Annotated in this window: 54 protein-coding genes (1 of these 54 running past the window's edge); 35 read left to right on the top strand and 19 right to left on the bottom strand. The window is 34.9% G+C overall.

The genetic code is table 11. The features are described from left to right. The 11 genes from AC5YGG_RS20015 to AC5YGG_RS20065 all read left to right on the top strand — a co-directional run. Positions 1-1,271: complex I subunit 4 family protein (locus tag AC5YGG_RS20015; RefSeq protein ID WP_496146200.1), on the top strand; the 1,271-nt coding region annotated here is incomplete at its 5' end. Between the two features lie 151 nt (positions 1,272-1,422). After that, the gene (locus AC5YGG_RS20020) at positions 1,423-2,802 is read left to right on the top strand and encodes an NADH-quinone oxidoreductase subunit N (RefSeq protein WP_496146201.1); all 1,380 of its coding nucleotides are present in this window, start codon (positions 1,423-1,425) and stop codon (positions 2,800-2,802) included. Between the two features lie 274 nt (positions 2,803-3,076). Then, positions 3,077-3,580, top strand: coding sequence for a DUF4280 domain-containing protein (locus AC5YGG_RS20025; RefSeq protein WP_496146202.1), 504 nt, complete (start codon positions 3,077-3,079; stop codon positions 3,578-3,580). Positions 3,581-3,592: 12 nt separating this feature from the next. Continuing rightward, positions 3,593-6,355, top strand: coding sequence for a hypothetical protein (locus tag AC5YGG_RS20030; RefSeq protein ID WP_496146203.1), 2,763 nt, complete (start codon positions 3,593-3,595; stop codon positions 6,353-6,355). A gap of 91 nt (positions 6,356-6,446) precedes the next feature. Then, positions 6,447-7,481, top strand: coding sequence for an SH3 domain-containing protein (locus AC5YGG_RS20035; protein ID WP_496146204.1), 1,035 nt, complete (start codon positions 6,447-6,449; stop codon positions 7,479-7,481). Between the two features lie 169 nt (positions 7,482-7,650). Then, the gene (locus AC5YGG_RS20040; RefSeq protein WP_496146205.1) at positions 7,651-8,730 is read left to right on the top strand and encodes a hypothetical protein; all 1,080 of its coding nucleotides are present in this window, start codon (positions 7,651-7,653) and stop codon (positions 8,728-8,730) included. A 40-nt stretch (positions 8,731-8,770) separates the two neighbouring features. Then, positions 8,771-9,274 carry a DUF4280 domain-containing protein gene (locus AC5YGG_RS20045; RefSeq protein WP_496146206.1) on the top strand — a complete coding sequence of 168 codons (504 nt, stop codon included), beginning with the start codon at positions 8,771-8,773 and terminating at the stop codon, positions 9,272-9,274. A 17-nt stretch (positions 9,275-9,291) separates the two neighbouring features. Then, positions 9,292-12,408 carry a peptidoglycan DD-metalloendopeptidase family protein gene (locus AC5YGG_RS20050; protein WP_496146207.1) on the top strand — a complete coding sequence of 1,039 codons (3,117 nt, stop codon included), beginning with the start codon at positions 9,292-9,294 and terminating at the stop codon, positions 12,406-12,408. Next, the gene (locus AC5YGG_RS20055) at positions 12,405-13,412 is read left to right on the top strand and encodes a hypothetical protein (protein ID WP_496146208.1); all 1,008 of its coding nucleotides are present in this window, start codon (positions 12,405-12,407) and stop codon (positions 13,410-13,412) included. Before AC5YGG_RS20050 ends, AC5YGG_RS20055 begins: the two co-directional genes overlap by 4 nt. Before the next feature lie 376 nt (positions 13,413-13,788). Further along, entirely contained in the window at positions 13,789-14,844 is a 1,056-nt protein-coding gene (locus tag AC5YGG_RS20060; RefSeq protein ID WP_496146209.1) for a hypothetical protein, read from the top strand. 232 nt (positions 14,845-15,076) lie between these two features. Then, a complete protein-coding gene (locus AC5YGG_RS20065; protein WP_496146210.1) occupies positions 15,077-17,389 on the top strand; it encodes a GAF domain-containing protein in 2,313 nt (770 codons plus the stop codon). A 90-nt stretch (positions 17,390-17,479) separates the two neighbouring features. Here the strand turns inward: AC5YGG_RS20065 and AC5YGG_RS20070 are convergent, their stop codons facing one another. Beyond that, complete coding sequence (locus AC5YGG_RS20070; protein ID WP_496146211.1) at positions 17,480-18,655, bottom strand: Pycsar system effector family protein; 1,176 nt, start codon at positions 18,653-18,655, stop codon at positions 17,480-17,482. A 26-nt stretch (positions 18,656-18,681) separates the two neighbouring features. Here AC5YGG_RS20070 and AC5YGG_RS20075 point away from each other — a divergent pair, with 26 nt between their 5' ends. After that, positions 18,682-22,401, top strand: a complete 3,720-nt coding sequence (locus tag AC5YGG_RS20075; RefSeq protein ID WP_496146212.1) for a metallophosphoesterase — start codon at positions 18,682-18,684, stop codon at positions 22,399-22,401. Between the two features lie 28 nt (positions 22,402-22,429). Further along, a complete protein-coding gene (locus AC5YGG_RS20080) occupies positions 22,430-22,906 on the top strand; it encodes a hypothetical protein (protein WP_496146213.1) in 477 nt (158 codons plus the stop codon). Positions 22,907-22,953: 47 nt separating this feature from the next. On the opposite strand, the gene AC5YGG_RS20085 is transcribed toward AC5YGG_RS20080, so the two are convergent. The 6 genes from AC5YGG_RS20085 to ruvX form a co-directional block, all read right to left on the bottom strand. Next, positions 22,954-23,736, bottom strand: coding sequence for a hypothetical protein (locus AC5YGG_RS20085; RefSeq protein WP_496146214.1), 783 nt, complete (start codon positions 23,734-23,736; stop codon positions 22,954-22,956). Positions 23,737-23,767: 31 nt separating this feature from the next. After that, positions 23,768-24,643 (bottom strand): hypothetical protein, encoded by an 876-nt coding sequence (locus AC5YGG_RS20090; RefSeq protein WP_496146215.1) that lies wholly within the window; start codon positions 24,641-24,643, stop codon positions 23,768-23,770. Between the two features lie 58 nt (positions 24,644-24,701). Beyond that, positions 24,702-25,469: a nucleoside triphosphate pyrophosphohydrolase gene (gene mazG / locus AC5YGG_RS20095; protein WP_496146216.1), complete on the bottom strand. Its 768-nt coding sequence runs from the start codon at positions 25,467-25,469 to the stop codon at positions 24,702-24,704. Between the two features lie 560 nt (positions 25,470-26,029). Further along, positions 26,030-26,590, bottom strand: coding sequence for a DUF5606 family protein (locus AC5YGG_RS20100; protein ID WP_496146217.1), 561 nt, complete (start codon positions 26,588-26,590; stop codon positions 26,030-26,032). A 76-nt stretch (positions 26,591-26,666) separates the two neighbouring features. After that, complete coding sequence (gene def, locus AC5YGG_RS20105) at positions 26,667-27,239, bottom strand: peptide deformylase (protein ID WP_076553078.1); 573 nt, start codon at positions 27,237-27,239, stop codon at positions 26,667-26,669. Beyond that, complete coding sequence (gene ruvX / locus AC5YGG_RS20110) at positions 27,236-27,652, bottom strand: Holliday junction resolvase RuvX (RefSeq protein ID WP_496146218.1); 417 nt, start codon at positions 27,650-27,652, stop codon at positions 27,236-27,238. The genes def and ruvX overlap by 4 nt, the downstream gene beginning before the upstream one ends. Positions 27,653-27,767: 115 nt before the next feature. On the opposite strand from ruvX, the gene AC5YGG_RS20115 reads away from it, so the two are divergent. Together AC5YGG_RS20115 and AC5YGG_RS20120 are read left to right on the top strand one after the other, a co-directional pair. Continuing rightward, positions 27,768-28,244 carry a SixA phosphatase family protein gene (locus tag AC5YGG_RS20115; RefSeq protein WP_496146219.1) on the top strand — a complete coding sequence of 159 codons (477 nt, stop codon included), beginning with the start codon at positions 27,768-27,770 and terminating at the stop codon, positions 28,242-28,244. Next, positions 28,225-29,115, top strand: coding sequence for an archaemetzincin (locus AC5YGG_RS20120; RefSeq protein WP_496146220.1), 891 nt, complete (start codon positions 28,225-28,227; stop codon positions 29,113-29,115). Before AC5YGG_RS20115 ends, AC5YGG_RS20120 begins: the two co-directional genes overlap by 20 nt. A gap of 226 nt (positions 29,116-29,341) precedes the next feature. Here AC5YGG_RS20120 and AC5YGG_RS20125 read toward each other — a convergent pair whose 3' ends face one another. Continuing rightward, positions 29,342-30,886: a serine hydrolase gene (locus AC5YGG_RS20125; protein ID WP_496146221.1), complete on the bottom strand. Its 1,545-nt coding sequence runs from the start codon at positions 30,884-30,886 to the stop codon at positions 29,342-29,344. A gap of 97 nt (positions 30,887-30,983) precedes the next feature. On the opposite strand from AC5YGG_RS20125, the gene AC5YGG_RS20130 reads away from it, so the two are divergent. From AC5YGG_RS20130 to AC5YGG_RS20150, 5 genes are all read left to right on the top strand, one after another. Next, complete coding sequence (locus AC5YGG_RS20130; RefSeq protein ID WP_496146222.1) at positions 30,984-31,448, top strand: hypothetical protein; 465 nt, start codon at positions 30,984-30,986, stop codon at positions 31,446-31,448. A 126-nt stretch (positions 31,449-31,574) separates the two neighbouring features. Then, positions 31,575-32,072, top strand: coding sequence for a metallophosphoesterase family protein (locus AC5YGG_RS20135; protein WP_496146223.1), 498 nt, complete (start codon positions 31,575-31,577; stop codon positions 32,070-32,072). 77 nt (positions 32,073-32,149) lie between these two features. Beyond that, positions 32,150-32,644: a DUF8465 domain-containing protein gene (locus tag AC5YGG_RS20140; RefSeq protein ID WP_496146224.1), complete on the top strand. Its 495-nt coding sequence runs from the start codon at positions 32,150-32,152 to the stop codon at positions 32,642-32,644. Positions 32,645-32,662: 18 nt separating this feature from the next. After that, positions 32,663-33,379, top strand: coding sequence for a DUF3822 family protein (locus AC5YGG_RS20145; protein ID WP_496146225.1), 717 nt, complete (start codon positions 32,663-32,665; stop codon positions 33,377-33,379). Positions 33,380-33,453: 74 nt separating this feature from the next. Continuing rightward, the gene (locus AC5YGG_RS20150; protein ID WP_496146226.1) at positions 33,454-34,026 is read left to right on the top strand and encodes an RsmD family RNA methyltransferase; all 573 of its coding nucleotides are present in this window, start codon (positions 33,454-33,456) and stop codon (positions 34,024-34,026) included. On the opposite strand, the gene AC5YGG_RS20155 is transcribed toward AC5YGG_RS20150, so the two are convergent. Beyond that, a complete protein-coding gene (locus tag AC5YGG_RS20155) occupies positions 34,023-34,370 on the bottom strand; it encodes a winged helix-turn-helix transcriptional regulator (RefSeq protein WP_496146227.1) in 348 nt (115 codons plus the stop codon). The two genes, AC5YGG_RS20150 and AC5YGG_RS20155, sit on opposite strands and share 4 nt — an antisense overlap. A gap of 84 nt (positions 34,371-34,454) precedes the next feature. On the opposite strand from AC5YGG_RS20155, the gene AC5YGG_RS20160 reads away from it, so the two are divergent. After that, on the top strand, positions 34,455-35,054 hold the full coding sequence (locus tag AC5YGG_RS20160) for a nitroreductase family protein (protein ID WP_496146228.1): 600 nt from the start codon (positions 34,455-34,457) through the stop codon (positions 35,052-35,054). A 162-nt stretch (positions 35,055-35,216) separates the two neighbouring features. Here the strand turns inward: AC5YGG_RS20160 and murI are convergent, their stop codons facing one another. From murI to AC5YGG_RS20185, 5 genes are all read right to left on the bottom strand, one after another. Further along, entirely contained in the window at positions 35,217-36,047 is an 831-nt protein-coding gene (murI, locus tag AC5YGG_RS20165; protein ID WP_496146229.1) for a glutamate racemase, read from the bottom strand. A gap of 121 nt (positions 36,048-36,168) precedes the next feature. Then, entirely contained in the window at positions 36,169-37,293 is a 1,125-nt protein-coding gene (hemW, locus tag AC5YGG_RS20170; RefSeq protein WP_496146230.1) for a radical SAM family heme chaperone HemW, read from the bottom strand. 51 nt (positions 37,294-37,344) lie between these two features. Continuing rightward, positions 37,345-38,295, bottom strand: a complete 951-nt coding sequence (locus AC5YGG_RS20175) for a PorP/SprF family type IX secretion system membrane protein (protein WP_496146231.1) — start codon at positions 38,293-38,295, stop codon at positions 37,345-37,347. Positions 38,296-38,346: 51 nt separating this feature from the next. Further along, positions 38,347-39,420, bottom strand: a complete 1,074-nt coding sequence (locus AC5YGG_RS20180) for an RluA family pseudouridine synthase (protein WP_496146232.1) — start codon at positions 39,418-39,420, stop codon at positions 38,347-38,349. A gap of 72 nt (positions 39,421-39,492) precedes the next feature. Continuing rightward, positions 39,493-40,590 carry a PASTA domain-containing protein gene (locus AC5YGG_RS20185; protein ID WP_496146233.1) on the bottom strand — a complete coding sequence of 366 codons (1,098 nt, stop codon included), beginning with the start codon at positions 40,588-40,590 and terminating at the stop codon, positions 39,493-39,495. Positions 40,591-40,746: 156 nt separating this feature from the next. Between AC5YGG_RS20185 and AC5YGG_RS20190 the strand changes: the two genes are divergently transcribed. The 3 genes from AC5YGG_RS20190 (at position 40,747) to AC5YGG_RS20200 (ending at position 43,066) form a co-directional block, all read left to right on the top strand. Then, positions 40,747-41,736 (top strand): D-alanine--D-alanine ligase, encoded by a 990-nt coding sequence (locus tag AC5YGG_RS20190; protein ID WP_496146234.1) that lies wholly within the window; start codon positions 40,747-40,749, stop codon positions 41,734-41,736. Positions 41,737-41,799: 63 nt separating this feature from the next. Then, positions 41,800-42,264, top strand: a complete 465-nt coding sequence (coaD, locus tag AC5YGG_RS20195; protein ID WP_047098871.1) for a pantetheine-phosphate adenylyltransferase — start codon at positions 41,800-41,802, stop codon at positions 42,262-42,264. A 169-nt stretch (positions 42,265-42,433) separates the two neighbouring features. Next, positions 42,434-43,066 carry a trimeric intracellular cation channel family protein gene (locus AC5YGG_RS20200; protein ID WP_496146235.1) on the top strand — a complete coding sequence of 211 codons (633 nt, stop codon included), beginning with the start codon at positions 42,434-42,436 and terminating at the stop codon, positions 43,064-43,066. Positions 43,067-43,132: 66 nt separating this feature from the next. On the opposite strand, the gene AC5YGG_RS20205 is transcribed toward AC5YGG_RS20200, so the two are convergent. Both AC5YGG_RS20205 and AC5YGG_RS20210 read right to left on the bottom strand, forming a co-directional pair. Beyond that, complete coding sequence (locus AC5YGG_RS20205) at positions 43,133-43,702, bottom strand: tetratricopeptide repeat protein (protein WP_496146236.1); 570 nt, start codon at positions 43,700-43,702, stop codon at positions 43,133-43,135. 149 nt (positions 43,703-43,851) lie between these two features. Then, positions 43,852-44,349: a dihydrofolate reductase gene (locus AC5YGG_RS20210; RefSeq protein ID WP_496146237.1), complete on the bottom strand. Its 498-nt coding sequence runs from the start codon at positions 44,347-44,349 to the stop codon at positions 43,852-43,854. A 75-nt stretch (positions 44,350-44,424) separates the two neighbouring features. Here AC5YGG_RS20210 and AC5YGG_RS20215 point away from each other — a divergent pair, with 75 nt between their 5' ends. The 5 genes from AC5YGG_RS20215 to AC5YGG_RS20235 all read left to right on the top strand — a co-directional run bounded on the left by AC5YGG_RS20215 (position 44,425) and on the right by AC5YGG_RS20235 (position 48,870). Further along, positions 44,425-45,030, top strand: coding sequence for a LemA family protein (locus AC5YGG_RS20215; RefSeq protein WP_496146238.1), 606 nt, complete (start codon positions 44,425-44,427; stop codon positions 45,028-45,030). Between the two features lie 2 nt (positions 45,031-45,032). Further along, positions 45,033-45,461 carry a TPM domain-containing protein gene (locus tag AC5YGG_RS20220; RefSeq protein WP_496146239.1) on the top strand — a complete coding sequence of 143 codons (429 nt, stop codon included), beginning with the start codon at positions 45,033-45,035 and terminating at the stop codon, positions 45,459-45,461. Beyond that, complete coding sequence (locus tag AC5YGG_RS20225; protein WP_496146240.1) at positions 45,442-46,260, top strand: TPM domain-containing protein; 819 nt, start codon at positions 45,442-45,444, stop codon at positions 46,258-46,260. Before AC5YGG_RS20220 ends, AC5YGG_RS20225 begins: the two co-directional genes overlap by 20 nt. Before the next feature lie 198 nt (positions 46,261-46,458). Next, positions 46,459-46,980: an NAD(P)H-dependent oxidoreductase gene (locus AC5YGG_RS20230; RefSeq protein WP_065396679.1), complete on the top strand. Its 522-nt coding sequence runs from the start codon at positions 46,459-46,461 to the stop codon at positions 46,978-46,980. Between the two features lie 3 nt (positions 46,981-46,983). Beyond that, positions 46,984-48,870: a monovalent cation:proton antiporter-2 (CPA2) family protein gene (locus AC5YGG_RS20235; RefSeq protein ID WP_496146241.1), complete on the top strand. Its 1,887-nt coding sequence runs from the start codon at positions 46,984-46,986 to the stop codon at positions 48,868-48,870. 1 nt (position 48,871) lies between these two features. Here the strand turns inward: AC5YGG_RS20235 and AC5YGG_RS20240 are convergent, their stop codons facing one another. Then, on the bottom strand, positions 48,872-49,687 hold the full coding sequence (locus AC5YGG_RS20240; protein ID WP_496146242.1) for a GIN domain-containing protein: 816 nt from the start codon (positions 49,685-49,687) through the stop codon (positions 48,872-48,874). Positions 49,688-49,918: 231 nt separating this feature from the next. Between AC5YGG_RS20240 and AC5YGG_RS20245 the strand changes: the two genes are divergently transcribed. The 3 genes from AC5YGG_RS20245 (at position 49,919) to AC5YGG_RS20255 (ending at position 53,435) form a co-directional block, all read left to right on the top strand. Next, positions 49,919-52,060, top strand: a complete 2,142-nt coding sequence (locus tag AC5YGG_RS20245; RefSeq protein WP_496146243.1) for a M3 family metallopeptidase — start codon at positions 49,919-49,921, stop codon at positions 52,058-52,060. A gap of 399 nt (positions 52,061-52,459) precedes the next feature. Then, positions 52,460-52,837 (top strand): YchJ family protein, encoded by a 378-nt coding sequence (locus tag AC5YGG_RS20250; protein WP_496146244.1) that lies wholly within the window; start codon positions 52,460-52,462, stop codon positions 52,835-52,837. Positions 52,838-52,841: 4 nt separating this feature from the next. Continuing rightward, entirely contained in the window at positions 52,842-53,435 is a 594-nt protein-coding gene (locus AC5YGG_RS20255) for a hypothetical protein (protein ID WP_496146245.1), read from the top strand. A gap of 133 nt (positions 53,436-53,568) precedes the next feature. On the opposite strand, the gene AC5YGG_RS20260 is transcribed toward AC5YGG_RS20255, so the two are convergent. Beyond that, entirely contained in the window at positions 53,569-54,069 is a 501-nt protein-coding gene (locus tag AC5YGG_RS20260) for an FKBP-type peptidyl-prolyl cis-trans isomerase (RefSeq protein WP_496146246.1), read from the bottom strand. Positions 54,070-54,273: 204 nt separating this feature from the next. Next, on the bottom strand, positions 54,274-54,525 hold the full coding sequence (locus AC5YGG_RS20265; RefSeq protein WP_496146247.1) for a VF530 family protein: 252 nt from the start codon (positions 54,523-54,525) through the stop codon (positions 54,274-54,276). Between the two features lie 118 nt (positions 54,526-54,643). Between AC5YGG_RS20265 and AC5YGG_RS20270 the strand changes: the two genes are divergently transcribed. The 3 genes in view from AC5YGG_RS20270 to AC5YGG_RS20280 are tightly spaced (at most 49 nt apart) and all read left to right on the top strand, a layout consistent with a single transcriptional unit that may run on beyond the window. Continuing rightward, a complete protein-coding gene (locus tag AC5YGG_RS20270) occupies positions 54,644-54,802 on the top strand; it encodes a hypothetical protein (RefSeq protein ID WP_496146248.1) in 159 nt (52 codons plus the stop codon). A 49-nt stretch (positions 54,803-54,851) separates the two neighbouring features. Next, complete coding sequence (locus AC5YGG_RS20275) at positions 54,852-56,057, top strand: metallophosphoesterase family protein (protein WP_496146249.1); 1,206 nt, start codon at positions 54,852-54,854, stop codon at positions 56,055-56,057. A 3-nt stretch (positions 56,058-56,060) separates the two neighbouring features. Beyond that, positions 56,061-57,671 carry the 5' portion of an AAA family ATPase gene (locus AC5YGG_RS20280; protein WP_496146250.1) on the top strand. 1,425 nt of this gene lie beyond the right edge of the window, so only the first 1,611 of its 3,036 coding nucleotides appear in the window; its start codon is at positions 56,061-56,063; its stop codon lies off the right edge, out of view.

Consider the following 57,671-nt stretch of genomic DNA (forward strand, 5'->3'; position numbering starts at 1 on the left):
TTCACTTCGGTATCGATGGGATGAGCATGCTTCTTTTATTGCTGACAAACATTTTGGCGCCAATCATTATTTTATCTTCTTTCAATGAAAATGTAAACTACAGAAATACATTCTACGGATTGATTCTGCTGATGCAATTCGGTCTTGTAGGAGTATTTACTTCTTTAGACGGATTATTGTTCTACATTTTCTGGGAAGTAACTTTGATTCCAATTTGGTTTATTGCCGGACTTTGGGGACAAGAGAATAAAAGGTTTGAATTTACTACGAAGTTCTTCGTATATACATTCGTAGGATCTTTATTTATGTTAGCCGGATTGATCTATGTGTACAACCACTCTGCATCATTCGCTTTAACGGATCTATACAATGCACAACTGAATGAAGTACAACAGACAGTGGTATTCTGGTTCATTTTCTTTGCTTTTGCAGTGAAATTACCAGTATTCCCTTTTCATACATGGCAGCCTGATACGTATACCTACTCTCCTACTCAGGGATCGATGTTGTTATCCGGTATCATGCTTAAGATGGCTGTTTATGGTGTAATGCGTTATTTACTTCCAATCACTCCACTTCCGATTGCAGGAATTTCAGGACAGATTGTAATCATCCTTGCTATTGTGGGAATTGTTCACGGAGCATTGATCGCAATCATCCAGACAGATATGAAGAGAATCATCGCCTATTCATCTTTCTCTCACGTAGGATTGATGGTAGCGGGTATCTTCGCTTCAGCAGTCGTTACTTTAAGAGGAACTTTCAATGTGGAAGGTGCTGAAGGAGCCTTAGTACAGACTTTCGCTCACGGTATCAACGTAGTAGGATTATTCTACTGTTGTGATATTTTATACAAGAGATTTAAATCAAGAGACATCAGACAAATGGGAGGTTTAGCTAAAGTAGCCCCTAAGTTTGCTGTATTGTTCCTGATTATTATATTAGGTTCAATGGGAGTTCCATTGACGAATGGATTTATCGGAGAATTTATTTTGCTGAAAGCAGTATATGATTTCAACGGAACGGCAGCAGTAATTGCTGGTCTTACGATCATTCTTGCAGCTGTTTATTTATTGAGATTCTACGGAAAAGCAATGTTTGGAGGAGGAAATGCAGAAGTATTGAGTACAGCAAAAGATTTATCTGGTGTAGAATTCTCTGTATTGGCAAGTTTAGCGGTTTTTGTGATCTTACTTGGTATTTTCCCACAACCGGTAATCGAAATGGTGAGTAGTTCAGTGAAGTTTATCTACACAGCGATGGCTAACTAAAAAATTAAAAGATTTAAAAATTAAAAAAATAAGAGATTAGAGAGAATAAAGATAAAAGACGAAGAGATAAGAGACAGGAACTTTTGAACTGAAACTTATACCTCTAAACCTTGAACTTTAAACTTCAGATCTCACATCTCAAATCTATATTATGAGTGTTTTAATTATTGTTTTCCTAACGGCAGTTATTGCGTTATTTTCAGGAGTTTTCGAACAGGGAAAATTCGCAAGATACATTGGGATTTTGGGTTTAATCATCGCATTGTATGTAAGCTTTATGCCTGAATGTTCGTTCTTCGATCAATACAAGCATATGTATGAATACAGTGCCAATACTGCATTATTTACAAAATTATCCATTGTAACAACTTTATTGTTATTCTTCTTGGGAGGTTTTGCATTCAGCAATCACAGAAGCCACCAATCAGAATTATATGCATTGATGCTGTTTGCATTATGCGGAGGGATTGTTCTTTTCGGATACCAGAACTTGGTAACGATGTTCTTAGGTGTTGAAATTCTTTCTATTCCGTTATATGTAATGGCTGGTGCCAACAAAACTGATCTGAGATCAAACGAAGCTTCGATCAAATATTTCTTAATGGGTGCATTCGCGACAGGTTTCTTACTTTTCGGGATCGCTTTTATTTACGGAAGTGCAGGAAGTTTCGATTTATATAGAATCCATGACTTTGGAGTAGCAAATACAGGAAATGTAATGTTCATTTTAGGGGTATTGCTTATTCTTTGTGCATTGGCTTTCAAAGTATCATTAGCACCATTCCATATGTGGAGCCCTGATGTATATACAGGTTCTCCTTCATTGATTACTGCTTTCATGGCAAGTGTTGTAAAAATTGCAGGTTTCTTCGCGTTGTTCAGATTAATGACAATAGGATTTGCCGGAGTTACCCACGAGTGGATTAATGTTCTTGGAGTATTCTTAATCATTACATTACTTTTAGCAAACGTTATGGGTCTTGCTCAGACGAATGCAAAAAGAATGTTGGCATACTCTTCAGTATCTCACGCAGGATACATCGGATTAGTATTCTTCGGAATGACAAGCCTTTCTACTTATAACTTAGCATTCTATTTATTCGCTTATTCGTTATCAACAGTAGGAGTTTTCATGTGTCTGATCTGGGTAGAGAAATTAAAAAGAGAAACTTCTTTCGGAGCTTTCAAAGGATTGGCAAAAACAGAACCTTTATTGGCAACAGTAGCAGCGATCTCTATGCTTTCAATGGCAGGAGTTCCATTAACTGCTGGTTTCATGGGAAAATTTGCTTTATTCTCCCAGGCAATGAACGGAGCGGCATTCTTAGTATTGGTAGCAGTATTAGGTTCTGCCTTATCTATTGCTTACTATTTAAGATTGATCATCGCGATGTTCTTCTTTAAAGAGTCAACCTTTAAATCATCAGAAAAGGTAACACTTACTTATAACATTGTTGCAGTAATAGTGATTGTATTGATCATCATTCTGGGAATCTTCCCGGATCTGTTTGCAAAAATGTTCGGATTGTAAAAAGTTATTCATACGATATCAAAAACCTTTCAGTTAACTGGAAGGTTTTTTTGTGTTTTATAGTGAATATCCATCTTCTTGTTCTTCTGAGTTTTTTAACCAAATTCAGCCTAAAACCAACCACATTAATTTTAAAATTAAGAATCATAGAAAACTTTAAACCAAGTTTATTAAATCAATTAAAAAAACGCTATATATCAACGTATTACATCAAAATAAAGTTTTAAGATTACCCACAAATTCATATCTTTAAATCTCATCAAAAAACACAAATATGTCTAAGATCTCGTCTGTTCATGACGGAAAATATTTCGTTATCCAAAAAGGCAGGGCCCAATGCAATCAAGGAAACAAATTTCCGCAGTTTAAAGTTACCTCTCATCAGAAACATTATTGGAATGACGATCAGGGACAGCCAGATTATTTAGCTGTTACCGAAGATGATCTTCAATTTACGCCTCCAGGTGCTAGTTTTGGTACGTGTAAATTAAAACCAAGTTCAGGAGGTTATCTTCCCTGTGCATTTGCCCCTGCCGGAAAATGGCAACAGACTTATGAGAAAGTAAAAGTTATGGATAAAAGTTGTGTCACTGAAATCTCCGAACTTATGTGTTCAACAGGAGGAAAAATTACGGTGAAAGAACACGGGCAAACAGCATCTATGAATAAGCAAAATATCAAAAATGCAGATCCGGATGAACAACACATGATCAATCCTTTTTTGAATTTTCAAGAATTTCAGGAGGAAATTGAAAATGAAGATAATATTTGCGAATAAAAAAGACAGGATATGGGAAAACTAACCATTATAGGAAATGCTAATCCTGTTATAGGAAAATTAGAAATGTACTCTATTTCTGCAATAAATAATTGGCTTCAGCCACTCTCTATTTCATCACCCTTACAGACGGCTAAAATACAGTGGGGAATTTTTGTTCAGGACGAGAATGGATGGCGAAGGGCAAAACATGATAAAGAAGGGCAAATGGTTCCCTACACATTCGGACAAAAAAGCCTTTTTCATAAAGCTATGAAAATTGTAGTGCAGTGTGGAAATGATATGGGAGAGCTCCTGATTCATCCGCAAAGAGCAAAAGAACCTAAAATTACCAGAGTAGAACTTCTTGATGTAAACTATAATCCAATTCCGAAAGGGAAAAGACTAAGCTATAAAGATACCATTATCGCAAGAGCACATTGTGTGGAAATGTTTAAAAAATCTGTATCATTTATCCTTTGGGAAGATGATGCTAAAGGTAAAGGACATGATCCAGTTATTAATGCTTTAAACAAAATCAATTCTATTCCACTCACAGGTTCTGTTAACCAATACGGGAAAACAGATGTGGTATTTCGTTTACCAATATATACGATGGCTGTACAAATCGCCAATGCACATATTGCTGCCGGAGATAAGAATGAAGGAGCAACCCATGAATATTATGTGACCGCTGAAGTTGTCGATAAAAAAATAATGAATGCCAGTCCTAATGTTAATGTTGCCAATCCTACTTATGATCCAACATCAACCCAGCCAAAACCAAAGCCTACTCTACAACAACTGCCCCAACAGAAAAAACCTGCTCCAACAAAACCGGACCCTATACCCGCTAAGCCAAAGCCCAATCCTGATTCAGATAAATTTCCACAGACTCCTGCTGCAAAAAAACAGGCAGATCCTGAAGGAAAAATTATCAGTGCTGAATTTACAGACGGAACAGGCAAAACACTTAAAAATGCAAAAATAGGAGATATTGTATCTATTAAAATAGTCACTCAGAATATGAAAGGTAAAACAGTGAATATAAAAATCTGGCAAGAAGATTTTTCACGCTATACCAATAACCTTTTGTATGAAAAGCCTGCTAAACTATTATATGACACCAATTTCCTAAATAATGTCAAACTAACAAAAGAAATATATGACAATAGCTATGAAACAGGAGAAGGAAGTGCACCTGAATATTTTATAGAAGTTATCCACAATGGAGTCTCAGTAGATTCTCCGGTAATTCCCGTGACATTGGATACACCGCCAACTAAGCCGGAGCCAACTAGAACAACCACAAGTATAAAGAAACCTCAAGAACCGGTAGACAAAAATAAATGTCCAAATTGTGATAAACCAATAACATTGCAACAATTAATCCAAATTATGGATATTATGGATCCCGAAGATTCTAAGAAAAAAGATAAACTTACTTTAAGTTCTAAAAATTATAAAATTGCACAAACACATTTAGACGGACTTAATCAATTATTACACATTTATGATTTAGATCATTGTATTCAGAAAGCCCATTTATTAGCTCAAATATGTGAAGAAACAGGTTTTTATAGTGTAGAAGAAGGTTTTAATTATACTCAAGTGAATGCGAAGACAACTTTTAATGCATACTTTAGTAAACATCCGGGAGATCTCAAAAAATATGCTAGAGAAGAAGTAAGTTCGCCTGCCATGCCTATTGCTACCAGAATTGAAATGGCTAACAAAGTATATGGACCAGAAGTAGAAAAAGATTTACATTTGGGGAATAAATATGATACTGATGGATATTCTTTTAGAGGAAGAGGTCTGATTCAAATAACTGGACGAGAAGTTTATACAAAATTTAATGAGTTTTATGAACAAAATTATCGTCCGAAAGCTAAATCTGCCGGAGCTTTAAATTTTGTTACTAATCCAGATTTAGTTTTAAGTCCCCCTTGGAGTGCTTTAAGTGCAATATATTACTGGAGCGCAAGAGGTATTACCCCCCTAGCAGCAGAAAATAAAGAATCAGTACAAACAGTAACCAAAAGAGTTAATAAAGCATTAAAACATTTAAAACGGAGACAAGCTTTTTTTGAATCTGCAGTTAAAGTTTTAGAAGTCAATAAATGTAAACCTGTTGAACTACAGAAAGAACCAAACAATAAAAGCATAACAACTTATGATAAAGCTTATTCTGCGGATGACAAAACAGCTTATATAGATATTATACAACCATTTAATAGGCTAACAGTAGGCTTGCTGGTTATTTTTGATAACACCGGAGTATTATTTAAATGTTATGCCTTCGCTCATGGTACTGGCGGGACTAATAGATTAGGGGGTGGTAAGTATGGAGATATCCCCACTGGACGTTGGGCAATAAGTTATTCTAAACGACATGTTGGAGAACTTGCTTTTGGAAACCATGGAGTTTTCGATATGACAGGAATTGACGGAGAAGCGAAAAAAGCCATGGATAATGGACGGGATGGTATTTTAATTCACTGTGGTCATACATATGGCTGGCGCAAAAAAGTGAATGGCAAAAAGGAAGCAGATGCTATTAATGATAAAGGTTCTTTAATGGTAACCCATGGATGTGTCAGAGTTTATAATGATGATATGCCTCAATTAATAGAAATCTATAATAATCTAAAAAAATCAGGAAAAAAAATAATAGCTTATGTGGAAGATGTCACTGAAGATGAAATGGAAAATAAAGTTTACAAAGCTTATGGAACCATAAGAGATCCAAAAGATTATAAAAGAAAGACAAGTAAACCAGATGACTCACAATAAGTTTTTAAAAGCTGTAACTATGAAACATAATATTCTTATCGCATTTTGTTCTTTACTACTAGTATGTTGTTCTAAATCAAAAAGCCAAAATATGCAAACAATAAAAGAAGACCTTCCCTATTCTGATGATGATTTAAAGAAATATATGCCTCATATGGTAGAGGTATTAAAAAATGGATATTATCAATTTCCAACCCATGAAGATTTTCGTCAGAAAGTTTTGGATTATTACTCAATAGATATTGATACTTGTAAGTTTAATGATAATGAAACAAAAGATACAGGATATTCAGATGTTATCTTTGTTAATGAGCGTTTTATTTCAACATACCAGACATGGGAAGAGTTTGATAAAACAGTCTATAAAGAAGGAGTTCCTAAAGATGAAGACTTTTACATGTTAAATTTCAATAAACTGGTTTTTACTAAAGATCCTTCTGCTTTTACAGTCTTTCTTCAAAAAGACAGTAATTACCTCTATAGTATCATTGCGAGAACAGGGTTTTATCTCAATGAAAATATGTTGAAAACGGCTATAAATAGTATTGGCATATATAATAAAGATAATATATATGAACTTGTTTTTGATCAGTACAAGCCTGAAGGACAAAAATTAAGAAAAAAAATATTAGAAGGTATAGGAAAATATAAACCTGATGCCTTAACAACATTAATTTCTTCATTTCCATCGGAAAATAAAAACTTGGGATACACACAATTTACAAAGGATGAAGAAAATGAAATTATCGCTAATATTTTAAATGAATTAATTAAAAGTGACAATGAGGCTGATGTTAATTTTTACTTTGATAATCATTCAGATTATATGAATATACTAAAATCTAAAAAGTTTTATAATTTCCCATTATTGGAAAAAGCTGTTAAAAATTATATTCCTCAAAAACAAAGAGATGTAGGGACAGATGAGATTCACACAGCTATTGTAAATGATCCCGACGGTTACACCAATCTAAGAAAAGAAAAAAATACATCCTCAGATATCTTACAAAAGGTAAAATCTGGTGAAAATATTGAAGTGTTGGATAATTCTGGCGAGTGGTTTCTAGTAAAAACTAAAGAAGGAAAACAGGGATATATTCATAAGAGCAGGATAAAATCAGAATAGAGAAAATTTTCATTCAAATCAAGTATGTTCAAAGTATAAAATCACTCCCCATTTTCAGGGATAATTACTTTATAAAAAAGATCTGGAAGGTTTTTTGTGAGATTTTTTATAAATTACGTCAGGAAACTTTTTTTGTATTTTAAACAATAATCATTAATTACCAAATCACATGATTACCTATATGACTCTTCCGGGCGATACGTTGGAAAAGATTGCTTCTGACCTTAAAATAGAGAACCCGGATTATCTCAAAAAATTTCACAACAAGCACTGCGCTGTATACGACAGACTTGTAGAACCCGTACAATTAAAATCCGGTACACTTCTTTTGATTCCCTTTGGAGATGAAATCAGTAGTCTGAATAAAGAGATCAATGAAAATGGTGACAGCTTATACTTTCATCCGCCACAAGGAAAAATTAAATATTCGATTCCTTTATTGAGCGGTATTTATAATATCAGCCATAAAAAGTTACAAGATGGTGAAATACAATCCAGCTATCAGTATCAGACAGAACTTAAATATCTGAGAGCAGAAGAAAATGATCATTTCCTCTCATTACAGATTTTCGGATCCAGAAAAGACGGAATAGAATCCGACTCCAAAGTTTCCAGTCTTGCCAAAGCATGTGCAAACCTACTCTTTCCCGTAGAAATCAAGGTAAATAAAACCGGAACACTTACAGATGTAAAATTCTTTCATCCGAAACCAGTGATCAAAGATGAATTAGAAGCGCTGAAAAAATATTTCACGGATAATATTTCAGCTTCTTATATCGATCAGATGAAGAGAAAGGTTGAGGATAAAGATGATATTTTGAAAAGTATGAGACATACATTACCCGTTCAGTTTCTTTTTGGAGCTTTCTATAAGGCAACCTATAATGAATGGACAGATTCTGAGGTTTACCACGAGTTTATTCCGTGGCTCACCAATGCCTCTCCTATCCGTTTTGAGCTCCACAACCGAATTTTTCCCAAAAATCAAAACAATGATAATGATGTTTTGAAAATCACACAAACCGGAAATAGCCGTGATTATCGGGATCTTAACCAGCTTTATGATAAAAACCATGACTATTATGAACAGTCAGTACCTAGCAACAATTCTATTAGCTGTCGTCACGAAGCCGAATATATCTTTGACCGAACAAATTTAATGATTCAGAAAATTACAGGAAATTTTGAATTATATATTGGCGATGTAACAGAAAATGAAGTTTTTATAATGGAAAAGCAATTAAAATAAATTAGTATCTTTGAAGCAACACCAATAAAAAACGCAAAATATGTCCGGATCCGCATCACCACATGACGGAAAACACTTTGTAATACAGAAAGGGAAAGCTCAATGTAATCAAGGTGATCAATTTCCACAGTTTAAAGTAACATCTCATCAAAAACATTATTGGAATAATGAGGAGGGGCAGGCAGATTTTCTGGCGGTCACTGAACAGGATCTTCAATTCAATCCTCAAGGTCCAAGCTTTGGAAAATGCAAACTGAAACCATCAGCAGGAGGATATCTTCCCTGCGCTTACGCTCCCGCTGGAAAATGGCAGAAGACCTATGAAAAAGTAAAGGTAATGGGCAACAGCTGTGTCACTGAAATTTCAGAGCTCATGTGTTCTACAGGCGGTAAAATCACCATCATGGAACATGGGCAGACCGCAGCTATGAACAAACAGAATGTAAAAAAAGCAGATCCACAGGAACAGCATAACATCAATCCTTTTGTAGATTTCAAAGAATTTCAGAAAGAAACGGAAGGTGATGAAGTGGACGCCTATTAACCTTAAACTTTTCGGTCATGTCAAAACAAGGAATTTATAAAATATCGGGGAATACAAAACCAAAAGTAGGTGAGCTGGCTACTTATAGAATTGATGAGTGGTATCCTGCCACACCAATGCACAAAAGGAATCCGGCACTCGTTACCTGGCATTTATTTAAAAAGGTAAACGGAAAATTTGTTCCTACTACGATCAAGAAAGTGGGAATAAGCAGCTTTACTTTTAATACAAATGCTTACAAAGATACCTTCAGAGTGGAAGCTTATCTTCATAGTCCGGAAGAAAGAGCACCTATGGCACTTGAGGTACAGCCACAGCCTAATGATGTTCCTAAAATTAATAAAGTAGAATTAAAATATATAGACGACACCCCTGGAACCGTTTTCAGTTTTACAGAAAAACTGGTTGCAGAAGCCAGTTGCATGAACCTGGAAGGTCAATATCTGATGTTTACTCTTTGGGAAGATGATGCCAGAGATTCTGGGCATAATAATCGTAATCAGTCTATAGACAATAAGAGAGCAAAAGTCATTAATGGAACTGCCAGAGCTGAATTTATGCTAACCAAAGCACTTATGAGGAAAGCGATGGAAGGAGAAACTGATCCTCAGCAAATGGAATTCTATGTAACTGTAGAATACTATGCCCATAAAAAACATGCAACCAATAATGTAAATATCAACACCCCTGCAGAACTGCGTACTCCTGCAGGGCAACCACAACCGCAGCCTCAACAACCTGCGCCACAGCCACAACAGCCGGCTCCTCCGCCTCAACAACCACAGCAACCTCAACAACCAACTCCTAGTCCAAATCCTACTCCAGTCCCTGATCCTGTATCAGCCCATGGACAAGCTCATAATACTCAGCCGGCAACACCGCCGCCATCCGGTGGAATATCTCCTACTACTGTCAATCCAGTGAAGGTTGAAGAACTTCTGGATGCTTATTTTGCAAAAAAAGAATATACCAAGCAAACCGGAGAGGAAGATGGTACTCATACCTATACTTTCGGAGGAAGCAAAAGTGGTAACAAAACCTCTACTGCCGAAGAGAAAAATAAAGTGGCTCAGACTATCCTTAATAAAGTTAAAGACAGCCTGAAAGCTCAGAAAAAATACACCACTCTGGAAATAATTGCAGCATCATTGACTGCTCAGGCTTACGGTAAAGATACAACCAATGAAAAAACCGTTACTTTTAAAACGTTTAAACTAGGTGCAGACTTTAAAAAAGTAGACAGCGCTCCATTGGATGAAAAATTATACCTGGTAGCCAGAACTATGTTGCTGGAAGCAAAACAGGTGACTATTTCTATTAAAGAAAAAGATGGTCTCATTAAAGGTGCTCCAGACTCTCTTCTTCCTGTTCTTGAAATTACTGAGGAACAAATGGAACAAAAAACTCCAGCCGGTCAAGCAGTTCCTGGAACTGAAAAAACAATGTTCACTGGTACTGTAAAAGATAATATAGTCAAAATTCCGATCCATCTTCGTCCAAAATCTGAAGATGATTTGAAACAATGGAAAGATAAAATCAGCAAAGGAAAAGAAGACGGAACTTACATCTATACATTCGGAGGACCAACCAACATAACTAATGAAACCCAAAAAGCATCCATAGCTAAGGTTATTCTTGCCAACGCCCAAAAAGGAAATTCCAAAAATCCTAAAATAGAAAGCGGAAAAACGTCCAGCGAAGAAGAAATCAAAAAAGTTTTAGAAATAAAGAACTATAGTGAAGGAAACACTATTACCTTTAAATTACTGAAAAAAGTACCGGAATTCCTATACCTTCACGCTAAAGCACAGGGAGAAAAACAGCATGATAAAGAATTCCTTAAAAAAGAAGGAGCTTATTTCCAAATAGGTAAGAAATGTGATTGTGAAGCAAGAGTAAGAGCATTTATAAGAATGCTACGTGTGGGAGAAGGCACCGGAGAAATCATTAAGTCTTATGATAGAAAACAGAAAAAAATCATTTATATTCCTCATGATTTCCAGAGAGGATATACTATAGCATTTGCAGGTAATACAATCACAGATTTAAGCACTCACCCTCAACTTGTCTACAAAGGTAAGAATGACAAAGAAGGATCTTCTGCGGCAGGCGCTTATCAGGTAATGAGATACACATGGTGGGAACTATCTGGATTTGAGGTCGTAAAGAAGAAAAAAACAGGCAGATATTTTGAGGAAAGAGATCTTTTGAAAAAATATAAAATTCCAGACTATACACCTGAATCTCAGGATAAAATATGTATTGCTCTGATGCAAAAACAAAGAGAAGATCTTCTTGGTAAAATAATAGCCAATAAAATTAGAGAAGCCATACAGCAGGATGCCTGCTACATCTGGGCAAGCTTACCGGAAACAGAAACAGAAAGTCACTATTTTTACAATGGCTCCAGGCAACCTGCAACACCTTTAACTACCTGCATTGAACATTATGAGCAGTTCCTACAAGAAGAACTGAAGGGAAATACTAATCTACATTTAAAAGAAGGCTTCTTAAAAGATTTTGGAGTAAAATGTTGTAATGAAGGTGAAGAATCATCAGGAGTATGTCCGGATGACAGATCCCAATGTTTTGAATATTCAGATGTGGTATCAAGTCCAAAACTTAACAACCAAAGTGATAATGTGAATAAGAACAGATGGCATCGTACAAAACGTTATAATAGCACCCATCCCGATGGATATTATCACACTGGAACTGATATTCTGGCATCTTCAGGCACAGCAGTAAAATCAATGATGTGTGGAACGGTATCTGATTTGGTAAAAACATTTTCTGCAAATGAGTACAGAGAGAATAGCCTCGGTAATTATATTGTGATTAAATCAAAAGATAAAAATGGTAATGATGTCTATATAAAGTACTGCCATTTAGATGAAGTTTCTGTTATTAAAAACCAAAAAGTAAAACATGGTGATACAATTGGTAAATCAGGAAGTACCGGAAATGCAGCTTCAGTTTATAAAAACGGTAAACTTATTCATGGTATCAATCCTATTTACAGACATATACATATAGAAGCTGCTACAAGCTCAAGTTTTGGAGCTACCCGCATAGATCCAGAACAATTTATGAAAACAAAATTTGACGAAACTACAAAAGGAAACCCAAAATGAGAATAAAATTCATATTACTCCATTTATTATTTTTTCTATTCATGCTTAGTTGCAATGGACAAGAAAAATCGACAACATCTATATCTAATAAGACCGACAAAGTAAAACCTTCGTTAACAGATAATTTTAATAAAACTTCAAATTTATATTTTGATTCAGAAAAAAAACTAATTTTCTCTTCTTCTATAATTAAAGAATTAGGAAAATTTACTGTATACTATATTCCGAACTCAAAACAGGAAATTAATTACTATCAAGATTTTGAAAAGAACAATCATATTATACCTTTATATGATGAAGAAAATTCATTGAATTATTATTCTGCCAGTGATCAGAAAAAAATTAATAAAATTCTCAAAGAAAAAGTAAAAGCTGAAAAAGACTTTAAAATTATTGGAACATTCATTCCCAAAAATTTCATTACCATAGAGAATGCTGACGAATACAATCTAAACTTTCCTTATTTACAACAATACTATCAAAAAGAAAATGGGAAATGGATTTATCTTTCTGAAAAAAAAATCATAAATGCTGAAGATGAAATATCATCCAATTCTAAAAATAATCTTTTGTCTATATCATCAGACAAAAAAGAGACTAAAAACCAAAATTTACAATACTATCCTAATGGAACCTGGCAAGTAGACTGTAAAACAGGTGCAGGGAATATATCTATTGCTGATAAAGAAGCATCTTTAACACTCCTATACAACCAAGTTTATATCGATATGAAAGAACTCAAAAGATATGACTCTGAAAAGGGAATTGCTTATACATTAAAAGAAATTCCAGAAGACGTAGGGAATATAGGAAGAGATTTGAACTGGAATGAATATATTAATAATGAACCTATAGCATACATTAAAATGATTGATGATAATACCATGTATTTTTATTGGTATGGTTTCTATAATAAAAAAAATAAAAAAAGAGAGTTTAAAGAATCTAGCTTCCAACAGGAAAGTAAAGCAAAAGAAATCATTCTAAAAAAATGTTCTCCTTAAACAATAGTCTTTAGTAAAATATTATACACTGCCGGAATTCCAATACTTCTGTTCTATACAGAAATCAAAGTCGAGATCAACCATTATATAGAAAAGAATATGATGACCCAGGCAGTACTCTTGTTAATATAAAGGGTAACAAAAAAGATTTATTGATTACATTATATAAAAAAGATAAAGAATTCTATGGAACATCTAATGTTATAAAAGATTCCGAACAATATAATTCTGCAAGAATAAAAAGTAATACTCCTTAACAATCTTATAAATTCTCTCCAGAATAAAATAAAAATTAAAACCCAATATAAGTGATAGGCAATATTTTTATTTGTCTAGAAAAATCGAATTCACTAAATAGTACACCATAAAAATGTATATGAGAAACCTTTTAATTTTATTTTTATTGGCATGTATTTCTTGTAAAAAAGCTAATTTATTAAACACCACAAATGAAAAAAATAGCATAGGAAGTACCATAAATAATACAAAAGAAAATTTATATACAGAAGTTTTAAATGTTAGTAAACAAGCTGATTACGATCTAAACAAGCCATTTCAAAAGCTAGATTTAAATCATAATTCTCTTACTGTAAAAATTAGGTATCTCTCTGAAAGAGCTTATATTTCTATTGAAAATAATAAAAAAGAATTTGTTTCCTGGAAGCCTGCTCATATCAATTTTTTTTATGATACCTCACTTGAACTTGCAGAGAAGGACATCCATATTTTGTTGAAAGAAAATAATCCTTCTGAAGGATATTTGTTATTGCCATCGTTTACAGAACAGTTTTCTACTTATTCTCTTTATCATTTTAAGAAAGATACACTTAATTTTATAGGAACATATGAAGTTTCAGAATTTGTGAAAGGCACTTTTTCTTTTGATGAAAACTCTAAAAATGTATATATACACTCCTCTCCTTCTAAAAAATTAAAACTTAATAAAATTGAACAAAATCAGGACGAAAAATTTGACAATATTAATGAAGATATCAAATTATTAGATGGAAAAGTAGATGAAAAAACATATCCATCAGATTTAAAAGGAACCTGGGCAGTAATTTGTGAAAATGAATTAACTGAATTAGAAATCAATAAAAATGAAGGATTTTTATCTTTATACAGTGTAAATGCTATCTATATTAATCTTAAAGTAGAAAAAAGTTCAAACAAAAATGAATATATTTTAAAGTATGCAAGTGTTTCTTCACAGCGTCATTACTACGAAAATGAATTAAAAATTGTGGATGAAGATATAGATAAAAACAAACCTATTGGAAAATTAACAGTATTAGAAAATGGAAAAGCGAATTTAGATTGGATAGGCTTATATAATCGTAAAAAACAAAAACTAGAGTTTGTTGGAAAAGATTTCTTATTAATAAGCGAAAACGGAGGAAAAACACCGCTGATTCTTGAGTCTTGCAAATAATGTAAATAGGCAGAAAAACTATTCTTTATCGTTTTCTATTAACTATATTTATAATAAATCACCCACAACTATAGTATTATCAAAAAGTAAATCACAAACATATCATGTTCTATTCTTTTTAAGAATTTCTTTACAAAAATAGAGCAAAACTGCTGGTAAAGATTATAATTACCCATCCGAATCTCATTTGGAAATAGTCTTTTTTTCATAACTTTACTCTAAATTTCAGTTGTTGGCAAATTTCTATAAAAAAGACGCTCCATTTAAGATTTTCATCTCATTCAAAAAGTATTTGGATGTTTTGGAACATATCCGTTATAATGACCGTCTGGAATATCGTGTCAACTATGTGGAATCCCTGATTGAAAAGACCAAAAACTTTCAGGAACTGAAAGAAGGATTTCAGGATGTTTCATTATTGGAAAAAAATGAGGAGCTCATCAGGCTTCTTCTTGCCGACCTCTTCCCTACAGGGCTTACCCACAATGAAATCAAGGCAGCAAGCATTCCGTTTTCAAATATTACCTTTAATTATACACAACGTTTTAAAAACATCCTTAAAGATGCCGGAAAAAACTTTGAAATAGAAATTAGAAACATAGATGATGACGAAATGTACATATTTTGTTGTTGCCTTATTCTGCAGAATTATTTCAAAAAAGACATCAGAACTACCATCCCGCTTTATTTTGATATACCGGATAAAAACGGAATCATGAAGCATTATAAAATTACGGTAAACTCTGATTATACTGAGATTTTCCCTACCGAAAGGGCCAAAATTCCAACAGATGATATTTTAGATATGCTGCTGGAAAATATGGACGATGCTAAACTATGGAAAAAATATTTTCCCTCTGAAGCATGGATTTTAAAAGGTTTTACAATTATATCCCTTGTTGACTGTACTTCGGAAGTTGCTTTGTCTGACCTGAAATCAAGTATGATCAAAATAGATCTTGAAAACCTGACTCCTGATGAAAATCTCATCGAGATCTTTAAGTCGTATTTTGAAGTTCCCGAGCTTAATTTCGGGCTGATGCTTTTCAACAAAAAAGATCAGAAACTGGAGAAAGTTCCTATTTATGAGAATGTTTTTACCAACCATATTCTTGATTTTTGGATCAATACTTTTGATGAGGAAATCCGTAAAACGACTTTCAATAATTTAAGTCATAATTCCAAGCCAATTGTTATTTCCAATGTGGACAATCTGGATGAAAGTATTAAGCAGCTTTCGTCTTTCAGTATCTTAAAGAATAATAACATCAACAGCTTTATGGTGATTCCTATCATGCAGGATAATGAACTTCTTGCCATTATGGAATTTACTTCGCCTGTTGCCGGAAGTTTCAATGGTTTGAAGCTTAAAAAAATGGAGTTTTTCACTGATATGATGCTGTTTTCACTTAACAGATTCAGCTTTGAGAAAAATTATCAGATTGAAGCCATTATCCAACGGGAATATACCTCTATTCACAACAGCGTGGTATGGAAATTCAGGAATGAAGCGGAAAAATACTTCACCGCGTCACTTGGTAAAAAAATATACACCCTTAAGGAAATTTCATTTAAAAATCTTACGCCATTGTTTGGAGTTTCAGACATTCGTTCTTCTTCTGAAAAACGTTTCAATCTGATGGTTGAAGATCTTAATCAACAAATTGAATGGCTTAAAAATATTCTGACATTAACGAATTCTGATTCGGAAAAATTTCTTCTTGCTCTTGAGGTTTTTGAGAATGAACTGAACCATGAAATTAAAGCAGATACAGAGCAACGCTTTCAAAGATTACTGAGAGACGAAATACACCCTTTTTTACAGGGAAAGCTGGAAGTAAGAACGTCCCAGGAAATTAAATCAGTGATTCAAAATTACTTTGCACTCGTATTGAATCAAACCGATTTGTTTTATAATCACCGAAAAGATCTGGACAATTCCATCACTTTAGTCAACAGAAAACTGGCTGATATGTTGGATGAAAATCAGGATAAGGCTCAGCAGATTTTTCCGCATTACTATGAAAGATTTAAATCTGACGGTGTAGAGCATAATTTGTACATAGGACACACAATTGCTCCGGATTTGCATTACACTTCAAAAGTTGTTCACAAGCTTCGATACTGGCAATTAAAGACCATCTGTAAAATGGAAATCGAATTCCAGTCATTTAAAAAAGAGCTTCCTATTCACCTGGACATAGCTTCTCTGATCTTTGTTTATAACGAGAAAATAGACATCCGTTTTAGAATGGATGAAAAACGATTTGATGTAGACGGAGCCTACAATTCTTATTATGAGATTATCAAAAAACGTCTGGATAAAGCTCATGTCAAAGATTCTTCTGAACGTATTACCGCTCCCGGAAAGATCACCATTGTTTATTTCGGAATGGAAAATCAGAAGGAATATCTGGAATACATTGCCAAACTCCAGAAGAAAGGAATTCTGGAACACGATATAGAATTTCTGAAAGTTGAAGATCTACAGGGAATAACGGGATTATTAGCATTAAGAGTCTCATTATGCCAGCATTCATTCTGAACAATCTATCAAACATTATAGCACAAAAAAACTGCTTAAGGTAAGGTTAAATTTTCCCAGAAGCAGCTCTGTTTTTTGTTATTTCTTAATTTAAAGACTTAGAAAAGCAAATCCAAATGACAACACGGAAATAATAATTCCTGCCATAAAGATCTTATAAGTAATCGATAACAGCTTATACTTTCTGTCTAAAACTTTTCCCAGATAATATAGATCTTTCACCATAGAATCATAGATGTAATCTCTGTCTTTAATAAGATCCTTCATTGCATTATGATAATCATCAAACAGCATCTGATTAAAGTTTCCGAAGAATAAGAGATTTACCTTTCTGTTCGTGATATCCTGAGAAGTAAATGTTGTTTTAGTTACATTCGGTTTTGTGGATAATATGGCGAATATAATAGTCAAAACACTTGACAATAATAAGATAAAGCTGGGTAGAATAAGATGTGAATTTTTCGGTGCATCCAGCTTAGGAACCAATACAGAAAGACAAACAGAAATAATAATTGCATTTACAGACAACAGAATATTAGCTTTACTGTCTGCAATATCACTTAATCTCGTATGGTTGTTCAGAGTAATCCTGAAAAGTGTATCTACACTTCTGTCTGATTTCTCTTTATCTTTTTTGTTATCGGATTTACTATCGGAACTATCTTTCTTTTCCTCTTCTTTCATCAGTTTTTTTTCAATTTTCTTGATATTTTTCTTTTTTAGAGGCTCCCAGTTTTCCTTTGCATAATCTGTATAAAAGTGATGCTTGTTTTTTAGCATATCCAGATTTCCGGCATTCCATTCATCATTAGAGAAGCATTTAACGTTAGTAAGCTCCCACTCTTTCCTCAGACAATCAGAAATATCATTATAATCGTGACCTGCAAAATGACTGAAATCAGCATCTTTCACAATTTTTTCTAATAAATTCTGGGGTTCATAGGTGATTTTAGTAGCAAGAATCAGCTTTTCTACATCTGCAATATACGCTTCCGGATAGTTTTCCTGTTGTAAAAAGCCTTTCATAATTTCAACGCTTCTTTCCTCATGATTCTTGGCGCATTCTATATACCCTGTATCATGAAACCACAATGCTACAAGAACTTTCTCCTGATCTGCCTCAGAAACAGGGGTATTCTTCATGATTTCCTCAGCCTTATTGACGGTGTAGGCAGTATGAATAAAATTATGATAAAAATATACTGAAGATAACTTATCTTTGAATAAGGTTTCAACATAATTTTTAGCTTTGTCTAGAATGTTCATTCCTGAATTTTTGTTAATGTAAATTTATGAATTTATCCTTTAAAACTCATCTAAAAAATACTTCTATTGTTCTGAGAACAGTAATGTCCGCCGGAGTAATGTATTCCTGTGCAACATATAACGTACAAAAGGGCAAAAACTTATTCGAAGTAAAAGATTCCGAGATAAAATCTGAAAATGATTTTAAAGTGTTCCTCATTGGAGACGCCGGAAATGCAGATGAACCACAGGCACAAAAAACATTAAATCTGCTGAAAGGCAAACTGGATTCTGCCGACAGCAATTCTATGCTGATCTTTCTGGGCGATAATATTTATCCCAACGGATTGCCTAAGGAAACAGATAAAGATTACGATTTAGCAAAACAAAAGCTGGAAAATCAGCTATCCATCACCAAAAATTTCAAAGGAAAAACACTTGTTATTCCTGGAAATCATGATTGGTATAATGGCTTAGACAGATTAAATGCACAGGAAGCATTCGTAAAAAAATATTTTGACGATAAAAAAGCTTTCCTGCCTAAAAATGGCTGCCCAATTGATGATATTACGATATCCAAGGATATTAAGCTTATCGCAATCGACACGGAATGGGTTATCGCCAATTGGGACAATTACCCGGGAATCAATAAAAACTGTAATATCAAAACCCGTGAGGATTTCTTTACAGAATTTAAAGATCTTATTATTAAAAATCAGGGCAAAAGGATTATTGTAGCCCTTCACCACCCTATTATAAGCAGTGGAACCCATGCCGGGTTTCATTCTGCAAAGTCACACCTTTTCCCACTCAAAAGTAAAGTTCCGGTGCCTGTTGTGGCAAGTATGATCAATATCCTGCGAAGCTCTTCAGGAATAAGTCCGGCTGACCTCAACAATCCACACTATGCTGACCTTGCCAATAGACTGAAAAGTTTAGTTCAGGATAAGGAAAACATTATTTTTGTTTCCGGGCATGATCATAATTTACAGTATCATGAAGACGGAAATATCAGACAGATCATAAGTGGAGCCGGCTCAAAAACAGATCCCTCTACCATTGCAGAAAAAACAGATTTTTCTTACGGAGGAAATGGCTTTGCTGTTTTGAATATAAGAAAAGACCAAAGTACTGATGTAGAATATTTCTCTACAAAAGACGAACAATTAAAAAAACTGACTCAGATCTCCGTAATTTCCAAGCCGGATGTATTTGTAAATAATTTTCCTAATAAATTTCCTTCAACGTTTTCATCAAGCATCTATCCGGTTCAGCTTACCCAGAAAGGAGGCGTTTACCGATGGTTATGGGGAGAACATTACAGAAAGTATTATGGCATTCCTATTGAAGCCCCTATAGCTAATCTTTCAGAGCTTAATGGCGGTTATATCCCATTCAGGGAAGGTGGCGGAAACCAGTCGAACAGTTTAAGATTACTGGCTCCGGACGGGCAGGAATTTGTAATGCGTGGTGTGAAAAAAAGTGCTGTCAGATTCCTTAACAATATGGCATTCAAAAAGAGTACTTTAGGAGAAGAACTTACGGATACATTTCCGGAAAAATTTCTTTTGGATTTTTATACAACCAATCATCCCTTTACTCCGTTTTCCGTTGGAAATATGTCTGAAAAACTAAACATTTTCCATAGTAATCCGAAACTGTATTATATCCCTAAACAAAAGGCTTTAGACCGATATAACCAGAATTATGGAGATGAAATGTATATGATAGAAGAACGTTTCTCATCGGATCCCAAAACACTTGCTTATCTTAATAATGCCAAAGATATCCTTTCCACGGATGATGTTCTGAAAAACTTAAGCAAGAATACCAAATATTCTGTAGATAAAGAATCCTATATCAGAGCCAGACTTTTTGATATGCTGATCGGTGACTGGGATAGGCACTCTGACCAATGGAAATGGGCAGAATATGAAGATGGAGATCAAATTATCTACAAACCAATTCCGAAGGACAGAGATCAGGCATTCAGCAAATATGATGGAGCAGCATTTAGGGTCATTATGAATGTTCCTGCCATCCGACACATGAAAACGTTTACCGATGACATCAGCAGTGTTAAATGGCTGGCTATGGAACCATATCCGATGGATCTGGTGTTCTTAAAGGGTTCTACACAAGAAGAATGGGAAGCACAGGCAAAATATATTCAGGAGCATTTATCGGATGCTGATATTGATGATGCATTTCATAATCTTCCTAAAGAGGTACAGGACGAAACGATTGCAGATATTCAGAGAAAACTGAAATTAAGAAAAACAAAATTACAGAAATACGCTGCTGATTATTACAATGTATTGCAGGAAAAAGTACCTCTAGCCGGAACTGTAAACCCTGATAAATTTGTTATTACCAAAAAAGGACACTCTGTACAGGTACAGCAATATAAATTAGGAAAAAACAAGGATAAAAATGAGCTTGTTTTTGATAAAACCTATTATGACTCCAAAACAAAAGAACTTTGGATTTACGGTCTTGAAGATGATGATGTCTATGAAGTAGTAGGAATCGGAAGACCTAAAATGAACATCCGCCTGATCGGAGGAAATAACCATGATGTTTATAAAGTTGAAGATGGCAGAAAAGTAAAGATTTATGATTTTGCTTCTCAAAAGAATACCTACAGGGAGGCTGGTAATGCAACTAAGAATATTTCGGACGATTATGAAATCAATACTTATAATTATAAGCATCCAAAATACAATGCTGTGGCTGGCTATCCCAATGCAGATTACAACCCCGATGACGGAGTGATCCTTGGAATGCTGGTAAATTATACCGTTAACAATTTCATCCGCGATCCTTTTACTCAAAAACATAGTTTAAAAGCTAATTTTTATACCGCTACAGCAGGTTTCAGTCTTATTTATAAAGGAATTTTCAAGAAAGCAATTTCGGGATGGGATTTCAACTTAGATGCAGCGTATACAACTCCGAGGTTTTCCCAGAACTTCTTTGGACTTTCCAACGAGAGTATTTATGATAAAGAAAATACGGAAAGAGAATATAACAGGGCTAGGATTTCCAAGTTCAATATTGCTCCATCCATCTCTCAAAAAACATGGATGAATTTCAATCATCAGATTCAGCTTACTTTTGAAGACAACAAAGTTCAGCGAAAAGACGGTAGATTTATCAATCAGTCGCCTGATGTACGACCTGAGGTTTTTGACAGTCAACAGTTTTTAGGAGCAAATTATACTTTCAGTTATAAAAATGCTAATAACGCAGCTTTTCCTACTTTAGGTATGGAATTAATGTTAAATGCTGACTGGAAGGCTACTTTCTCTAATTTCAACAGAAATTTCCTGACGGTGAAAGGTCGATGGGCAATTGATCACAGAATTGATAAAAAAGGAATTTTTGTATTTGCCAATGCCAGCAATGCCATGTGGATCAATAATCATAATTTTGAATTCTATCAGGCGGCATCTATTGGTGGTAACAACGGAATGAGAGCCTTCAGAAACGAAAGATTCTCAGGAAGATCATATTTCGTCAATAATTCTGAAATACGATGGGATTTTGGAAGAGTCAGAAATAATATCGTTCCAGCCAATATGGGAATTCTTGTAGGCTACGATATCGGACGTGTATGGAATGATGGTGAATATTCCAGAAAATGGCATCAGTCTGTAGGAGCCGGAGTATGGCTGAGCATCGTGGAAATGATGTCTGCAAGATTAAATTATTTCTATGGCGCCGATGGTGGAAGGATCTCTGCCGGAGTAGGAATGAAATTTTAAATAAACACCAATATCAAAAAAATAAAAAATGAAAAGTCTCATCTTATCGATCAGTTTTATATTTCTGTTATTCAATCTTAATTGTAATCATCAGAGCAAAAATGAAAGTACTTCTATAAAAACAGAAGCATCTTCACAACAGAGTAAAATTGAAAAAATACAGTTAACAGAACAGACAAGAGGAAGTAATACCATTATTACTTACACTCCTGCATCTAAAGTAAGCTCCTATAATGGAGAAGAAAGCAATTCTCCAATGTCTGCATCCGAATGGGGAAAGATCACAAAACAGGCAGAAGCAATAGATTTATCTAAAATCTCCAGTCTTCAGTCTCCTACTACAGACAGATATACAGATAGGGCGTTGATAGCTACCATTATCATTACTAGCAATGGTACTACCTATACCTCAGCAAGCTTTGATTCCGGGAAGCCACCTAAAGAACTTGCGGAATTGTATAATTCAATCCAGCTCCCTAAGAAAATTCAGAAAAGAAAATTTTAATTTCAGCATAAAAAACCACAGAATGTTCTGTGGTTTTTATTTATGTATTAATGTGGGTAGTATAAAAGCAATTGTCCGTTTGAGTCATATTTATAAGTCCATTGGTTATATGAGAAACCAGAAGGCAGATTTACATTTCCGTTTTGGGAATTAGGCAAATACTGATATACCGTTTTCTTTTCTCTAAAATTGTTTACAGATAAACTTTTCTCATAAAAAGTATCATTGATTAGATACATCTTTTTGAATGGATTTCTAGCATTATCAAAATCTGTGTAAGTAGTCGTTGTACGAATATTATCCTCGCCTTTCCATGTTTTTTCTAATGATTCTTTTTTAATCAAATTATTTTTAGCATCAAAATAATAAGTAGTAACGGTTTCTATATCATAACGTTTTGAATATACCGTAATTTTACTTGGTTCATAAGTATAGGTCTTTGACATTACTACTTTTTCACCATATTCATCTTGATAAGACATCTTTGCAGTTTTTGGTTTACCATTTTCTAATATATAAACAATAGGTATATTATCAAATGTGGTTCCGTCTACAGTTACCTGATTATTATTATAAGTCAATATAACTTGTGCATTTGGGTCAAAATAAAATGTACCTGGTGAAGGAGTATATAGTTTCCCAATCATCTTTATTAAATTCCCATTCTTATAAGTAAATTGATAATGCCATGAAGAGGCTGGAGTATAAGGTTCGTCTGCAAAAAAGAGATAAGCCTTGTCCGGTTGTAAATCTTCTATCTGAGTTTCTTCATCATTACTACTGCACGAAAATAAAGTCAATGCAAAGAGAAAATAAAATAGTTTTTTCATGGTTAATTTCTGTATTGCAAAAATATATCTTTTATGGTTTCAGTGAAAACTTATATACATTTCCGCCTTCCTGCTTTGCTTTCTCATCGGCAATCATTAATGTTTTATCATCAAGGAATACAACGGCTTCTTTTTGAGAATTATGATTCAATGGAATTTTCTCAATGTTTGCGGTATTGAAACTGTCAGGAGTAAATCCCGTAAGAACATGTACGTTTTTATGTGTCAGTAATACAATCTTATCTTTTGTACTGTTAATCGTAGCAGAGGTAATAGCTGCATCATTATATCCGCCCTGAAGTTTTAATTTACCGATCAGTTTTGCCTCAAAATCACCTTCTTTATTAGGAACTTTAAATACCAGGAAAGTACCGTCAAAGCCTTTGCTTCTGTTTTTAGTAAAAAGATAAAAATTACCATCCATTTCTACAAAACTTTCACAATCGTATAAAAGGTTTGATTTTTTTGGTGGAAAATCTGTCTGTCCTTCATAATGAAACTTAGTCGTCTGAATAACTTTTGTAGTTGCCTGAGCAGCATCTTTCAGATCAGTTTTCAAAATAGCAAGATCCTGTCTGTTATTATCATTATTACCAAAATCTCCGATATAAATATTCCCCTGTACATCTGAAATAATGTCTTCCCAGTCTGTATTTTCAGCATTCTCTACCGGAACTTTGGCAACCATCTCTCCTTTGTCATTAAGACCATAAATAGCGTTCTTATTCCCTCTGTCTTCTATTACCCAGATTGTTTTTTTATCTTTTGATAAAGTAATTCCGGAAACTTCCTTTAGTTTTTTAGGTAAGGAAAATTGAAGTTGCAGATCATTATCTGATGAAGGCGAATTCTGTGCTTTAGGATTGCAGCTCAATAAAAAAAGAGGTAACATAAGAAGTCTTAGCATTGTGTGTTGTTTTAATTTAAACTGAAAATAAGAAGCATTAATTGTTCCAATTAAAGAACTATTGTAATTGTTTTGCTTTTTCCCAGAGAATATCCATTTCTTCTAAGGACATATCCGCCAGCTTGGCATTCTGTTCTTCAGCAAGTCCTTCCATTTTTTGAAATCTTGAAATAAACTTCAGGTTTGTTCTTTCCAGAGCAGAATCCGGGTTAATTCCTGAGATTCTTGCATAATTAATCAATGAGAAAAATACATCTCCCAACTCCATTTCTTTTTTACCAAGGTCTGTTTCAGCATGAAATTCCTGAATTTCTTCATCTACCTTTTTCCACGCATCTTCTGCATCATGAAATTCAAAGCCAATCCCTTTTACTTTATCCTGAATTCTATAAGCTTTTACCAGACTTGGCAAACTTTTCGGAACTCCTCCAAGAATAGACTTATTTCCTTCTTTTAATTTTAGCTTTTCCCAATTCTGTTTTACTTCTTCCTCATCTTTTACTTTGGTATCTCCATAAATATGCGGATGACGGAAGATCAGTTTTTCATTAAGAGAATTAATAACATCTGCTATATCAAAACTTCCTTTTTCGGAACCTATTTTAGAATAAAAAACCAGATGAAGCAACACATCACCTAATTCTTTTTTGATTTCCTGTAAATCTTCCTGCAAAATAGCATCAGAAAGTTCATAGGTTTCTTCAAGGGTCAAATGACGAAGAGACTGTAACGTTTGTTTCTGATCCCACGGGCATTTTTCACGCAGATCATCCATTATATCCAATAATCTTCCGAAAGCTTCTAATTTCTCCTGTTTTGTATTCATAGTAATTGGAAATTCAATATTATACAAATGTAAGGGTTATTCGGACACCATTACAAACGTTGGGAGTGAAAGTTATGGGATCAGTTTAAACCTAACAGGTTTTGGAAACCTGTTAGGTTTTTATAAGTATCCTGTCTTCAGATTCTTCATCCTCTTCAAACCTTCTATGAGATGTGCTAATTTTAGATCAATCTCAAAACTTTGAGATCATATTTGGATTATGAGATTTAAGTTTATACAAAGTTTTTATAATCTGATCTCATCTTGTTTTAAAAATCAAACCTAACAGGTTTCGAAAACCTGTTTGGTTTTTATAAGTATCCTGTCTTCAGATTCTTCATCCTCTTCAAACCTTCTGTTAGATGTGCTAATTTTAGATCAATCTCAACACTTTGGGATCATATTTGGATTATGAGATTTAAGTTTAAACAAAGTTTTTATAATCTGAGCTTAAAAAAATCAAACCAAACAGGTTTCGAAAACCTGTTTGGTTTTTGAATATAAAAAAACCTTGTCAGGAATCTCCTGACAAGGCTTTGTATTTTTAATTCAGAACTGAATTATCCTTGTTTTCTATGTGTGCTTTTAGGAGCTGCTTTTGCTGCTGAAGTAGCTTTTACTTTTGGAGTAGCTGGCTTTTCTGCTTTTGGAGCTGCTTTTTTAGCTTCTTTCTCAATGCTTACTTCTTCTGTAGCCGGCTCACCTTCTAAAGTTTCAGGCTCAGCTTTTACAAAACTTTCTGGAGTAATGTATCCAGCCTTGTGAAGAATGTTATACCACTGAGCTAATTTTTTGATATCTGAAGAATATACTCTTTCAGTATCGTAATTAGGAAGTGAAGTTAACATGAATTCTTTCAATTCTGTATCAGAAGATTTGTGAGAGATTGTTTCTTTGTAATCATTGTTTTTAGCAATATTTTCAAAAACCTCGAACAAAGGAACTTCCTTATCAAATGTAAACATTGCAATATTGTCTAATAAGCTTACCTGGCTAGAGTTTCCAATGCTTACTTTTTTCTTGTTGGTAACATCTTCAATGATGAATCCGTTTCTTAATTGAGAAACTAATTTGTAAAGTCCTGGTTTTCCAGAAATTGAAATTATTTTTTCTAACAGCATAATTTTATTTTTTGTAATTTCTGCAATCGGCTCGTGGCTTATTGCGTTTTATTATTCTTTTTAATCCTTGTTTAAATTATTTTGGAAATCTCATTTTGTAACCGATGCTTACATCACCCTGAGTGATTTTCGTAAGTTTTCCTTTTACCAGCTTTTTCTTCAAAGCACTTAAATGATCAGTAAAAAGTACTCCTTCAATGTGATCATATTCATGCTGAATTACGCGGGCTCTAATATCGGAAAAAGTTTCTGTATGTTTCACAAAATTTTCGTCATAATATTCAATAACGATTGTTCCCTTTCTTTTCACATCTTCTCTTACATCCGGAATAGACAGGCAACCTTCATTGAATTTCCATTCTTCGCCAGATTCTTCTAAAATTCTAGCGTTGATGAATACTTTTTTGAACTCTGCCAGCTCATCCTTAATATCTTCATAGTCCTCATCTTCTGCAAGAGGAGTTACATCTATTACAAACAGACGGATATCCAAACCGATCTGAGGCGCTGCAAGACCTATTCCATTCGCGCTGTACATCGTTTCGAACATGTTATCTATCAGTTCCTGTAATCCGGGATAGTCTTTTTCTATGTCTTTCCCTACTTTTCTCAAAACAGGATCTCCAAAAGCTCTTATTGGTAATATCATCTTAATCTTTGTTCTAAAAAATTCTGCAATATGATCGTTGCACTTACTTTATCTATTAATCCTTTTTCCTGTCTTTTCTTCTTATTTTTTCCGCTTTGGGAAATAAAGAATGAAGCCATTTTGGAAGTAAACCTTTCATCTAAACGATGAACAGCAATATCTGAAAATTCTTTTTTAAATTCTTCAATGAACTTCAGAATATCAGTTTCCACCTCTGAAATATTTCCTTTTAAGTCTATGGGAAGCCCAATCACTACTTCATCAACCTTATTTTCGCTGAAATATTTTTTCAAAAACTCCATCAAATTACGGTTCTCTACAGTCTCCAACCCACTGGCGATGATCTGCATATCGTCTGTTGCGGCGATACCACAACGTGCTTTTCCGTAGTCTATTGCAAGGATTTGTCCCATAAGTCTGCAAATTTAGTAAAATTTACTGATTTTATTCATAACGCAGTTTTTTTATCCAAATCATGTTTTATTCCATTATTTTTTTTATAATTTTAATCTTCCAAAAAACAAATATATGAAGAGACTCATCCTCGTAAGACATGCAAAAAGCGACTGGCCGGAAGAAACGGAGGACTTTGACAGACCTTTGGCAGACAAAGGGCTGGAGGATGCTATGAACATGTCCAGATTCTTAAAAAATAACAATATTTCCATTGATCACTTTGTATCAAGCCCCGCTGTACGCGCTTTGAATACCTGTAGAATTTTTAATCAGACCTATCAGCTGAACTGTTCTACTAATGAAAAATTATATAATCCATCGGAAACAAATTTTGAATCTGTAATCTATGATCTGGATGACACGCTGAATTCAGTTGCCCTGTTCTCTCATAATAATGGAATTTCCAATTTTGCAAACTCCATTTCTGAAGATATCTTTCATTTCCCAACCTGTGGTGTAGCCGGTTTTGAGGTTGACTGCGAGTCCTGGGCAGAGTTTGACGGTGCCAGAAAGAAACTTCTTTTCTTTTATGAGCCAGGGAAAATTTAGCTTCACTCCAACTCTGTTTTATGTAATAATTTTTACTTTTTTTTCCTGCCAGAAAAAGGAAAAAACTTATTTTGAAACTATTGCTATCAACGATGTACAATTATCTGCCACTCCAAAACCAGGAAGCTGGAGGTATAATCATGATGAAAAATTTCAGCAGTTTGATGATTTTCAAAAAGCAAAAAAAATCAAACCAGAACCTGCAAAAAATACAATTTATCTGCAGCCAATCGGTAATTTTAATGAGCTTCAGCAAAAAGAGATTGAGCTTACAAAAGAATACTTAAAGATCTATTTTCAGCTTGAAACGAAAGTATTACCAACATTACCCAACACGATCTTTCCTAAAACCGTAAAAAGAATCTTCAAGGATGGACAGGAACAGATTCTGGCTAGCTATGTATTAGATAGTTTTTTAATTAAAAGGAAGCCAAAGGATGCTGTAGTACTGATGGGAATCACAGAAAGAGACCTTTTTCCAAGACCTGAATGGAACTATGTTTTTGGATATGCCTCTTATGAAGATGGTGTTGGTGTAACTTCTATCTATCGATTTGCTAATGGTAATTTAACTGATTCTAATTTTAATGATAGCTTTCAAAGGCTTATAAAGATCAGTTCTCACGAAATCGGTCATATGTTTGGAATCAGCCATTGTCTTAATGCCAACTGTGTAATGAATGGAACTAGCACCCTTACTGAAACAGATTTTCATTATGCGAGAGCATGCTCGCTCTGTCAAAGAAAACTCAACTCAAGTATTCCTTACGATAATAAAAAACGTTTACTTGAACTAAAAGCTTTTTTTGAAAAACACCATCTCAATGCTGAACTATCACGTACTGAAAAGGACCTTAATCTTCTTCATTAACTAACTTTTATTATACATACTCATATTCCCCTCCGGAGGGGTGGCAAAAAATATATTTTTTGACGGGGTGGTTAAGTTTCGGCTAAAGCCCATCCCTATCGATATATAATTGATACAATTAATCTATCAGCATTAAAGTTCTCATAATCTGTGAACATCACAAAAAAAGAACGAACCAAAGTCCGTTCTTCATAAAGTATATTTTTTTATTGCAGTTTTTGCATTTTTATTTCCTTCTCAGATCCAGATCATCAAAATCAAAACTGAAATCTGTAACCTCTGAAATCGCTTTCAATCTTGCAGACTGTGCTTTTCCGTTTTCATCATAGTCAAAAACTATATAAGCATCGGCATCATAGCTTCTGTCGTCCCATTTAATGATAAATGAATTATTAGAATAAGGAAGCAATTCTCCTTTTAATCTCGGTGAATTTTTACATGAAATTCTATAAGTACTTCCCTGCTTCGCAATTTCTACATCACCAAACCAAACGTCATTATATATTCCTGTAAACTGTTCTGCTTTTGGCTGAAGTGCTTTTTCTTTTTTAAATACTTCAGATTTCGCAAATGCTTCTTTCTTTTGCTTATCATATTCAGCATTTATTTTTGTCATTCTATCGCCATAGGTTTTCAGCCAGTTTCTGTCTGCCACACCAAGATAAGAATCTTTAACGGTGTTGGTAATGGTATTAAAAGCCGCTCCAGACTGCTGATTCGTCAATACAACAATTCCCAGTTTAAGATCAGGAATTAACGTAAACTGAGTCACAGTCCCGATTAATCCTCCTGTATGCTGTACTTGCTTGTGACCTTTCACATCGCTAAGGAACCAGCCCAGCCCATATCCGTAAAAACTGGTATCATATGGATTCTTTGCAGCAACTCTATCAGGAATCTGTAAGCTCCAAAGCTGCTGAGCGTTTTTATCCGAAACTAATTTTTTACCCTCTTTTGTAGTAAAGTTGTTTAGCAGACATTCTGCCCAGGTAGTCATGTCTTTAATATTACTCATGATTCCTCCTGCTGCATTAGCTGTTTCATTCCAATCGTGAGGAACGGCAATTGCTTTTCCGTCTACCGGTGCGTGGGCATCAATTTTATTGGCAGCTCCTTTTGCTCTGTTATAACTTCCAAAGCTAGAGGTCATTCCTACAGGTTTCATAATCTTCTGTTCAATAAATTCTGCCCAGCTTAACCCTGAAACTCTGTGGATAACTTCTCCGGCAACAATAAACATAATATTATTGTAGTCTAATGTTGTTCTGAAAGGATTTTCCGGTTTCAGGTATCTTACATTGTGAACGATATCATTAACTGTCAGGCTTCCTCCTTCAGGAAAAAACATCAGATCTCCCTGTCCCAATCCCAATCCTGCTCTGTGTGTGATAAGATCTTTTATGGTTACATTTTGGGAAACATAAGGATCATACATCTGAAATTCAGGAATATATTTTGAAACTTTATCATCCCAGTTCACCTTTCCTTCGTCTGCAAGAATTGCCAGTGCTACACAAGTGAATCCTTTTGAGTTGGAAGCAATCCCAACAAGTGTATTATCATCCATAGGCTGTTTTGAGGTAAGGGAACGCACTCCAAAGCCTTTAGAATAGGTTACTTTACCATCTTTTACTATTCCTACCGACATCCCGGGAACATCAAAGGTTTTCAGTGTATTTTGGATCAGTTCATCCAGTTTTTTTTCTTCTACCTGAGCATTTGCTATTCCTACGGTTAAAAGAAAAATGAAAAAAGAAAGTTTCTGCTTCATTACTTTTTAATTTTCCCAAATGTAGTAAATATTGATGATCTTTAATTTTGTCAATAGTAAAAGTTTACCTACATTTCCTGACTATCAGTTTTATGTTATGAAAAAGCCCATCTGCGCACTTCTATTTTCTATTTTTTCAATCGGTTTCGTTAAAAGCCAGGACAGAACTTCTAATCCTCTTCTGCTGCAAAACTGGAAACTTAATAAACTAGACACTTATATTTATACCTATGAAGTACAGGATTCGTTTGATACGAAAACACCGGGTATAAAATTTAATAAAAACGGTAAAGTCACAGGCAATCTAAGTAAATCTACTAATGGATATGACTTCAAAACTGATTTACCCAATAAAGCATCAAAACCTGAACGTTATCTTGGCAGCTGGAAAAAAGTTTCAGATTCTACAATTGCTATTGCTTTCTCTTCGAATACCAGTATGACCGGGACTTTTATTATTTCAAAGCTGAACAGTCATGAACTGAAATTAAAAAAAGTTTTCAGTGCGGATATTGAAAAGAAACTCGATTCTATACGCAGAACCAAAGATATTTCTTACTAACTTTTAAAACTCTTCTTCAACTTCTCTGATTGACAAAAAATATTTTTTGTTAAAGCTTCGCTATATTTGCAATCTGAAAGTGATAATAAAGATTATTACAAATCAAACCAATATTACTGAACGCTCATGACAAAAATTCTTCTCCTTTCCGATTCACACTCTTATATTGATGACCGAATTCTGGAATATGCTTCTCAGGCAGATGAAGTCTGGCATTGTGGGGACTTTGGAAGCATGGAAGTGATTGAACAACTGGAAAAAATAAAACCTTTAAAGGGTGTTTACGGAAATATTGATAATTCAAAAATACAGTCTGAGTTTCTGGAAGTCAATCGTTTTTTTTGTGAGAAACTGGAAGTTCTGATGATCCATATTGGTGGATATCCGGGAAAATATACTCCGCTTACCAAAAAAGAAATAGCTGAAAAAGCTCCGAAACTATTTATTTCCGGTCATTCCCATATTTTAAAGGCAATGTACGATGAAAAAAACAGTCTTTTGCATTTGAATCCGGGAGCATGTGGAAAACAAGGCTGGCATAAAGTGAGAACAATGATGCGATTTGTAGTAGACGGTGAGGAAATAAAGGATCTGGAAGTTATAGAATTGGGACCGAGAGTATAAAAGGTTTGAGGGTGAAAGTGCTTTAGAATATAAACAAGACGATATCATTGATCAATAAAAGCATTCGTTAGAAAAATATGAAAATTGGGGATACAGTTTCTGTAGTAGATGAAGATTTAAGCGGGGTGGTAACTTCCGTGAAAGGAAATATTGTAGTTTTTAAAGATGAATACGGATTTACCTATCAATACCCGAAAGAAAAACTGGTTCCGAAAAATATTGATTTCTACGAAAATATCAGAGTAGTAAGAAAAGCTGAGCCTAAAAAAATTATTTCTAAAAAACATCAGAAAAATCATTTGGTTTTAGACCTTCATTTTCATAATTTGGTAAAGAATCCTAATGATTATGACAGCTTTGAAAGATTGTTTATTCAAAAGGAAAAACTGATTGAAGTGATTGAGTTCTGCAGGAAGAATAATCTTAAAAGACTGGAGATCGTTCACGGAATTGGTGATGGTACCTTGCAGAGAATGGTTCGGGATGTGTTGGAAAGCCAGGTTAATATTGATTTTTATAATAAGGAAATACTTCACCATCAATCGGGTGCGGTAATGGTAGAATTTCACTAAATTTGCAGGAACAGAAATATGAACGTACTTAATTTACTTTTTACTAAAGACGGATTGATCTATCAGATTGTTAAAAACAAAAGCATTCTGGAAGAGAAATCCTATTTTGTGACTGAAGAAACACCAGCCAATCTTATTGAGGAACAGCTGGATGAAGTTCTTATCAAGCAACGATTTGATGAAATACAGGTGATCTCAGCACTGAATCACTTTACCCTGATGCCGGAAGGTTTTTCCGAGCATGATGCAGGGTTTGATCTTATTTCCTTCAATGCTCCTGCCGATAAAGAAAAAGAAGAGCTGATGCTTTCTATCAACAAGAAATTCAACATTCAGTTTTATTATACTTTTCCGAAAAATTATTATAAAAAGATAAAAGAGCTTGCTATACCGGTGCATTTTAACTTCTCGGGAGAAAAGTTTCTAAGTTCTATCAATAATAAAAACAATAAGGAAATTCACATTAATCTCTATCACAATCAATGTGAGTTTTTTGCCATAGACAACAAGAAGATCATTCTTTACAACAACCTTGATGTAAATTCTGAAGTTGATTTCCTTTATTTTGTGATGTTTACCCTAAGCAAAATAGGTTTTGGAATCAATGATACGAGTTTCTACGCTTATGGAGAAACTACAGAAAATGAAACATTCATTTCCGAACTTCAGAAGTTTGTAAGAAATCTAAAAATTGTTTTCGACAATATTCCTAATAAGAATTTTATACTTAATTAGATTTTGGTGCAGAGATAGAAATTATTTCAATAATCTAGTACTTATAATCTAGTCCCTTAAACCCTAACAAAAATATGTTCAGAATAATATCCGGCAAGTGGAAAGCCAAGAAAATTGCCGCACCCAAAAACTTTGACGTAAGACCTACCACAGATTTTGCTAAAGAAGCCCTATTCAGTATTTTGGAAAACACATACGATATGCAATCCATTTCAGTATTGGATCTTTTTGCAGGAATCGGTTCTATTACGCTGGAATTTGCTTCCAGAGGATGCCAGAATATAACATCTGTAGAAATGAATCCAAAACATACTGCTTTCATCAATTCTACAGCATCCGAATTGGATATGGCTCTTCAGATCAATGTACAAAGAGGCGATGTATTTGACTGGCTTAAAAAGTTCAGAAACAAAAAATCCTTTGAGATTGTTTTTTCTGATGCTCCTTTTGAAATGGAAGAAAAGAAATATTACGAGCTCATTTCCTTAGTGTTAAACAATAAATATTTAAAGGAAAACGGAGTTCTTATTGTAGAACATCAAAGTCGTATGAAACTTGAGCATCCGAATTTAGTAGACACCAGAAAATACGGAAACGTGAGTTTCAGTTTTTTTGAACCCAATAAAGAAGATAATCAGGAACTTTAGTTCTTGATTATTTTTTTTGAGCTCGCAGGGGCTGCAATTCCCCATTGGGTAATAGCTTCCAGTACCGGGAGCAACGTTTTACCAAAATCCGTTAAAGTATATTCTACCATCAAAGGAGGTTTTTCCGTGTATACCTTTCTGTCTATAATATTATCCTCTTCCAGTTGTTTAAGCTGAAGACTCAATGTTCTTTCCGTAATCGTCGGAATATCTTTCCTTAATTCATTATATCTTTTGGCTCCATTGATAAGATGGTGCAAAATAACTGCCTTCCACTTTCCTCCTATAAACCTCATCGTTACACTCGTGCAACATGGGTAAGATTTGTTGTCTATGATATACATTTTTATACTATCCTTTTTTACCGTTATTGCAAAGTTAATAAACTTAAATTAATTTTGTAACTATAAAAATGATAGTATAAAATTATGGACTTTTTAAACAAAATGAAAACAAGGTATACAGTAAAAAAGTATAACCCACAGGGAAACATCAGTGAAGAACAAATAGCTCAATTGAAAGAGATTCTAAACCTCAGCCCTTCTTCTATCAACAGCCAGCCATGGAATTTTATTTTTGTGAACCGTGGTGAACTTAAAGATCAGCTTGCAGAAGTTTCTTTCATCAATAAAGAGAAAGTATTAGACTGCAGTCACCTCATTATTTTCCAGGTGCTTACAAACCCTGAAGATTTTGAAAGACAAATTGAAGAAAATTTACCTGAAGGGGCTGTTAATTATTACAGAAACAGAGTAAAACCTAAAGGTAATGAGTTTGTAAAATCATGGTTAGGACATCAGGTGTATCTATCATTAGGTGTTCTTCTTTCTGCCTGTGCAGATATGGGCATTGATTCTACTCCAATGGAAGGAATAGAGCCGGAACAGTATGATGAAATTCTGAAAAACGATAAGTATGAAACGCTTTTTGCTGTCGCTATCGGAGAGAAATTAGATTCAGATGCCAATCAGCCGAAATTCAATCCAAAATCAAGATTGAAAGCGGATAAAGTGATCCTGGAAGCGTAGTTTTAAATACAAATAACCAGAACTAAAAGTGTAAAACCGCAAAATATAAGAGAAAAACAATTAAATCTTAACCTTAAAAATGAAACGTTTAATATCATTTGCGTCTTAGCGTTTTGCACCATAAAAGAAAAAAGTCTGCTTCGATGTGAGGCAGACTTTTATTTATAATACTTTTAGTTCTAAGTCAATGGTTTTACCGAAGAATTTCTTAGAGATCTTCTCAAAGTTTTTGGTAAGATCCGAAAGGTAGAAATGGTAATTCGGTTTTGGATTATTTTCGTTCAGCAGATTATATTTATCCAGAATAATCTTCAGATGATTGGCAACAATATTAGGAGAATCTATAACACGAACTCTGTTTCCGTAATACTGTTTAATCTCATCTATTAACAATGGGTAATGGGTACAGCCCAAAATTAACGTCTCAATGTTCTTAAGCTTACTATTACTCAGATAATTATAAATAATTGCATGAGTAATCGGATGATTCTTAAAGCCTTCTTCAATAGCCGGAACCAATAAAGGAGTTGCCAGCTCATCTACTTTAATCCATTTATTATGCTTTCGGATGCTTTTTTTATAAAGCCCTGAATTCACTGTAGCTTTGGTTGCGATTACTCCTACATTATTATGAATCTCATAGGAAACCTTTTCAGCCACAGGATTGATCACGTCAATTACCGGAACCCTTCCCGCAACGGATTGCATTACTTCATTTAAAGCATTGGCTGTAGCCGTATTACAGGCAATTACAATTGCTTTACAGTTCTGCTCCAGCAGGAAATTCGTGATTTTTGTAGAATATTCTATAATCGCTTCTTTCGATTTTTCACCATACGGAAGGTGCTTTGTATCTCCAAAATAGATAAGATCTTCGTTAGGAAGAAGTCTTTTAATCTCTTTGGCAACAGTAAGTCCTCCTACTCCACTATCAAAAATTCCGATAGGCTGGCTGGATGAAAGATGCGAATAATCTTGTTTTTTAGTTTTCAAATGAACTGAAATTTTATACAAAATTAATGAATTTACGTTGGATTTACATTGTATTATATTTTATTTAATACAACATTCTTGAGCTACTACAACGCACTTACACTAAGTTATAATATGAGAATTAAACAATAAATAAATCCGAAGCAATACCATCTGCCATAAACCAATGCTTTTCCGGAATTTTCAGATGCTTATCCTCAATAATTAAAATGCCTTCTTCTATTTTCTGTCTGATTTCAGTTTGAAAATGCTCAAGAAACTGATCATTGAACTTCTTTTTCAGACTTTTCAGATCTACTCCCCAGGTTGTGCGCAAACCAATCATGATCATTTCATTAAATTGGTCTTCAGGAGAGAGAATCTCCTCTTCTTTTGCAAGGAGTTTTTCATTGAGCTTTTTAATATACTGCTGATTATTGGCTATATTCCAGCTTCGTACATCAAAACCGTTATAGGAATGTGCAGATGGACCTATTCCCAGATACTCCTGATATTTCCAATAAGCAGAATTATGTCTGGAATAAAACCCAGGTTTGGCAAAATTTGAAACCTCATAATGCTCAAAACCGTTATCCTTTAAAAAGTCTGATAAATAGTAGAATTCCCTGTTTTGTTCTTCTTCTCTCGGACTTTTCACTTTTCCTTTTGAAATCCAGTTTTCTAAAGCTGTTTTAGGTTCTACCGTTAATGCATAAGATGAAATGTGAGGAACTTCAAGAGCAATGGTTTTATGTAAATTTTCTTTCCAGATTTCAAGATTGGAAGTCGGTGAACCGTAGATAAGGTCAATGCTTAGGTTTTCAAATCCATAATCCTGAGCACGTTTTATAGAACCTTCTGCTTCTGAAGCAGTATGAGCACGATTCATCAGTTTTAAATCTTCTTCAAAAAAACTTTGAGTCCCTATTGACAAACGATTGACAGGAGTTCCGGCAAGTTTTTTTAAAAAATTCTTATCCAGATCATCCGGATTGGCTTCCAATGTAACCTCAATATCTTTCTCAAAACTGAAATGACGCAAAACTTCATCAATTAAAGAATGGATCTCATCCACTGAAAGAATAGATGGTGTTCCGCCACCAAAGTATAAAGATTTCAGGTTTTTATTCTGTAACTCACCTTTCCTGAGTTCTATCTCTGCCTTCATTGCGCGAAGCATTTCGTCCTTAAAATTAAGTGACGTAGAAAAGTGAAAGTTACAATAGCTGCATTTCTGCTTACAGAATGGAATGTGAATATATATCATAAAAAAAGCCCTGAAAAAATTCAGAGCTCAAATTTATTTAAATTAAATTGATTAATATCTATATCCTCTAACATTAATAAAGTTATCGAAGTTATAACCAAGACCAATCATGAAACTGTTTCCTCCGTATTTCTGAATATCAGACAATCCAAGGTTATAAGTAGCTCCAATCATGAATTTGTTGAATCTTACTTTTACAATCGGAGCAATTTCCAACTGCTGGCTGTCGAATCTGTTTTGAGCCGCTCTGTAGCTTACCCCAAAAGAGAATGCGTTGATATCATTAGAGAATGTAGCCATTAGGTTATAATCCATTACTCTTGTTGAGTTAGTATTCAGGTTGATCATCGCAGCCGGAGTCAACATGATGTTATCGGCAATATGCCAGTTGTATCCTAAGTTTAAGAAGAACTTGATTGGAGACGGCTCATATCCGTTTACAATAGGTTTATCATTACCTAAAGCAATATCATTTACTGAAACTCCCCCGAAAAGGTTTTTGTAAGTAGCTGCTAAACCGAAGTTTGCGTAAGCCATGAAAATATTACTTTCTTTTCCTACTAATAGAGGGTCATTCTGTTCTTCAGTGTTGATTTTTGAGTAATCAAAATTTCTGTTGTAAAAACTTACACTGGTACCAAAAGAGAACTGGTCTTTTCTGTCTCCCTCACTACTCAATGGAATAAAGTAAGAAGCACCAGCTGTAACACCACCGGAAGACTCTGCTCCGTTACTGTCTCTAAATACGGTAAGACCGGCACCTACTCTATCGAATATGTTAGCATTGATTCCCACTGATTGTACGTTCGGGGATTCGCTGAATTTGGAAAATTGTTTTTGATAAATGGCATTGAGCTGTACGTAGTCTGTTTTACCGTACTGAGCTGGGTTGAACAGGAAATCACCATCCAAAAGATACTGTTGATAATATGGTAGTGATTCTTGTGCTTTGTATGCATTTGACAAAAGAGCTAAACATACGATAGCATATAGTTTTCTCATAACAAATCTTGATTTCAATTCAACAAATATAAAAAAATTCTCAATATATTTTTAGTTTTCCAAATAATTTCTCCATTTTTTTACAGCATCCGCCATATCTTTGGGCATTGGGCTTTCAAAATATAATTCCTTTTTTGTTGTTGGGTGTATAAATCCGAGGGTGTGTGCATGCAAAGCGTGTCTTGGCAAAATTTCAAAGACATTTTTAATAAATTGTTTGTATTTTGGAAGATTCACTCCTCTTAAAGGCGTATGTCCTTCATACCTTTCATCATTGAACAAGGTATGCCCGATATGTTTGAAGTGCGCTCTGATCTGGTGGGTTCTACCGGTTTCAAGCTTACATTCTACCCATGTCATATATTTGAATCTCTCCAGTACTTTATAATGCGTAACGGCGTGCTTTCCCTGGCTTCCGTCTTCATAAACGGACATCTGCATTCTGTTTTTAGGATGCCTTCCTATATGCCCCCTTATTGTTCCTTCTTCATCCTTAGGATTTCCCCATACAAAAGCCCAGTACAGCCTTTTTGTAGTTCTGTTGAAGAACTGTTTTGCAAGGAAGCTTAATGCATATTCATTTTTAGCAATCACCAGAAGACCAGAAGTATCTTTATCAATCCTGTGCACAAGCCCTACCCTGTCAAGATCCGACTTTTGTCCGTTCTTTTCAAAATGATATGCCAAAGCGTTTACCAAGGTGCCGTCCCAGTTTCCATGTCCCGGATGCACTACCATTCCCGGTTCTTTATCTACTACCACAAGATCATCATCTTCATACACGATATTTACAGGAATATCCTGCGGAATAATCACATTTTCCCTTGGCGGATGAGTAAGCAGCACTGAAACCTGATCGCCCGGTTTTACACGGTAGTTCTGCTTTACTGCTACTCCATTAACAATAACGTTTCCAGCTCTGCAGGTCTGTGAAATTTTATTTCTTGAAGAATTCTGTCTGTATATTAAAAGGAACTTGTCTATTCTTAACGGTTCCTGTTTAGGATCAACAGTGATATTAAGATGCTCATACAATCCTTTATTTTCCTCATCAATATCGATATTTTCAATACTGTTGGAATCTAATAATTCTTCATCTAAAAAATCTTCGTTATCTTCTGACATTGTATTTATTTTTTTACACAAAAGGCTTCAACATTTGCAGTTGAAGCCAGTATTTATAATATTAATATGTTCTTATTCTACGACTACTTTCTTAGCCTTTGGTTTTTGAGCAGGCTGTTGCGTAGTAGTTGTTGAAGCTGCAGGTTTAGCTGCACTTCCTGTATTGGCAGGAGTACTTGTGGAAGTTTTAGGCTTCTCTGTTCCTGAGTTTGCGGGCTTAGGAGCTGTTGACTGAGGTTTTGGAGTCTCAGTTTTCGGTACTTCCGGTTTTGGAGTTTCTCTCCTTGGTGCCGGTGCAGGAATAACAGGGGCATCATATACAGGTTCATTATGAACTTCTTCGTATCGTACAGGTGGTAAAGAAGTATCTACCTTCATACGATAAATAGAATTCAGCTGTTCTACTTTTGCTCTCAGTTCCGCCGGAGTTCTCTTACTCGCCCAAAGGTCAATCTGCATTCCCTGGTCACGTACATCTCCCGGTGCAGGATCCTGATAGTAAATAATATCAGACTCGTCCTTACCTCCATCTTCGTGTTCTACCAGCCCTACTTCAAACATACTCTTTGTAATAACCGCTCTCGCTTCTTTTACAGAAAGTCCTACAACATTAGGAATTGAGATATTTCTCATGGGTCCTGATCCTACCACTACATCAATAACGGAGAATCTAGGTAAACGGGCTCCCGGATTTACAGCATTTCCTTTATATAAAATTCTTAAAAGGGCATCTTTCTGAATACTAGGCTCATAAATGGTATCTCCAATCTTAAGACCTACCTGATCCAATCTCTGGAATGCCAGCCCTGAATACTTATTAATTACATCCGGAACAGCAATCTGAGCCCATGTTCTTGGGTTCACTTTAAGACGTACCGTTCTTCCATCCTTTACACGGGAACCCGGCGCAGGATAGATTTGTAAAACCTGAAATGGTCTGTATTTCGGATCATAATTAGCACTGTCTACTTCATATTCCAAACCTGTATCATCTAAAATTTTAACAGCATCATGTACAGATTTATTAACTACATTGGGCACAGGGATCTCCTGTCCGTGATTAGTATGGTATTCCAACCAACGAAACGTAAGCCATACCAGACCTACGAAAACACCGATTGCCACTACTAAATTCAGTAAAACTTTCCAATTGAAAAGTGATTTAAGCATACTTAAAAATACTTTAATTACAACGGCAAATATAGCTAATAATTTTAGAATGCGCTTTTTATTTAACACAATTCATTTTTGATTTGAAAAATTCCCGATTTCCCGTATTGCAATACATAAAATGTTTAAATTTGCCTTAATTGATACTATATGGTTATGAACAAAAAAAGTGTTGCTGTAGTAATGGGCGGATATTCTGATGAATATGTTGTATCCTTAAAAAGCGGACAATTGATCTATGATTCCTTAGACAGAAATCTGTTTGACGTATATAAAGTAGTAGTCCTTAAAGACGAATGGTATTTTTTAGGTGAAAATGATAAGAAATACGAGATCAATAGAGGAGATTTTTCTGTTACCTTAGATAATGGAGAGGTCTTAAAATTTGATGTCTGCTTCAATATCATCCATGGAACTCCGGGTGAAAACGGAATTCTTCAGGCTTATTGGGATGCCATCGGTCAAAAGTATACAGGATGTGATTTCTATCAAAGTGCACTTACCTTCAACAAAAAAGATACGCTTGCCGTATTATCAAAATATGGAATTCCTTCCGCAAAAAGTATTTACTTAAGAAAAGGCGAAAATATTGATGTGGATACCATTGTAGAAGAATTAGGACTTCCTTTATTTGTAAAACCTAATCAATCAGGATCTTCACTGGGAATTTCTAAAGTAAAAGAAAAATCTGAACTGATTACTGCTACAGAAGTAGCCTTCAAAGAAGACACCGAAATCCTGATCGAAAGCTTCTTAAACGGAATGGAAGTTTCTGTGGGAGTTATCGATTTTAAAGGAGAAACAATTGTTTTGGGAATTACGGAAATTGTTCCAACCAATGAATTTTTCGATTATGAAGCAAAATACGAAGGTGCTTCCGAAGAAATCACTCCTGCAAGAATAGATGAGGAAACAACAAAAAGAGTGGAAGAAATAGCTAAAAGAGCTTACAATTCTCTTGGAATGAGTGGGTTTTCAAGAAGTGAATATATTCTGATGGATGGCATTCCTTATATGCTTGAAATGAATACCAATCCGGGATTCTCACCTGCAAGTATTCTTCCTCAACAGGCAAAACATTATGGTATTTCCATCATGGATCTTTGTGGAAATGAAGTTGAAAAAGCATTAAATAAAAGAAAATAGATAGTAGAAGCTTGAAAATTAAGATAAAAAATAATTGATAGCGTAAATTATAACTCATACAACATGAAAATTGCTGTTTTCCCTGGATCATTTGATCCAATCACTTTAGGACATTACGATATTATAGAAAGAGCGGCACCGCTTTTTGATAAATTAATCATTGCTATCGGGCAGAATTCCCAAAAGAAATATATGTTTCCTCTTGAAAAAAGAATGGAATTCATCCAAAATTCCGTAGCAGAATTCCCCAATGTGGAAGTAGATTCTTTCGAAGGGCTTACCGTAGACTATTGTTTTGAAAAGAATGCTCAATATATCATCAGAGGTCTTAGAAACCCTGCCGATTTTGAATTCGAAAAAGCAATCGCTCATACCAACAGAACCCTTGCCCACAAAAAACTGGAAACTGTATTTCTATTAACTTCATCCGGAAAATCCTTTATCAGCAGCAGTATCGTAAGGGAAATCATTACCCATGGCGGAGAATATGAACTGATGGTTCCGGACTCTGTAAGGGTTGAAAGATAGATATAATGAGCAATGAGTAATTTTTAATTCGATAAGTCCAGAAAAAATTCTACATTTAAAATCAGAATATAAAAAGCTTGTAAAGGTTATGACCACATATAAAATGTTTAAAATGTAAGTGGCATAATTTTTATTACTGATTGCTCATTACTCATTACCTATATAATATATGCACGAACAGTTCAATTTTGCCATAGAAGTACTGGGAACCATTGCGTTTTCCATGTCAGGAAGTTTTGCAGCCATGCAGAAACGGCTTGATCCTTTTGGCGTTCTTATTATAGCCTTTGTAACTTCTGTGGGAGGAGGAACTGTAAGAGACCTTTTATTAGATATTCCCGTGTTTTGGATGCATGATCTTCTGATGTGCGCTCTGATTATTGTTACCAGTGTTTTTTCCATGGTATTCAAATCTCTTGAAAAGAATTTTAAGGTTACCTTATTTATCTTCGACAGCTTTGGGCTCGGATTGTTTACCATTATCGGGATTCAAAAAGGATTAAATGTTGGCATTCATCCATTGATTTGTATTGGGCTTGGAACCATCACAGGTTGTTTCGGAGGGATTATCCGGGATATCTTGCTGAACAGAATTCCGTTGATCTTCAGAAAGGAAATTTATGCCACAGCATGTATTGTAGGAGGTGCAGCATTTTTATTGATGACGAAATACGCTCCTCTTTCCTATACTTTTGTGCAGATCTTTACCATTTTACTGATTGTTGCCATCAGAACACTTGCCGTAAAATATCATTGGCAGATGCCTAAGTTTTATGGCTATGATCAGACTTCGGAAATGTAAAACTCAATTCTCAACATAAAAAAAGCACCTGAATCAGGTGCTTTTTGTTTTATCTGTAGCTTCTTACTAGAAGAATTTCCCTCTGTTTCTCATATTAGGATTATGCATGTGTTTCTGCATCGTTGGCATTTTCAGCTGATCTTTCATCATTTTGATCTGATCAGTCATCATTCCTGCTGTGTCTAATCTTTTTGCCTCCTCCAGCAATCTTTGCCCGTCCTGCTTTCTTCCTTTCGAAATAGCTGCCGCCGCAAGATTTAACGTTGCCATTGCTCTGTCATGCTTCATATTCAATCCGTATTCCAAAGCTTTTTTCATTAGAGGTTCTACCTTTGCCGGGTGATCCTGAGCTTGGGTTAATCCTAATAAGTAGTGAAAATATCCGTATTGAGTTTTTTGAAGTTGTGTTTTATAATCGGTAATTTTTGTTAACCATTCTGCAGCTTTTTCCATATTTTGTTTTCTCAATTGCCAGAACGCCAAAAGAATATACTCATTTTTAAAATAAAGTAAGATTGGAAATGCGGCAAGAAGAAAAACAACAATCCCCCATCCAAGATTTCTTGTGAAAATCATCATGTAAAGTCCCAGAAGGATAAGAAGTGCTGCTACTGCAATTTTAATGTTCTTATTCATTATTAAATTTTAGAAGTGCAAAGATAATAAATTTAAAGGTTAAAGTTCAAAAAGTCAATGGTGAATGGTCAATTCGCTATACTTGTCAATTTTTATATATGACAGCTATTCACAATTCACTTTGCAAAGTAAAAACTGACTATTGACTTTTAAGCTTCTTTTTTGATCCTTTCAAAAGTCTGAAAACAGAAATCATAGCCATTCTTTTCATCTTTTTCATGGCAGATCTCATTTGTTTTTTTCCAGATTTTCTCATCAATTTTTGGAAAGAAAGTATCCGCTTCAAGATCAGCTTTCACAAGAGTAACCTCTAATTTATCCACAAGATCCATTGTTTGCTCATAGATATTTCCCCCTCCGATAACGAAAACTTCTTCATCAATTTTTTTAGCAAACTTTAAAGCTTCTTTAAGACTTCCTACAATAAGAATTCCTTCCTCAAACCAATCTTTTTTTCTTGAAACAACAATATTCGTACGGTTAGGAAGCGGCTTCCCGATACTCTCGTAAGTCTTTCTTCCCATAATGATCGGATGCCCTGAAGTAAGGTCCTTAAAATGTTTTAAATCTTTCGGAAGATGCCAAAGCAACTGGTTTTCAAAACCAATTTCATTTTTCTCTCCCATTGCCACCACTATTGTTGTCATTCAAATATAATTTTCTACAAAATTAGCACATAATTTGTATATTTGATTAGCACAAAAAATTAAAAAAAATAAACTATGAAAAATAAAGGATGTCTGGGCGCCGGAACTATTGGTATAGCCCTCCTTATTATTGTTGCAGTCTTATTCTTCTGGGGAAAAAGCGGATATAACAGCTTTGTAGACAAAGAACAGACCGTGAACGCCAAATGGTCTAATGTAGAGACTGTATATCAGAAAAGAGCGAATCTTATTCCTAACCTGGAAAGAACCGTAAAATCGTATTCAAAATTTGAGCAGGAAACGTTAACGCAAGTAGTAGAAGCACGTTCTAAAGCAACTTCTATCAACATTGACCCTACCAACATGACTGAAGCTGATATTGCGAAATTCCAGGCTGCACAAGGAGAATTATCCGGTGCATTAAGCCGATTAATGGCTGTGGTAGAGTCTTATCCTAATTTAAAAGCTGATCAGCAATATATCAACTTCCAAAGAGAATATACTGCAATTGAAAACAGCATCAGAACTGAAACTGTTTATTATAACGATGCAGCGAAGGATTACAACACTTCTATCAAAACTTTCCCGAATAATATTCTGGCGAACTTCACAAACTTTAAAGAGAAACCTTATTTCAAAGCTGATGCAGGAGCACAAAAAGCGCCTGATGTATTCAAATAATAATGGGTAATTTCCTTACAAATCAACAGATCGCTTCCCTTGTGGAAGCGATTCAGTCAGCAGAAGACCATTCTACAGGCGAAATTAGAGTGCATATTGATTCTAATACGGAAAAACGTGATGCAAAGACCGCATTCGAAGTTTTTAAAGAACTGTGTATGGATAAAACTACTGATAGAAATGCCGTGCTTTTTCATGTTAACTTTGAACAAAAATATCTTACGATCATTGGAGATGTAGGCATTCATGCAAAAGTAAATCAATCTTATTGGGATCATCTGCATGATTATATCACTGGTGAATTTGCGAAAGGAAATTATTACGGTGCCTTAAAAAGTGCTATTCTGGAAACCGGCATAGAACTAAAAAAATATTTTCCTGTAGAAGGAGAAAATCCAAACCAACTTCCGAATGAAATTACGTTCTCTTAAAATAGTATTTTCATTTTTACTGATCTGCTTTTACACTTTTGTATCAGCACAATACACTGTTCCTGAAAAACCGGCAATCCTATATCCTGTATTTGATGAAGCGGGGCTTCTCTCTCAGCAGGAGAAAGATGAGCTGAATAATAAACTGATCAAGTTTGCAGATTCTACCTCAACGGAAATAGAAGTTGTCATCATCAGGTCTACGAAAGGCGAAGATGTCAATTTTCTGGCAACAATGTTTGGTGAAAAATGGAAAATCGGGAAAAAAGGTGTTGATAACGGAGTGGTATTCCTGATCGCAACGGAAGACCATACCATGTCTATTCAGCAAGGTAGAGCTGTAGAACAATATCTTACAGCATCCGTAGCAGGACAGATTCTTGATTATATCGTTACGCCTAACTTCAAAAAGGGGCTTTGGTATGAAGGAATCAATCGTGGTACTTCAGCCATTATGGAAGCAGTTGAAGGCAAATTCAAACCTGTTTCTACAACATCTCCTTCAGGTGACGGCAGTGCGCTTAAGGTTCTTATTATCGCCTTCGTTATTTTCATCATCATTGCCATACTTTTTGGTAATCGTGGCGGCGGACGTGGCGGTGGCGGAAATTATGATGATGACGATGATGTCATTATCACCCGAAGAGGACGTAGAAATTATCCCGGTGGTTTCTTCCCGTTCCCTGGCGGATTTGGCGGAGGCGGCTTCGGTGGTGGAAGTTCCGGTGGCGGAGGTGGATTCGGCGGCTTTGGCGGCGGAGGAAGCTTTGGCGGCGGTGGTGCTTCCGGAGGATGGTAATCTTTCAAAAATTTATATCATATATAAAACAGATCAGGTCTCAATGACCTGATTTTTTATTTAAAAACTTAAAATAACATCATTTCTTTGCTTTTAATTAATATTAAACCAACTTTCACATGTTAAAAAATTAATAAATCAACACAAAACCTACCTTTTATTCAATATTTTTTCTGTATATTTACTGAAAACAGGATTATGAAGAAGACACTCGTAGTATTTGCACACCCTTATCTGGAGCACTCCAATTCTAACGTAGAGCTCATTAATTTCTACGTTCGACACCAGCATTATACCTTACGTGATCTTTATGAAGAATATCCTGATTTTCATATCGCCGCCTTCAGAGAGAGGAAACGTTTAGCCAACTATGACCGGTTTATCTTTCAGTTCCCCTTAATATGGTTTGGAATGCCGCCTTTATTAAGATTATGGATTGATGAAGTTTTTGACCGTGACTGGCTACAACCCGGAAAGTATAATCCTTTGGAAAATAAAGAAGTCTATATCCTGATCACAACAGGAGGTAAGGAAAGATCTTTCAGTAAAGAAGGAACTTATCAATATTCCGTAGATGAACTGATTAGCGGGCTGATTGTATCATTGAAAGTTTTCAAGGCGGATATAAAACATATCAAGATCGTTTACGAAGCCAACAAATTGTCTAAAAAAGAAATTATTTTACATAAAAAAGAGTTTACAGAACTACTCAATCAATAATATATGGAGTCTAGCTTAGCGATGAACACGTTACTTTTTCTGGGTGTAGCCATTATCATGGTTCCATTAGCCAGAAAATTGGGGTTGAGTTCTGTAATCGGTTATATTTTAGGAGGAATTATCATTGGACCTTATGTACTCCGTCTTACCGGAAATAATGTAAATGACATCATGCACGCCAGTGAATTTGGGGTCATTATGCTTTTATTCATTGTAGGGTTGGAGCTGGAGCCGAGAAAATTCTGGGAAATGAGGAAGAAGATAATGGGTTTGGGGCTCACACAAATGCTGCTTACCATTTTGCTCCTGTTCCTTGTATTCATTGGTGTAGGCTGGAGAGTAGATAAGGCGATTGCGGTGGCAATGTGTTTTGCCCTGTCTTCTACGGCTATTGTACTGCAAACGCTACAGGAAAAGAATAATTTTAAAACAACGGCTGGAGAAGCTTCATTTTCCACCTTATTATTTCAGGATATCTCAGTGATTCCTATTTTGGCAATACTTCCCATTATTGCTAATTATAAAGCGAAGCACCATGATAATGAAATTCAGATCCTTATTCAGAAACTACCTGAATGGCTTCAGGCAGGAACGGTAATTTTCGGGGTGGCATTATTAATATTATTGGGAAGATATGTATTTGTTCCCTTTTTAAGATATGTTTCAAAATCCGGGATGGCAGAACTCTTAACCGCCTCTTCCCTCTTTCTGGTTATCGGGGTATCTGAGCTAATGGTGGTCATAGGACTTTCTCCTGCTTTAGGAGCTTTCCTTGCCGGAGTAATGCTTGCCAACAGTGAATTCAGACACGAACTTGAGGCGCAGATCAACCCTTTTAAGGGATTATTGTTAGCCGTATTTTTCGTGAGTGTAGGTTCTACAATCAATTTTAATATTATTCAAAAGGATCCATTGTTTATTTTCAGTACTGTATTTGCGGTATTGGCTGTAAAGTTTCTGGTTTTGTATACTATTGGTAAATTCTATAAAATAGATACTTCACAAAGTCTTTTCTATGCTTTTGCCCTTTCTCAGGTGGGAGAATTTGCATTTGTATTAATTAATTATGCCTCGGATCTTTATCTTTTAGGTCCCGAAGTCAATGCTCAATTGATGGCTGTTACAGCGATCACGATGTGCATTACTCCTATACTGCTTATTGTAAATGATAAATTCATTACCCCTAAATTCATTAAGGAGATTCCTGAAGAAGAACATGATTACAATATTCTGGACAGTGATGTGAGCCAGAAGAAGATCATCATTGTAGGTTTTGGGCATTTTGGAAGTACGGTTGGTCGTCTTTTAAAGGCAAATAAAATATCAGCAACAGTTCTGGATAGAGATTCTGACCGTGTAAAGCTTTTGAGAAGCTATGGTTTTAAGGTATATTATGGTGATGCTACAAGAATTCCTATTCTAAGAGCGGCAGGAATTGAAGAGGCTGAAATCCTGGTATTATGTCTTGATGATCCTGACGACAACATGTTTATCGCTGAACTTGTCCGCGAACATTATCCTAAAGTAAAAATATTTGTAAGGGCAAAGAACAGAATTGATGCTTACGAATACCTCAACAATGGTATTAATCATATTTATCGGGAAACATTGGGAACTGCCGTGGATATGGCTGTGGATGTACTGCATGAAACAGGAATGAGAAAGTACGCAGCAAGACGTCTGGGACAGAGATTTATGGCGATTGATAAGGCATCTGTCAGAAAGCTTGCAAAGATGACCGAAGATCAGGATGTTGCTTTGTTCAGTACAAAAGAAATCCTCCAGCGAGAGGAAGAATTATTGGCTTATGATAATCTGAATTTTGATCATAAAAACTGGGAAGACTCCTCACCCACTGAGGAAGAAGATGAGGAAGAGTCCCAGGATTGATTTATTGGATGTTTATGCTTCCGCCACTGCTTTCATCCTTAGTGATATTTTTAAGCTCTCCTTTTCTTGAGATATCTACACTTCCACCTGAAGAAGCTTCTGCTTTAACGGAGGTTACGGCACTGATCTGAATGCTTGCACCACTGGATGCTTCTGCTTCTACATTGTCTACAATAACTTCTTTGGCTGAAATACTGCTTCCGGAAGAAGAACTAATGTCTGCATGTTTTGCTTTTCCTGAGATATCAATGCTTGAACCTGATGAAGAATCAATATCAAGATTTACAGCCCATATTTTTCCACTAAAGTTACTGCTGCTGTCTGCGCTGATATTAAAATCATTCGCTTCCAGATCTCCTGAAACACTTCCGGCACTTGATACTTCAATACTTGTTTTTTCTTGAGTAAATTTATCTTTCACCTTGATACTTGCCGCTGATTCTGCCACCAGCTTTGTAAAGTCTTTCGTATAGATTTTTGCCGTTACTTTATTGATATTCATCACTCTGATCCCAGACTTGTAGTGAATATGAAGTTTTCCGCCACTATTTTCCACAAGGATCTCATCGATAATATTTTGAGGCGCCGAAAGTACAACTTTCTCAACGTCAGATTTGATAATTTCACCTTCTATAGCCTGGGAAACCTGGATTTCATCAAAATCACCATTGAATTCTTTCTGCTGAATAGGTCCTGCTTCTTTATTGATGACTTTATCTACCCAACCATTTTTATCATTATTATTTTTCTCATGCTTTTCATTACATGAGGCTAATAACACTAAGGCTGAAAAAATAAAAAGAGTTCTTTTTTTCATGTTTATTTCTTTTATAGATTATTTTTTGGATATATAATTTAATAACAACTAAATTATGAAAAATATTACATTAGTATCATAAAATAGCTGGTTTCTGTATCATCTAGTGAAAACATAAGATTTAAATCATTTATTCAAGCATTCTTTAAACTCCTTTTTAAATACATGCCGTGAAATATATCTTATGAAGTAAGTTTTTAATATCTTTATGCTTTAATAACAATTATATTTATGAAGAATATTTCATCGGTATTATTAATTTCTGCCTTGGCGTTCAATCAATCTTGTACTACAATGAAACAGACCGATACTCAACAGGAACTTCCGGCTCCTGATCCATCTTTATCATCAAATCCTTTCATGAAGAAGAGTAAACTTCAATATGAAGCACCGGAGTTTGATAAAATTAAAAATGAACATTTCAAACCTGCTTTTGAGTTTGGTTTAAAGCAACACGCTGCTGAAGTTGAGAAAATTGCCAACAATCCGGCTAGCCCTACTTTTGAGAATACAATTGTTGCATTGGAAAAAAGCGGTGAAGTTCTGAGAAGAGCACAAATTGTTTTTTCTAATCTTACAAGTGCGAACACCAACCCGACTTTACAGGCTTTAGATGAAGAATATGCTCCTATTTTTGCAGCACATTCTGATAAGATATTCCTGAATGAAAATCTTTATAAAAGAATCAAATCCATCAAAGAAGACGGGTTAGATTCTGAAAGCAAAAGACTGGTACAATATTATAAACAAAACTTTGAGATTGCAGGAGCGAATCTTTCCGCAGCTGACAAAGAAAAATTAAAGCAGATCAATCAGGAGCTCGCTTCCCTTTCTACTCAATATGCCAATAAATTATTGGAAGCTAGAAAACAGGGAGGTGTATTCTTTTCTGATGCAAAGGAACTTGACGGACTTTCTGCTGATGAAATCGCAGCGGCAGCAGCTGATGCAAAAACAGCAGGACAGCCAGGAAAATATCTTCTTGCCCTACAAAATACAACACAGCAACCTCTTCTACAAAACCTGAAAAACAGAGCAACCAGAGAAAAGCTATTCAAAGCTTCATGGACAAGAGCTGAAAAAGGTGATGCTAATGATACAAGAGAAACCATTGAAAAACTTGCTAAGCTTAGGCTGAAAAAAGCTCAGACTTTAGGTAAAAAGAATTTTGCAGAATGGAAACTTCAGGATCAAATGGCAAAAACTCCAGAAGCTGCCATTACCCTAATGAATCAGATTGCTACTCCTGCAGTGGAAACAGCAAAACGTGAAGCAAAAGACATTCAGAATCTTATTGATCAGCAAAAAGGGGGCTTCAAAGTAGAGCCTTGGGACTGGAATTTCTATGCTGAGCAGGTAAGAAAAGCAAAGTATGATCTTGATGAGAGTGAAATAAAGCCTTATTTTGAGATTACAACTGTTTTAGAAAAAGGAGTGTTCTTCGCAGCTGAAAAATTCTATGGTTTAACATTCAAAAAGAGAACTGATCTTCCCGTTTATCATCCTGATGTAGTTACGTATGAAGTTTTTGATCATGACGGAAAATCTATCGCGATCTATTATCTTGATTTCTATACCAGAGATTCTAAAAACGGAGGAGCCTGGATGAGTAACTTCGTTGAGCAGTCTTACTTAATGGGAACAAAACCTGTGATTGTCAACTGCTACAATTATCAGAAACCTGCTCCTGGAAAACCTTCATTAATTAGTTTTGATGATGTTTCAACGATCTTCCACGAGTTTGGACACTCTATCCACGGAATGTTTGCAAGTCAGAAATATCCTTCTTTATCAGGAACTAATGTACCTAGAGACTTTGTAGAATTCCCTTCACAAATTAATGAACACTGGGCATTAGATCCGGTAGTTTTGAAAAATTATGCTGTTCATTATGAAACAAAGCAGCCTATTCCACAAACTTTAGTAGAAAAAATTAAAAAAGCAGCTACTTTCAACCAAGGTTATATGACCTCTGAATTGGTTTCTGCAGCAGCTGTAGATATGGACTGGCATACTGTAACGAACGAAGCACAGTTTATTCCTGTTTTAGATTTTGAAAAGCAGTCTTTAACAAATCATGGGTTTACTTTAGCAACTGTTCCGCCTAGGTATCATACCCCTTATTTTGCTCACATTTGGGGCGGTGGATATTCGGCTGGATATTATGCTTACTTATGGTCTGAAACATTGGATAACGATGCATGGGAATGGATCAAAAACAATGGTGGATTAACCAGAGAAAATGGTGACCGTTTCAGAAAATATATTCTTTCTGTAGGAAATTCTGTAGATCTAAATCAGGCATTCAGAGATTTCACAGGACATGATCCGGATATCAAACCTTTATTGAGAAACAGAGGTTTTATTAAATAATACAACGAAAGCATTCTTTTTAAGAGTGCTTTTTTTGATTGAAACTTAGGATTATTCGGGTCGATTACACAGATAATCCAGATTTAATACAAAACCAGGAATCCCAATTCTATGTAAGATAGGTTTTGGCTGAAGCCAATGGATTGATTTTCTAAATTAGAACGGGCTAAAGCCCGTTCCTATTGAATCTTAGTTATTCTTCATACGTGGCATATCAATACACGAATAACAGCATCAAATTTCATCGCAGATGAAATCCCTGCGCCTTAAAAACAGGTTAGGAAATAAACAATTTGCGGCTTTGCGATTTCCAAAACAACATTGAAACAGAAGCTAAAAATCTGATCTTTTTCTATTGATATTCCTTACTTTTGCAGCTTAAAACTTTAAATAAAAAAGATGAATTGTCCCTGCTGTTCAGGAAAATCCTACGAAGAATGCTGTAAGCCTTATCATACCGGAGAAAAGCACGCTCCTACTGCTGAAGCTTTAATGCGTTCCCGATTTTCTGCCTTCGCAATTCCGAATGGTGAATATCTGATGGAAACTACTCTTCCAAGAAAAAGAAAGTATCATAATAAACGCGATCTTCAGGAATGGGGTGAGATTAATGAATGGACAAAATTGGAAATCATTCAGACTCCAGCCTTAAATCATGTAGAATTTAAAGCTTATTATACTGATGAAGACGGACATTCGCAGATCCATCATGAGTTTTCTGTTTTTCAGAAGATGCATGAACGCTGGTATTATGTTTCAGGTGAATTTTTAGATTAATAATATGAAGAAGAATTTTATTTACACACTGTTATTTTTGTTTTGCAGTTTCAGTGTTTTCAATGCACAGACTGCTGAGGATAAAAAGGAAGTTTCCATGGCAGTAACTGATATTTTAAAAGGTTTCCAGACGAAAGACGGAGAGCTCATGAATAAATATGTGAACCCAACCTATGGTCTTGGCATCCTTTTTAAAAGTGCTGGTGATCTTGGATTTGTTTTAAATGATGAAATTGATTTCACCAGGTCTTTAGGCTATATTCAAAAGGCATGGAATATCCGAAATCAGTTTCCTATACAGTTTAATACTACTTTTGAATATGATGTAAAAAACCAAAAGTGGAAAAAAGAAGGATTATCTGTTCAGTTTAATTCTAATGCAGTGAATGCTTATGCTGATCAGTTTTTACCACAGTATTCCGTAAAAGATCAGGAAATTTTTAAGATTAATTCTAATGCTAAAAATGTAGTTTTTGTAACACTTGCGGAAAACAGTAAGGAAAAAGCGCCTATCAACGGATTCAGATTTGTAATGACCAAAATTGAAGGAAATTGGTTCCTTACATTTATCGATGTGACAGAGTATGATGCAGAGTGATAATCACATATTATACTAAAACCGCATAACTTATAAAAAAATAAACCACAGAAAACGAATTGTTCTGTGGTTTGTTTTTTATACAATATTAAAATTGCAAAATGTCCGGAAACCCAAACATTTGTATTATTTTTTAGTGTCCTTCAGTTCCGTCAATTCCGTGAGCGTGACCGTGAGATAATTCTTCTTCAGTTGCCGGACGTGTACTTAAAACTTCAACCTGGAAATCTAAAACTTTACCAGCCATTGGGTGGTTAAGATCAGCAATTACAGCTTCTGGTGTTACCTCTACTACAAAACCTTGGAAGTTGTTCCCTTGGTTATCAGATAATGGTAAAATAGCTCCAATTGGAGGAGTTCCTGATTCGTTGAACATTTCAATTGGTAACTGAGCGATAGCGTCTGGTTGTCTTTCTCCATAAGCTTCTTCCGGTTGGATTACAAAATCAGCTTTATCACCTGCTTTTAATCCAAGGATATTTTGTTCAAATTTTGGAATCATCATTCCTACACCATACAAAAATGTAAGTGGATTTTCTGTTGTTGTTTCTTCTACAAGAACTTTACTTCCATCTGCTTCGATTGTATGAAGTATATACTTTACAGCTACAACGTGGTTGTTTTCAATTGTCATATTTTCTTTTTTTTGTCGTGAGTCTTGATTCACGATTGATAGTACAAATATACTATTTTTGAAATGATTTGATAATTTGGGAAGCCAGAAGCCGGAAGAAGGAAGCTATGAGAGACATAAAGAACAATTACTTCTCTTTTTCATTCCAAAAACACCGAGAACCAGCAGACCCTTACAACATCATTCCTGGAACGTTAACCCTCTTTATTTTTTATTTTTGGTCTCGTTACGTTTTTTCTGTCTTAATACAAATAGATACAGACTTTCCACTTTCGTTCTTGCCCAAGGTGTTTTTCTTAAAAATTTCAATGACGAATTGATACTTGGATTATCTGTAAAGCATTTTATATTGATCTGTTCTCCCAATTTCTCAAATCCTTCGTAGTATTCTACCAATTCTTCAAGAATAGCATCGAGTCTTTTCCCGTGTAAAGGATCTTTTGATTTTTCTTCCATAACGCAGTAAAATTAAAACATTTTATCAGACTTACCGACTAAAATTGTCTGAACTCTTAATCTTTAGTATTTTTGATGAAGCTATTTTTTACCAATACAATTATTCGTCACAAAAAACATGAGCAAGAACAACGAAGAAAACAGGAAAAAAAATAAAAAGAAAATCGATCAGAAAAAACGTAAAATGCAAAATGCAGAAGCAGAAAGAAAAGCACGTTTAAAACAAATCCGAGAAGATTTCAAAGCAAAAGAAGCTGATAATAAGCCTGAACAATAGTCATTATTAAGCTGGACCGCTTTTAATTATATAACATCGATAAACTTTTATGAAGATTCTACATACCGCCGACTGGCATTTAGGAAAAAGACTGGATCGCTTCTCCCGATTGGAAGAGCAGCTTTCAGTAATGGAGGAGATTATTGCTATTGCTGATGAAGAACAGGTAGATCTCGTACTTGTTGCCGGTGATCTTTTTGATAATTTTAATCCAGCCGTTGAAGCCGTTGAACTTTTTTACAAAACCTTGAAACGCTTGTCACAAAACGGTAAGCGACCTGTGATTGCTATTTCGGGAAATCACGATTCTCCGAACCTCATCAACGCACCAGATCCATTGGCAAGGGAATGTGGCATTATTTTAATAGGACATCCAAAAGCAGAGATTGCTCCTTTCAGTACTGAATATTTTGATATTTCAAAATCTGCGGAAGGTTTCATAGAGATGAAAATCAATACTGTAGATTTTCCCGTGAGAATTCTACATACACCTTATGCAAATGAAATACGTTTAAAGGAGTATTTTGGAGAAAATAAAGAAGAAGAGATCAATAAAGTACTTTCTCATATCTGGAAAGAACTTGCAGATCAATATTGTGACGAAGCAGGAATCAACCTGTTAATGGCTCATTTGTACATGAATAAAAAAGGAAGTGTTATTTTGGAGGAACCGGAAGGTGAAAAACCTATCAAAATCGGAAATGCTGATCTTATTTATTCAGACAGCATTCCTGATCAGATTCAGTATACAGCTTTAGGTCACCTGCATGGTTTTCAGAATATCGGAACGAAAGAAAAACCTGTAATTTATTCTTCTTCTCCGTTATGCTACAGCTTTAGTGAAGCCGGGCAGACAAAATATGTTTCTATCATTACTGCTGAACCGGGACAAGTGGTTGCTTATGAAAAGAAAGCTTTGAAAAGCGGAAGAACATTAGTAAGAAAAACTTTTTCATCCGTTGAGGAAACCGTTCAGTGGTTAAAAGAAAATCCATATACATTTATTGAATTAACATTAGAAAGCGAAACATTTTTAACAGTTGACGAGCGAAGATTGATCTATCAGTCTCATACCGGAATTGTTCATCTGATTCCTAAAGTCAAAAACCGCGAGCTTAATGAAGAGCAGAGTCATGAAATTAATTTAAATCAAAATATAGAAACCCTGTTCAAGGATTATTTTAAATCAAAAAATGGCGGTCAGGAAGCCAATGAAGAGTTGATGAAGTTGTTTAACGAAATTTTAAATCCCTAAGCCATGATTCCAGTTCAATTGACAGTAGAAGGTCTGTATTCTTATCAGGAACGCCAGATCATTGATTTTAAAAATCTTACGGAGGCGGGGCTATTCGGTATTTTTGGTGCGGTAGGTTCCGGAAAATCTTCGGTACTTGAAGCAATTTCATTTGCCTTATACGGTGAAACGGAACGTCTGAATATGCGCGATAAAAGGGCATATAATATGATGAACTTAAAATCAAACAGTTCTTATATTGAGTTTGATTTTATTAATTATGAGAATAAACTCTTCCGTGCGACCAGAGATTTCAGAAGGAATTCTAAAAAGTTCGAAGATGTAAAGCCATACTCAGTTACATTTTATGAAAATATTGATGGGAAATGGATTCCTCTTGATCATTCTAATGCGGAAATGATCATTGGTTTAAGCTATTCTAATTTTAAAAGAACCATCATCATTCCTCAGGGGCAGTTTAAGGAGTTTCTGGAACTGGGAGCTGCTGACAGAACCAATATGATGAAGGAAATTTTCAATCTTCAGCAATATGATCTTCAGAATAATGTTTCCACTCTTAATGCTAAGAACAGATCTGAGCTTGATCAGCTTGAAGGTCAGTTAAGAGGCTTTGAAGAAGTAAGTGAAGAAAAAATTCAGCTTCAGAAAGATACTTTGGCTGAGGAACAAAAAAAGTTACAACAATCGAACGAAAGGTTTGAACAGATTTCACAGACTTATCAACAATTAAAAAACTTAAAAACTGATTTTGAAAGTTTAAAACAAAACCGCAACAATTTCAATATCCTTTCTGAGCAGAAACCTCAAATGGACGCTCTCGAAGTACAAACAGAATTGTATGAACGTACTTTCAGAGTCTTTAATCCTCTGATCATTGAAAAGAAAAGACTTTCCAAAGAAATTATTGAGAAAAGAAAGGAAAAGGATGATCAGATTAAAATGGTGCTGGAAACCGAAATTGCTTTCAATAAGGTAAGAGAGCTGCTAGTCGCTTTAGAGCCCAAATTCAAGGCATTGGATCAATCCAGAATACAGGAAACTGATCTGAATCTTATAGTAAAGATCCTTACGTTTTATGATGAAATCAAAATTCTTAATGAAAGGACTCAAAAAGGATATGAAAAAGTAGCGGAAGTAGAAATTCTAAAGGAAGCTATTCAAAAAAAGATCACTGAACTTTCACAGAGTATTGATGTTTTAAAGAAGCAAAAGCTTGATGCCGCACTACTCTCAAATGTTGGCAACTGGTTTATTCAACAGAAGAATTTCAAAAATACACAAAAGGATCAGTTTGAAAAGATTGAGAAACAACAAAAGCAAATTGACCTGATCTCTGAGGAACTGAAGCCTTTTGATCTCCAGGAAAATTTTAAGATGACCTATAAGACCAGGAAGGAGGCTTTGGAAATCAGTAAAAAGGAACTTTCTCAAAAACTGGATCATTTAAAAATCCAAAAGGAACTTTCCCGTTTTGCCAGCGAACTTCATAATGGAGAAGCCTGCCCGCTCTGTGGTTCTCAGGAACATCCGCATATTGTTGAATTTCATGATGTAAATATTGAATTTCAGGAAATTCAGGAGAAAATAACGGCTAATGAACAGGAAATTCAAAAA

It is taken from the genome of Chryseobacterium sp. CS2K3 (assembly GCF_059515185.1).

Excerpts from the sequence above, each read along its gene's own strand:
- AC5YGG_RS20020 (WP_496146201.1), top strand. The coding sequence starts at position 1,423 with ATGAGTGTTTTAATTATTGTTTTCCTAACGGCAGTTATTGCGTTATTT.
- AC5YGG_RS20025 (WP_496146202.1), top strand. The coding sequence starts at position 3,077 with ATGTCTAAGATCTCGTCTGTTCATGACGGAAAATATTTCGTTATCCAA.
- AC5YGG_RS20030 (WP_496146203.1), top strand. The coding sequence starts at position 3,593 with ATGGGAAAACTAACCATTATAGGAAATGCTAATCCTGTTATAGGAAAA.
- AC5YGG_RS20035 (WP_496146204.1), top strand. The coding sequence starts at position 6,447 with ATGCAAACAATAAAAGAAGACCTTCCCTATTCTGATGATGATTTAAAG.
- AC5YGG_RS20040 (WP_496146205.1), top strand. The coding sequence starts at position 7,651 with ATGATTACCTATATGACTCTTCCGGGCGATACGTTGGAAAAGATTGCT.
- AC5YGG_RS20045 (WP_496146206.1), top strand. The coding sequence starts at position 8,771 with ATGTCCGGATCCGCATCACCACATGACGGAAAACACTTTGTAATACAG.
- AC5YGG_RS20050 (WP_496146207.1), top strand. The coding sequence starts at position 9,292 with ATGTCAAAACAAGGAATTTATAAAATATCGGGGAATACAAAACCAAAA.
- AC5YGG_RS20055 (WP_496146208.1), top strand. The coding sequence starts at position 12,405 with ATGAGAATAAAATTCATATTACTCCATTTATTATTTTTTCTATTCATG.
- AC5YGG_RS20060 (WP_496146209.1), top strand. The coding sequence starts at position 13,789 with ATGAGAAACCTTTTAATTTTATTTTTATTGGCATGTATTTCTTGTAAA.
- AC5YGG_RS20070 (WP_496146211.1), bottom strand. The coding sequence starts at position 18,655 with ATGAACATTCTAGACAAAGCTAAAAATTATGTTGAAACCTTATTCAAA.
- AC5YGG_RS20075 (WP_496146212.1), top strand. The coding sequence starts at position 18,682 with ATGAATTTATCCTTTAAAACTCATCTAAAAAATACTTCTATTGTTCTG.
- AC5YGG_RS20080 (WP_496146213.1), top strand. The coding sequence starts at position 22,430 with ATGAAAAGTCTCATCTTATCGATCAGTTTTATATTTCTGTTATTCAAT.
- AC5YGG_RS20085 (WP_496146214.1), bottom strand. The coding sequence starts at position 23,736 with ATGAAAAAACTATTTTATTTTCTCTTTGCATTGACTTTATTTTCGTGC.
- AC5YGG_RS20090 (WP_496146215.1), bottom strand. The coding sequence starts at position 24,643 with ATGCTAAGACTTCTTATGTTACCTCTTTTTTTATTGAGCTGCAATCCT.
- mazG (WP_496146216.1), bottom strand. The coding sequence starts at position 25,469 with ATGAATACAAAACAGGAGAAATTAGAAGCTTTCGGAAGATTATTGGAT.
- AC5YGG_RS20100 (WP_496146217.1), bottom strand. The coding sequence starts at position 26,590 with ATGCTGTTAGAAAAAATAATTTCAATTTCTGGAAAACCAGGACTTTAC.
- def (WP_076553078.1), bottom strand. The coding sequence starts at position 27,239 with ATGATATTACCAATAAGAGCTTTTGGAGATCCTGTTTTGAGAAAAGTA.
- ruvX (WP_496146218.1), bottom strand. The coding sequence starts at position 27,652 with ATGGGACAAATCCTTGCAATAGACTACGGAAAAGCACGTTGTGGTATC.
- AC5YGG_RS20115 (WP_496146219.1), top strand. The coding sequence starts at position 27,768 with ATGAAGAGACTCATCCTCGTAAGACATGCAAAAAGCGACTGGCCGGAA.
- AC5YGG_RS20120 (WP_496146220.1), top strand. The coding sequence starts at position 28,225 with ATGAGCCAGGGAAAATTTAGCTTCACTCCAACTCTGTTTTATGTAATA.
- AC5YGG_RS20125 (WP_496146221.1), bottom strand. The coding sequence starts at position 30,886 with ATGAAGCAGAAACTTTCTTTTTTCATTTTTCTTTTAACCGTAGGAATA.
- AC5YGG_RS20130 (WP_496146222.1), top strand. The coding sequence starts at position 30,984 with ATGAAAAAGCCCATCTGCGCACTTCTATTTTCTATTTTTTCAATCGGT.
- AC5YGG_RS20135 (WP_496146223.1), top strand. The coding sequence starts at position 31,575 with ATGACAAAAATTCTTCTCCTTTCCGATTCACACTCTTATATTGATGAC.
- AC5YGG_RS20140 (WP_496146224.1), top strand. The coding sequence starts at position 32,150 with ATGAAAATTGGGGATACAGTTTCTGTAGTAGATGAAGATTTAAGCGGG.
- AC5YGG_RS20145 (WP_496146225.1), top strand. The coding sequence starts at position 32,663 with ATGAACGTACTTAATTTACTTTTTACTAAAGACGGATTGATCTATCAG.
- AC5YGG_RS20150 (WP_496146226.1), top strand. The coding sequence starts at position 33,454 with ATGTTCAGAATAATATCCGGCAAGTGGAAAGCCAAGAAAATTGCCGCA.
- AC5YGG_RS20155 (WP_496146227.1), bottom strand. The coding sequence starts at position 34,370 with ATGTATATCATAGACAACAAATCTTACCCATGTTGCACGAGTGTAACG.
- AC5YGG_RS20160 (WP_496146228.1), top strand. The coding sequence starts at position 34,455 with ATGGACTTTTTAAACAAAATGAAAACAAGGTATACAGTAAAAAAGTAT.
- hemW (WP_496146230.1), bottom strand. The coding sequence starts at position 37,293 with ATGATATATATTCACATTCCATTCTGTAAGCAGAAATGCAGCTATTGT.
- AC5YGG_RS20175 (WP_496146231.1), bottom strand. The coding sequence starts at position 38,295 with ATGAGAAAACTATATGCTATCGTATGTTTAGCTCTTTTGTCAAATGCA.
- AC5YGG_RS20180 (WP_496146232.1), bottom strand. The coding sequence starts at position 39,420 with ATGTCAGAAGATAACGAAGATTTTTTAGATGAAGAATTATTAGATTCC.
- AC5YGG_RS20185 (WP_496146233.1), bottom strand. The coding sequence starts at position 40,590 with ATGCTTAAATCACTTTTCAATTGGAAAGTTTTACTGAATTTAGTAGTG.
- AC5YGG_RS20190 (WP_496146234.1), top strand. The coding sequence starts at position 40,747 with ATGAACAAAAAAAGTGTTGCTGTAGTAATGGGCGGATATTCTGATGAA.
- coaD (WP_047098871.1), top strand. The coding sequence starts at position 41,800 with ATGAAAATTGCTGTTTTCCCTGGATCATTTGATCCAATCACTTTAGGA.
- AC5YGG_RS20200 (WP_496146235.1), top strand. The coding sequence starts at position 42,434 with ATGCACGAACAGTTCAATTTTGCCATAGAAGTACTGGGAACCATTGCG.
- AC5YGG_RS20205 (WP_496146236.1), bottom strand. The coding sequence starts at position 43,702 with ATGAATAAGAACATTAAAATTGCAGTAGCAGCACTTCTTATCCTTCTG.
- AC5YGG_RS20210 (WP_496146237.1), bottom strand. The coding sequence starts at position 44,349 with ATGACAACAATAGTGGTGGCAATGGGAGAGAAAAATGAAATTGGTTTT.
- AC5YGG_RS20215 (WP_496146238.1), top strand. The coding sequence starts at position 44,425 with ATGAAAAATAAAGGATGTCTGGGCGCCGGAACTATTGGTATAGCCCTC.
- AC5YGG_RS20220 (WP_496146239.1), top strand. The coding sequence starts at position 45,033 with ATGGGTAATTTCCTTACAAATCAACAGATCGCTTCCCTTGTGGAAGCG.
- AC5YGG_RS20225 (WP_496146240.1), top strand. The coding sequence starts at position 45,442 with ATGAAATTACGTTCTCTTAAAATAGTATTTTCATTTTTACTGATCTGC.
- AC5YGG_RS20230 (WP_065396679.1), top strand. The coding sequence starts at position 46,459 with ATGAAGAAGACACTCGTAGTATTTGCACACCCTTATCTGGAGCACTCC.
- AC5YGG_RS20235 (WP_496146241.1), top strand. The coding sequence starts at position 46,984 with ATGGAGTCTAGCTTAGCGATGAACACGTTACTTTTTCTGGGTGTAGCC.
- AC5YGG_RS20240 (WP_496146242.1), bottom strand. The coding sequence starts at position 49,687 with ATGAAAAAAAGAACTCTTTTTATTTTTTCAGCCTTAGTGTTATTAGCC.
- AC5YGG_RS20245 (WP_496146243.1), top strand. The coding sequence starts at position 49,919 with ATGAAGAATATTTCATCGGTATTATTAATTTCTGCCTTGGCGTTCAAT.
- AC5YGG_RS20250 (WP_496146244.1), top strand. The coding sequence starts at position 52,460 with ATGAATTGTCCCTGCTGTTCAGGAAAATCCTACGAAGAATGCTGTAAG.
- AC5YGG_RS20255 (WP_496146245.1), top strand. The coding sequence starts at position 52,842 with ATGAAGAAGAATTTTATTTACACACTGTTATTTTTGTTTTGCAGTTTC.
- AC5YGG_RS20260 (WP_496146246.1), bottom strand. The coding sequence starts at position 54,069 with ATGACAATTGAAAACAACCACGTTGTAGCTGTAAAGTATATACTTCAT.
- AC5YGG_RS20265 (WP_496146247.1), bottom strand. The coding sequence starts at position 54,525 with ATGGAAGAAAAATCAAAAGATCCTTTACACGGGAAAAGACTCGATGCT.
- AC5YGG_RS20270 (WP_496146248.1), top strand. The coding sequence starts at position 54,644 with ATGAGCAAGAACAACGAAGAAAACAGGAAAAAAAATAAAAAGAAAATC.
- AC5YGG_RS20275 (WP_496146249.1), top strand. The coding sequence starts at position 54,852 with ATGAAGATTCTACATACCGCCGACTGGCATTTAGGAAAAAGACTGGAT.